General features: G+C 71.5%; 52 protein-coding genes (1 of these 52 cut by a window edge). 25 read left to right on the top strand and 27 right to left on the bottom strand.

The annotated features are described in order from the left end of the window. The first annotated feature begins 561 nt into the window (after window positions 1-561). Entirely contained in the window at window positions 562-1,311 is a 750-nt protein-coding gene (locus tag ACGFNI_RS11935) for a hypothetical protein (protein WP_393682874.1), read from the top strand. Between the two features lie 76 nt (window positions 1,312-1,387). On the opposite strand, the gene ACGFNI_RS11940 is transcribed toward ACGFNI_RS11935, so the two are convergent. After that, window positions 1,388-1,465 (bottom strand): 50S ribosomal protein bL37, encoded by a 78-nt coding sequence (locus ACGFNI_RS11940; protein WP_370443954.1) that lies wholly within the window; start codon window positions 1,463-1,465, stop codon window positions 1,388-1,390. 223 nt (window positions 1,466-1,688) lie between these two features. Between ACGFNI_RS11940 and ACGFNI_RS11945 the strand changes: the two genes are divergently transcribed. The 8 genes from ACGFNI_RS11945 (at window position 1,689) to ACGFNI_RS11980 (ending at window position 12,738) form a co-directional block, all read left to right on the top strand. Further along, entirely contained in the window at window positions 1,689-3,269 is a 1,581-nt protein-coding gene (locus ACGFNI_RS11945; RefSeq protein WP_393682875.1) for an APC family permease, read from the top strand. Beyond that, a complete protein-coding gene (locus ACGFNI_RS11950) occupies window positions 3,266-4,288 on the top strand; it encodes an acetamidase/formamidase family protein (protein ID WP_393682877.1) in 1,023 nt (340 codons plus the stop codon). The genes ACGFNI_RS11945 and ACGFNI_RS11950 overlap by 4 nt, the downstream gene beginning before the upstream one ends. 59 nt (window positions 4,289-4,347) lie before the next feature. Further along, on the top strand, window positions 4,348-5,283 hold the full coding sequence (gene hemC / locus ACGFNI_RS11955; RefSeq protein WP_393682879.1) for a hydroxymethylbilane synthase: 936 nt from the start codon (window positions 4,348-4,350) through the stop codon (window positions 5,281-5,283). A gap of 188 nt (window positions 5,284-5,471) precedes the next feature. Then, window positions 5,472-6,905 carry a class II fumarate hydratase gene (locus tag ACGFNI_RS11960; protein ID WP_393682881.1) on the top strand — a complete coding sequence of 478 codons (1,434 nt, stop codon included), beginning with the start codon at window positions 5,472-5,474 and terminating at the stop codon, window positions 6,903-6,905. 56 nt (window positions 6,906-6,961) lie between these two features. Beyond that, complete coding sequence (locus tag ACGFNI_RS11965; protein ID WP_393682883.1) at window positions 6,962-7,708, top strand: DUF402 domain-containing protein; 747 nt, start codon at window positions 6,962-6,964, stop codon at window positions 7,706-7,708. A 211-nt stretch (window positions 7,709-7,919) separates the two neighbouring features. Continuing rightward, window positions 7,920-8,603 (top strand): class I SAM-dependent DNA methyltransferase, encoded by a 684-nt coding sequence (locus ACGFNI_RS11970; RefSeq protein ID WP_393682884.1) that lies wholly within the window; start codon window positions 7,920-7,922, stop codon window positions 8,601-8,603. An 86-nt stretch (window positions 8,604-8,689) separates the two neighbouring features. Next, complete coding sequence (locus ACGFNI_RS11975; RefSeq protein WP_393682886.1) at window positions 8,690-11,092, top strand: SpoIIE family protein phosphatase; 2,403 nt, start codon at window positions 8,690-8,692, stop codon at window positions 11,090-11,092. 182 nt (window positions 11,093-11,274) lie between these two features. Next, on the top strand, window positions 11,275-12,738 hold the full coding sequence (locus ACGFNI_RS11980) for a catalase (protein ID WP_393682888.1): 1,464 nt from the start codon (window positions 11,275-11,277) through the stop codon (window positions 12,736-12,738). Window positions 12,739-12,814: 76 nt separating this feature from the next. On the opposite strand, the gene ACGFNI_RS11985 is transcribed toward ACGFNI_RS11980, so the two are convergent. Next, window positions 12,815-15,106, bottom strand: coding sequence for a transglycosylase domain-containing protein (locus tag ACGFNI_RS11985; RefSeq protein ID WP_393682890.1), 2,292 nt, complete (start codon window positions 15,104-15,106; stop codon window positions 12,815-12,817). Between the two features lie 246 nt (window positions 15,107-15,352). Here ACGFNI_RS11985 and ACGFNI_RS11990 point away from each other — a divergent pair, with 246 nt between their 5' ends. From ACGFNI_RS11990 to ACGFNI_RS12020, 7 genes are all read left to right on the top strand, one after another. Further along, a complete protein-coding gene (locus tag ACGFNI_RS11990) occupies window positions 15,353-16,312 on the top strand; it encodes an SPFH domain-containing protein (protein ID WP_393682891.1) in 960 nt (319 codons plus the stop codon). Then, the gene (locus ACGFNI_RS11995; protein WP_393682893.1) at window positions 16,309-16,584 is read left to right on the top strand and encodes a hypothetical protein; all 276 of its coding nucleotides are present in this window, start codon (window positions 16,309-16,311) and stop codon (window positions 16,582-16,584) included. The genes ACGFNI_RS11990 and ACGFNI_RS11995 overlap by 4 nt, the downstream gene beginning before the upstream one ends. 137 nt (window positions 16,585-16,721) lie before the next feature. Next, complete coding sequence (locus tag ACGFNI_RS12000) at window positions 16,722-17,411, top strand: ABC transporter ATP-binding protein (RefSeq protein ID WP_393682895.1); 690 nt, start codon at window positions 16,722-16,724, stop codon at window positions 17,409-17,411. Next, window positions 17,408-19,816: an FtsX-like permease family protein gene (locus tag ACGFNI_RS12005; RefSeq protein ID WP_393682897.1), complete on the top strand. Its 2,409-nt coding sequence runs from the start codon at window positions 17,408-17,410 to the stop codon at window positions 19,814-19,816. Before ACGFNI_RS12000 ends, ACGFNI_RS12005 begins: the two co-directional genes overlap by 4 nt. Before the next feature lie 123 nt (window positions 19,817-19,939). After that, window positions 19,940-20,464 carry a PadR family transcriptional regulator gene (locus ACGFNI_RS12010; protein ID WP_393682898.1) on the top strand — a complete coding sequence of 175 codons (525 nt, stop codon included), beginning with the start codon at window positions 19,940-19,942 and terminating at the stop codon, window positions 20,462-20,464. Beyond that, window positions 20,461-21,150 (top strand): ABC transporter ATP-binding protein, encoded by a 690-nt coding sequence (locus ACGFNI_RS12015; protein ID WP_393682900.1) that lies wholly within the window; start codon window positions 20,461-20,463, stop codon window positions 21,148-21,150. Before ACGFNI_RS12010 ends, ACGFNI_RS12015 begins: the two co-directional genes overlap by 4 nt. Before the next feature lie 68 nt (window positions 21,151-21,218). Then, window positions 21,219-23,576: an FtsX-like permease family protein gene (locus tag ACGFNI_RS12020; protein ID WP_393682902.1), complete on the top strand. Its 2,358-nt coding sequence runs from the start codon at window positions 21,219-21,221 to the stop codon at window positions 23,574-23,576. Window positions 23,577-23,592: 16 nt separating this feature from the next. Here ACGFNI_RS12020 and ACGFNI_RS12025 read toward each other — a convergent pair whose 3' ends face one another. Next, window positions 23,593-24,543 carry a LysR substrate-binding domain-containing protein gene (locus ACGFNI_RS12025; protein WP_393683053.1) on the bottom strand — a complete coding sequence of 317 codons (951 nt, stop codon included), beginning with the start codon at window positions 24,541-24,543 and terminating at the stop codon, window positions 23,593-23,595. 133 nt (window positions 24,544-24,676) lie between these two features. On the opposite strand from ACGFNI_RS12025, the gene ACGFNI_RS12030 reads away from it, so the two are divergent. Both ACGFNI_RS12030 and ACGFNI_RS12035 read left to right on the top strand, forming a co-directional pair. Next, window positions 24,677-25,231 (top strand): peroxiredoxin, encoded by a 555-nt coding sequence (locus tag ACGFNI_RS12030; protein ID WP_393682904.1) that lies wholly within the window; start codon window positions 24,677-24,679, stop codon window positions 25,229-25,231. Between the two features lie 6 nt (window positions 25,232-25,237). Further along, window positions 25,238-25,771, top strand: coding sequence for an alkyl hydroperoxide reductase (locus tag ACGFNI_RS12035; RefSeq protein WP_393682905.1), 534 nt, complete (start codon window positions 25,238-25,240; stop codon window positions 25,769-25,771). Window positions 25,772-25,892: 121 nt separating this feature from the next. On the opposite strand, the gene ACGFNI_RS12040 is transcribed toward ACGFNI_RS12035, so the two are convergent. The 4 genes from ACGFNI_RS12040 to ACGFNI_RS12055 all read right to left on the bottom strand — a co-directional run bounded on the left by ACGFNI_RS12040 (window position 25,893) and on the right by ACGFNI_RS12055 (window position 31,253). Next, the gene (locus tag ACGFNI_RS12040) at window positions 25,893-27,422 is read right to left on the bottom strand and encodes an AI-2E family transporter (protein WP_393682906.1); all 1,530 of its coding nucleotides are present in this window, start codon (window positions 27,420-27,422) and stop codon (window positions 25,893-25,895) included. A gap of 135 nt (window positions 27,423-27,557) precedes the next feature. Then, window positions 27,558-28,259: a transglycosylase SLT domain-containing protein gene (locus ACGFNI_RS12045; RefSeq protein WP_393682908.1), complete on the bottom strand. Its 702-nt coding sequence runs from the start codon at window positions 28,257-28,259 to the stop codon at window positions 27,558-27,560. Between the two features lie 407 nt (window positions 28,260-28,666). Beyond that, a complete protein-coding gene (locus tag ACGFNI_RS12050) occupies window positions 28,667-30,004 on the bottom strand; it encodes a PhoH family protein (RefSeq protein ID WP_393682909.1) in 1,338 nt (445 codons plus the stop codon). 451 nt (window positions 30,005-30,455) lie between these two features. Beyond that, window positions 30,456-31,253, bottom strand: coding sequence for an isoprenyl transferase (locus ACGFNI_RS12055; RefSeq protein WP_393682910.1), 798 nt, complete (start codon window positions 31,251-31,253; stop codon window positions 30,456-30,458). 121 nt (window positions 31,254-31,374) lie between these two features. Between ACGFNI_RS12055 and mgrA the strand changes: the two genes are divergently transcribed. Continuing rightward, entirely contained in the window at window positions 31,375-32,412 is a 1,038-nt protein-coding gene (mgrA, locus tag ACGFNI_RS12060) for an L-glyceraldehyde 3-phosphate reductase (protein WP_393682911.1), read from the top strand. 58 nt (window positions 32,413-32,470) lie between these two features. Here mgrA and ACGFNI_RS12065 read toward each other — a convergent pair whose 3' ends face one another. Next, window positions 32,471-33,163, bottom strand: coding sequence for an HD domain-containing protein (locus ACGFNI_RS12065; protein WP_393682912.1), 693 nt, complete (start codon window positions 33,161-33,163; stop codon window positions 32,471-32,473). A gap of 70 nt (window positions 33,164-33,233) precedes the next feature. Here ACGFNI_RS12065 and ACGFNI_RS12070 point away from each other — a divergent pair, with 70 nt between their 5' ends. Beyond that, entirely contained in the window at window positions 33,234-34,217 is a 984-nt protein-coding gene (locus ACGFNI_RS12070; RefSeq protein WP_393682913.1) for a GlxA family transcriptional regulator, read from the top strand. A gap of 173 nt (window positions 34,218-34,390) precedes the next feature. On the opposite strand, the gene ACGFNI_RS12075 is transcribed toward ACGFNI_RS12070, so the two are convergent. Next, window positions 34,391-35,128 carry a prepilin peptidase gene (locus ACGFNI_RS12075; protein ID WP_393682914.1) on the bottom strand — a complete coding sequence of 246 codons (738 nt, stop codon included), beginning with the start codon at window positions 35,126-35,128 and terminating at the stop codon, window positions 34,391-34,393. A 70-nt stretch (window positions 35,129-35,198) separates the two neighbouring features. On the opposite strand from ACGFNI_RS12075, the gene ACGFNI_RS12080 reads away from it, so the two are divergent. Together ACGFNI_RS12080 and aac(6') are read left to right on the top strand one after the other, a co-directional pair. Further along, window positions 35,199-35,579, top strand: coding sequence for a DUF192 domain-containing protein (locus ACGFNI_RS12080; RefSeq protein WP_393682915.1), 381 nt, complete (start codon window positions 35,199-35,201; stop codon window positions 35,577-35,579). A gap of 107 nt (window positions 35,580-35,686) precedes the next feature. Further along, a complete protein-coding gene (gene aac(6'), locus ACGFNI_RS12085) occupies window positions 35,687-36,160 on the top strand; it encodes an aminoglycoside 6'-N-acetyltransferase (RefSeq protein ID WP_393683055.1) in 474 nt (157 codons plus the stop codon). A gap of 181 nt (window positions 36,161-36,341) precedes the next feature. Here aac(6') and ACGFNI_RS12090 read toward each other — a convergent pair whose 3' ends face one another. The 12 genes from ACGFNI_RS12090 to ACGFNI_RS12145 form a co-directional block, all read right to left on the bottom strand. Beyond that, window positions 36,342-36,968 carry an OmpA family protein gene (locus tag ACGFNI_RS12090; RefSeq protein WP_393682916.1) on the bottom strand — a complete coding sequence of 209 codons (627 nt, stop codon included), beginning with the start codon at window positions 36,966-36,968 and terminating at the stop codon, window positions 36,342-36,344. A 7-nt stretch (window positions 36,969-36,975) separates the two neighbouring features. Then, window positions 36,976-37,557 carry a hypothetical protein gene (locus ACGFNI_RS12095; RefSeq protein WP_393682917.1) on the bottom strand — a complete coding sequence of 194 codons (582 nt, stop codon included), beginning with the start codon at window positions 37,555-37,557 and terminating at the stop codon, window positions 36,976-36,978. Between the two features lie 100 nt (window positions 37,558-37,657). Next, window positions 37,658-38,365, bottom strand: coding sequence for a pilus assembly protein TadG-related protein (locus tag ACGFNI_RS12100; protein WP_393682918.1), 708 nt, complete (start codon window positions 38,363-38,365; stop codon window positions 37,658-37,660). Window positions 38,366-38,379: 14 nt separating this feature from the next. Continuing rightward, window positions 38,380-38,544 (bottom strand): membrane protein, encoded by a 165-nt coding sequence (locus ACGFNI_RS12105; RefSeq protein WP_018089307.1) that lies wholly within the window; start codon window positions 38,542-38,544, stop codon window positions 38,380-38,382. A 499-nt stretch (window positions 38,545-39,043) separates the two neighbouring features. Next, complete coding sequence (locus tag ACGFNI_RS12110) at window positions 39,044-39,943, bottom strand: DUF5936 domain-containing protein (protein WP_393682920.1); 900 nt, start codon at window positions 39,941-39,943, stop codon at window positions 39,044-39,046. A gap of 15 nt (window positions 39,944-39,958) precedes the next feature. Further along, window positions 39,959-40,903: a type II secretion system F family protein gene (locus tag ACGFNI_RS12115; RefSeq protein WP_393682922.1), complete on the bottom strand. Its 945-nt coding sequence runs from the start codon at window positions 40,901-40,903 to the stop codon at window positions 39,959-39,961. Between the two features lie 61 nt (window positions 40,904-40,964). Beyond that, window positions 40,965-42,302, bottom strand: coding sequence for a CpaF family protein (locus ACGFNI_RS12120; protein WP_393682923.1), 1,338 nt, complete (start codon window positions 42,300-42,302; stop codon window positions 40,965-40,967). After that, complete coding sequence (locus ACGFNI_RS12125; RefSeq protein WP_393682925.1) at window positions 42,299-42,769, bottom strand: TadE/TadG family type IV pilus assembly protein; 471 nt, start codon at window positions 42,767-42,769, stop codon at window positions 42,299-42,301. Before ACGFNI_RS12125 ends, ACGFNI_RS12120 begins: the two co-directional genes overlap by 4 nt. 4 nt (window positions 42,770-42,773) lie before the next feature. Next, window positions 42,774-43,151 carry a TadE/TadG family type IV pilus assembly protein gene (locus ACGFNI_RS12130; protein WP_393682927.1) on the bottom strand — a complete coding sequence of 126 codons (378 nt, stop codon included), beginning with the start codon at window positions 43,149-43,151 and terminating at the stop codon, window positions 42,774-42,776. Between the two features lie 3 nt (window positions 43,152-43,154). Next, a complete protein-coding gene (locus ACGFNI_RS12135; protein ID WP_393682929.1) occupies window positions 43,155-44,495 on the bottom strand; it encodes a CpaE family protein in 1,341 nt (446 codons plus the stop codon). A 13-nt stretch (window positions 44,496-44,508) separates the two neighbouring features. Then, entirely contained in the window at window positions 44,509-45,225 is a 717-nt protein-coding gene (gene cpaB, locus ACGFNI_RS12140) for a Flp pilus assembly protein CpaB (protein WP_393682931.1), read from the bottom strand. Further along, complete coding sequence (locus tag ACGFNI_RS12145) at window positions 45,222-46,424, bottom strand: hypothetical protein (RefSeq protein WP_393682933.1); 1,203 nt, start codon at window positions 46,422-46,424, stop codon at window positions 45,222-45,224. Before ACGFNI_RS12145 ends, cpaB begins: the two co-directional genes overlap by 4 nt. A 332-nt stretch (window positions 46,425-46,756) precedes the next feature. Here ACGFNI_RS12145 and ACGFNI_RS12150 point away from each other — a divergent pair, with 332 nt between their 5' ends. Beyond that, entirely contained in the window at window positions 46,757-47,797 is a 1,041-nt protein-coding gene (locus ACGFNI_RS12150) for a chitinase (protein WP_393682935.1), read from the top strand. A 101-nt stretch (window positions 47,798-47,898) separates the two neighbouring features. On the opposite strand, the gene ACGFNI_RS12155 is transcribed toward ACGFNI_RS12150, so the two are convergent. Beyond that, a complete protein-coding gene (locus ACGFNI_RS12155) occupies window positions 47,899-48,831 on the bottom strand; it encodes a serine protease (RefSeq protein WP_393682937.1) in 933 nt (310 codons plus the stop codon). Between the two features lie 172 nt (window positions 48,832-49,003). Next, on the bottom strand, window positions 49,004-50,485 hold the full coding sequence (locus tag ACGFNI_RS12160) for a DUF4157 domain-containing protein (RefSeq protein WP_393682938.1): 1,482 nt from the start codon (window positions 50,483-50,485) through the stop codon (window positions 49,004-49,006). A gap of 340 nt (window positions 50,486-50,825) precedes the next feature. Here ACGFNI_RS12160 and ACGFNI_RS12165 point away from each other — a divergent pair, with 340 nt between their 5' ends. Continuing rightward, window positions 50,826-51,773 (top strand): TIGR03621 family F420-dependent LLM class oxidoreductase, encoded by a 948-nt coding sequence (locus tag ACGFNI_RS12165; RefSeq protein ID WP_393682939.1) that lies wholly within the window; start codon window positions 50,826-50,828, stop codon window positions 51,771-51,773. A 91-nt stretch (window positions 51,774-51,864) separates the two neighbouring features. Here ACGFNI_RS12165 and ACGFNI_RS12170 read toward each other — a convergent pair whose 3' ends face one another. From ACGFNI_RS12170 to ACGFNI_RS12185, 4 genes are all read right to left on the bottom strand, one after another. Then, window positions 51,865-53,343: a GntP family permease gene (locus ACGFNI_RS12170; protein WP_393682941.1), complete on the bottom strand. Its 1,479-nt coding sequence runs from the start codon at window positions 53,341-53,343 to the stop codon at window positions 51,865-51,867. Between the two features lie 304 nt (window positions 53,344-53,647). Continuing rightward, window positions 53,648-54,058 (bottom strand): RidA family protein, encoded by a 411-nt coding sequence (locus tag ACGFNI_RS12175; RefSeq protein WP_227050070.1) that lies wholly within the window; start codon window positions 54,056-54,058, stop codon window positions 53,648-53,650. Window positions 54,059-54,063: 5 nt separating this feature from the next. Next, window positions 54,064-54,843 (bottom strand): IclR family transcriptional regulator, encoded by a 780-nt coding sequence (locus tag ACGFNI_RS12180; protein WP_393682944.1) that lies wholly within the window; start codon window positions 54,841-54,843, stop codon window positions 54,064-54,066. Continuing rightward, window positions 54,840-55,949, bottom strand: a complete 1,110-nt coding sequence (locus ACGFNI_RS12185; protein WP_393683057.1) for a sugar kinase — start codon at window positions 55,947-55,949, stop codon at window positions 54,840-54,842. The genes ACGFNI_RS12180 and ACGFNI_RS12185 overlap by 4 nt, the downstream gene beginning before the upstream one ends. 343 nt (window positions 55,950-56,292) lie before the next feature. Between ACGFNI_RS12185 and ACGFNI_RS12190 the strand changes: the two genes are divergently transcribed. Further along, window positions 56,293-56,705: the 5' end (the start) of an amino acid deaminase gene (locus tag ACGFNI_RS12190; protein WP_393682945.1), read on the top strand. The gene runs 898 nt beyond the window's last position; only the first 413 of its 1,311 coding nucleotides appear in the window; the start codon lies at window positions 56,293-56,295; its stop codon lies beyond the right edge, outside the window.

A 56,705-nucleotide genomic window follows, 5' to 3' on the forward strand; every position in this document is an offset into this window, starting at 1 on the left:
GCCCGGAAGTCAAGGTCCGGGTCACCGGAACCGGAATGTCCCCCCACGAAACAGCTCTGCTCGGCAGCCGGTACGGCTACGCTGCCTCCCGCTGGGAGACCCGTCGCGGACAGCCCAGGTACCTCATCATGCACAAAGTCACCGCGAGCCAACCGCCCGCCGGTTACGGCCCGACGCCCTGGTATCCGCCGCCCGCAGGATCCGGATACGCACCGCCGGCGAACCGGCCCCTTTCGCAGGCCCCCGACCCCCGTGGGAGGTCACGACAGATCGGTGCCCTCGTGGCGCTGGGCATCGGTCTCGGTGCTGCGGCCATCAGCAATTACCGTTCCGGCGGCGCGTACGTTCTGGGAGCCGTGGCGGCGGTCGTGTTCCTCGGCGCCGCGGCGGCAGTCGCCTGGTTCACGTCGCCCGGCCGCCAGCGGGGGACTCCACCACTGCCGGGCGGGAGTCCCGCATCCGGCCCTCAGCAAGCGCCCCCGCCCCCCGTAGACGGTCCCCACGGTCCGCCGCCGGACGGACGGACAGGGCAGTAACCCCCCAGCGAGCATGGTGAATTCAATGAGTGCGGTGCACGTCGCCTTCGACATCCCGTCGGTCTTTCGGGAGACCACCCCCGGCCTGGACACCCAGCGGGCGCATGCCGAGGTCATGGCGCATGCGGATGCTCAAGGGGGCAGCGACCTTCCCGCGGAGCGCATCGATCAGATGGTCGCCGAGTACGAGAAGAACTCCGCGATGCTGGCTGCGGCCGGAGTCCGCTACTCCGCCACCTGCTTCGGCCAGTTCGACGATGAATGGTCCATGGGGACCTTGACCATCGGGATGACGCCGCTCGCCTACCGCGACACCGAGATCGCCGTAGCCGGCATGACCAAGATCTTCGCCGCCAAGCACGGGCCGAACGCCGAGGTCAGCTCCCTCCCGCTGCCCTGTGGCCTGGCGACCCTGGTCATCCAGCAGCCGACGGCCCTGCGCATGCCCGCCGAGTTCACCGCTTCCGGTGAGGACGTCCCCATCGACGTCGCCCAGTTGCAGGCGTTCATCCCCGTGCCGCAGAGCGCCGTTCCCGGTGCGCAGACGCTGGTCACGGTGACGTTCAGCACGCCGAGCACCGACCACTGGGCGGACTACTGCGAGCTGCTGGTTCCGTTTCTGCAGAGCCTGCGCTTCCTGCCGGACGGGGACGCCGGCCAGGAGCCAGGTGACCGGGACGGCGCCACGACGCGGGACGGTGGTGCGTACGCGCCCGTCGAGGTCCCGGCGCCGCTTTCGGCCACGGGCGGCCCGGCGCTCACGTCCTTCGGCTGATCCGTCCCGTACACAGAACGGTGCCCCTCCCGCGCGACGCAGGTGGGGCACCGTTCGTGATCCCGCGGGAACCGGCTCAGGACTGCGGCCGGCTGCCGTGGTTGGCACCGTTCTTGCGGCGTGCCTTCTTCTTACGGCGTCGCTTCGACGACATGCCATCTCCCTTCACCGAGGTGCTTTTGGACGAGTTTCCACCCTTACATACCGGTGGCAGGATCGACGACCCCGGGTCGGTGCGCTGAAGGCATCTGCCTCGCTCGGGCCGCCTGCCCCGCGTGCCCGGTCCGTATGCACCGGACGCATGCCGTCTTCCGCCCGCCCGGCCGCCTGCCTACGCTCGGGTGGTCGGGGAGGCCCGCGGGGTGCAGGGAGAAACCGTGCCACAGGAGCGACGCGAGGGACCTGAGCGGCGGGAGGGCGGACAGCCACGGGGTGGCGGGCCGGAGCCGGCCCCGGGGTTGCGGCGCGATGCCATCGGGCTGCGGGACGTGCTGTTCCAGAGCGTGACGTCGATGGCGCCCGCAGCGGCCGTCGCCGTGTCCATTCCGGCCGGTGCCGCCTTCGCGGGCGGCGCGCTGCCGCTGTCCGTGCTGATCGCCCTGGTGGCGTGCCTGTTCACGGCCTCGTCCGTAGCCGAGCTGGCCCGGCACCTGCCGTCCGCGGGGTCGGTGGCCACCTACAGCGCCCAGGGCCTGCACCCCGTCGTCGGCTTCCTGGTGGCCTGGGCGTATCTGCTCGTCGAGGCGCTGGTGCCGGCGCTGCTCCTGCTCCAGCTGGGCTTCACGGTCGCCGACACCCTGCATCAGGAGTGGCCCGGGTATCCGGCGGGCCTGTGGTGGCCGTGGGCGGTCGGCGGCGCGGTGCTGATCGCCGTGACGGGCTTCTACGGAATACGGGCCTCCGCCCGCCTCGGCACCGTGCTCGGCGTCTTCGAGGTGCTGGTCTTCGTGGTCCTCGCCGTCCTGCTGATCGTGAGCGCGGGCGGTCACAACACCCTCTCGGTGTTCGGCACTTCGCACACCCCGGCGGCCCACGAGGGCATCGGCGGCGTCATCGCGGGTTCGGTCTACACGGTGCTGGCCTTCGCCGGGTTCGAGGCGGCGGCGCCGCTCGCCGAGGAGGCCCGCGATCCGCGCCGTACGCTGCGCCGCGCGGTGCTCGGTGCGGCGCTCTCGATCGGGCTGCTGTTCGTCCTGACGACGTACGCCATCACCGTCCACTACGGGCCGGACGCGTTCGCCGGGTTCGGCGCGTCCGGTGCCGCCTCCTGGGACGGCGTGGCGCGTGCCTCGTTCGGCATCTTCTGGGTCCTGATCTTCCTTGCGGTGGTCAACTCCACCGTCGCCAACGCCAACGCGGCCACCAACGCCTCCACCCGCACCGCCTTCGCGCTGGGCCGGGCCGGTGTCTTCCCGCGCGCCTTCACGCGCGTGCACCCCGTGCACAGGTCGCCGGTGGTGGGACTGCTCGTCCAGTTCGCCGTGGCGCTGGGCGCGGCCATCGGACTCGGCCTCGCGTTCGGCCCGAACACCGCGTTCCTGCTGCTCGCCACCCTCGTGGTGACCGCGATCATCTCCGTCTACCTGCTCACCAACCTCGCCTGCGCCGGCTACTTCCTGCGCCGCCGCCGTGCCGAGTTCCGCCCCGTCCGGCACCTCCTCTTCCCGGCCCTCGGCATCGCGGCCTTCACCCCCGCGCTGCTCACCGCCGCCGGCATCCCGGCCTTCTCCTTCGTCACGGAACTCACCGCGCCCGTCTCGTACGCGGGCCCGGCCGCCGCGGTGTGGATGCTGGCCGGGCTCGCCGTCGTCGCCTTCCTCCGGCGCCGGCACCCTGACCGGCTCGCGGCGACCGGCCTCATCCACCTCGACGCGCCGTCCGGCACCGGCCCCGGCACGGCCCCCACCACCGCTCCGCCGCCCCGTCCCGCCACCTCACTCGACCAGGAGTCACCATGACCGACCCGGCATCCGATCCCCGCATCCTCACCGTCAGGCCCGGTGACCACGACTACGCCTGGACGTTCGGCGGCGCCGCCCCGGTGGCGCGCATCGCCCCCGGCACGGTCATCGACGTCTTCACCGAGGACTGTTTCGGCGGCCGGGTGCGGTCGGAGCGGGACCTGGTCTCGCAGGTCTGCGAGTTCCCGTTCGTCAATCCGCAGACGGGCCCCTTCCACGTCGAGGGCGCGGAGCCCGGCGACACCCTGGCGGTGCACTTCGTCTCCATCGAGCCCCGCAGGGACTGGGCGGCGTCGACGACCGTGCCGCTCTTCGGGGCGCTGACCGCCACCCACGCCACCGCGGCGCTGCACCCTCCGCTCCCGGAGGCGGTGTGGATCTGGCAGCTGGACCGCGCCCGGCGGCTGTGCCACTTCAGCGCCAGGGACAGCGACGTGGCGCTGACGCTGCCGATGGATCCGATGCACGGCACGGTCGGGGTGGCGCCTGCCAACCTGGAGGTGCGCTCGGCGCTCGTCCCGGATGCGCACGGCGGCAACATGGACACACCGGAGATGCGCGCGGGTGTCACCTGCTACCTGGGCGTGAACGTCGAAGGGGCGCTGTTCAGCCTGGGTGACGGGCATGCCCGCCAGGGTGAGGGCGAGACCTGCGGTGTCGCCGTGGAGACCGCCATGCACAGCGTCGTGATCGTGGAGCTGCTGAAGGGCGTCGCCACACCGTGGCCGCGTCTTGAGTCGGACACCCACCTCATCTCGACGGGCTCCGCGCGCCCCCTGGAGGACGCGTTCCGCATCTCCCAGCTGGACCTGGTGCAGTGGCTGGCCCGCGACTTCGGCCTGAGCGAACTGGACGCCTACCAAGTCGTCACACAGGCGGTCGAATCGCCGCTCGCCAACGTCTGCGACAGCAACTACACCTGTATCGCCAAGATCCGCAAGGAGTGGCTGCCGCCCGCCGACGTGCACGGCGGCCTGCACGGCGAACTCCGGAGGCGGGCGGCGGCGCTCGGCTGACCCGCCGACGGCTGCCGCGCCGCAGGAACACGGGGGACGCACGGCCTATCGTATGAGCCATGTCCGCCCCTGAGTTGATCCGCATCGTCTCCCGTGACTCGCCGATGGCGCTCGCCCAGGTGGAGCGCGTACGCGCCGAACTGGCCGCGCTCCACCCGCACCTGAGCACCGAAGTGGTCCCGGTCAAAACCACCGGTGACAAGTGGATGGGCGACCTCTCCCTGGTGGAGGGCAAGGGGGCGTTCACCAAGGAGGTGGATGCCGCGCTGCTGGCCGGTGACGCGGACCTCGCGGTGCACTGCGTCAAGGACGTCCCGGCCGACCGGCCGCTGCCCGCGGGGACGACGTTCGCCGCGTTCCTCCGCCGCGACGACGTCCGCGACGCGCTCATCCACCCCGGTGGCCGCACCCTCGACCAGCTCCCCGCCGGCACCCGTATCGGCACCTCATCGGTGCGCCGCAGGGCCCAACTCGCCGCCTCGCACCCGCATCTGGAGTGCGTGCCGATGCGCGGCAACGCCAACCGCCGGATGGAGAAGCTGGCCGCGGGCGACGCCGACGCGCTGCTCCTCGCCGTCTCCGGTCTGGAGCGCATCGGCCGCGAGGACGTCATCACGGAGGTGCTGTCCACCGAGGTGATGTGCCCGCCGATCGGCGCCGGGATCCTGGCCCTCCAGTGCCGCGAGGGCGACACCGACCTCATCGGCACCATCAGCACCCTCGGTGACCCCGCCGCCCACCGCGAGGCCACCGCCGAGCGGATGTTCCTGCACGTCCTCCAGGGGCACTGCAACTCCCCCATCGCCGGGTACGCCCGCTCCGAGCGCAGCGGCGAACTCTCCCTGCGTGCCTGTGTCTTCACCCCCGACGGCAAGACCGTGCTCAACGCCCACGAATGGGCGGGCCGCCTCGATCCGGCGACCCTGGGCACGTCGGTGGCGGTCGCCCTGCTCCGCCAGGGTGCCCGCGAACTGATCGACGGCATCGGGCACTGACCGGCCGCGGGCACCGGAGCTTCCGGCCGGCCGGGGCACGGGCCGGCCGCGGCGACGGCCCGTGCGCCCCCTATGCGCCCCGGCCCGTTCCCCGGATCGGGTTATTACCGGCGGTATTTACCCGTTGGCAGTTCGTATCGGGAACACGCTTCGGCTGCGAGACGCTGAGCAAGCAGGAGGTGGCCGACATGGGCGAGCGTCAGGACGGCACGAGGAACGGCGAACAGGTGAGCGACGGCGCGGAGTACCGCACCGAACACGACTCCATGGGTGAGGTGCGGGTGCCCGCGCACGCGAAGTGGCGGGCGCAGACCCAGCGGGCGGTGGAGAACTTCCCGATCTCCGGGCAGCGGATCGAGCGGGCGCACATCGAGGCGCTGGCGCGGATCAAAGCGGCGGCGGCCAAGGTCAACGCCGAGCTGGGAGTGCTCGACAAGGAAGTGGCCGAGGGTATCCAGGAGGCGGCAGGAGAGGTCGCCGACGGCCGGTGGGACGCGCACTTCCCCATCGACGTCTTCCAGACCGGATCCGGCACCTCGTCGAACATGAACACCAACGAGGTCATCGCGACGCTGGCGAGCGAGCGGCTGGGGCGGGACGTCCACCCGAACGATCACGTCAACGCCAGCCAGTCGTCGAACGATGTGTTCCCCTCGTCGATCCACATCGCGGCGACGGCGGCGGTCACCCGGGATCTGATCCCGGCGCTGGAACACCTCGCGGCCTCTCTGGAGCGCAAGTCCGCCGAGTTCGCCGAGGTGGTGAAGTCGGGGCGTACCCACCTGATGGACGCCACGCCCGTGACCCTCGGGCAGGAGTTCGGCGGGTACGCCGCGCAGGTGAGGTATGGCGTCGAGCGGCTGCGCGCCTCGCTGCCGCGGCTGGCCGAACTGCCGTTGGGCGGCACGGCGGTGGGGACGGGCATCAACACCCCGCCCGGGTTCTCAGCCGCGGTGATCGCCGAGGTGGCGCGGGCGACGCGGCTGCCGCTCACGGAGGCGCGCAATCACTTCGAGGCCCAGGGCGCCCGTGACGGCATCGTGGAGACCAGCGGGCAGCTGCGGACGATCGGCATCGGGCTGACGAAGATCGCCAACGACCTGCGGTGGATGGCGTCGGGGCCGCGCACCGGCCTCGCGGAGATCGCGCTGCCGGATCTCCAGCCGGGCTCCTCGATCATGCCGGGCAAGGTCAACCCGGTGATCCCGGAAGCCGTGTTGATGGTCGCCGCGCAGGTCACCGGCAATGACGCGACGGTCGCCGCGGCCGGCGCGGCCGGCAACTTCGAGCTGAACGTCATGCTGCCGGTGATCGCCAGGAACGTCCTGGAGTCGGTCCGGCTGCTGGCCAACGTGGCGCGGCTGCTGGCCGACCGCACGATCGACGGCATCACCGCCAACGCCGAACGGGCCCGGGAATACGCCGAGTCGTCGCCTTCGGTGGTCACCCCGCTCAACAAGTACCTCGGCTACGAGGAGGCGGCGAAGGTGGCTAAGCGGGCGCTGGCGGAGCGGAAGACCATCCGCCAGGTGGTCATCGAGGGTGGTTTTGTCGAGCGCGGACTGCTGACCGAAGAGCAGCTTGACCAGGCATTGGATGTGCTGCGGATGACGCGTCCCTGACGGCAGGTGCGGCCCGCGTCACGGCGGCCGTAACCCGGCGCCCCTAAGATCTGCGCATGACAGCGGACATGGTGAGGACTACGGAAGGCGAGACGGCCGGTACGGGCACCGCGATCGGCACGGCGGAGAACGGGCGGCCGGACCGGGCCGGTCCGGTGCGGTGGTCGCCGGGCGAGCACATCCTGTGGCGTTACCGCGACAACGCCGACAGCCGGCGCATCCACATCTGCCGCCCGATGACCGTGGTCCAGGACACCGACGAGATGCTGGCGGTGTGGATGGCGCCCGGCACTCCCTGCATCAAGCCGGTGATGGCCGACGGCACCCCGGTCCACCGCGAACCGCTGTCCACGCGTTACACCAAACCCCGGCGTACCGCCCGTGACCGGTGGTTCGGCAGCGGAGTGCTCAAGCTGGCGCGGCCGGACGACCCGTGGTCGGTGTGGCTGTTCTGGGAACGCGGCTGGCATTTCAAGAACTGGTACGTCAACTTGGAGGAGCCACGGACCCGTTGGGCGGGCGGCGTGGATTCGGAGGACCATTTCCTGGACCTCTGCGTCTATCCGGACCGGCACTGGGAGTGGCGGGACGAGGACGAGTTCGCACAGGCGCAGCGGGACGGGCTGATGTCCCCGGAGCAGGCGGCCGGGGCGCGGGCCGCCGGGCGGGCCGCGGTGGACCACATCGCGGCATGGGGACGCCCGTTCGGCGACGGCTGGGAGGACTGGCGGCCGGATCCGGGCTGGACGGTGCCGGACCTGCCGGACAACTGGGACCGTACGCCGGGGCATTTGCGGTCGTGAGCAAACGACGCACATCGGGGCGAGTGAAGGAGGCGAACCGTGGAAAGACGCGCCTATGGGCAACGCCTCTCCTCGCATGGCGAGCAGCGGGAACGAGCCCCCTTGATGCGCCCTGGGTCACAAACCGTAGGATCGTCCTCCGCGAGACTGCACAGGCGCAACTCCGGAACTGGAAACCGAACTTGACCGCGGTCGCGGGAGGGGCGAGGTCGTGAGCGCTGAGAGCTACGACAAATATGAAGGTCTGAACCGGTTAGCACTGGACCGGGCCGGCCAGGCCGAGGCGTTCGACGCGATCGGCGACCGCTACGACGAGGCGTTCCCCCACAAGGACGGCCAGCTGTCGTCGGGCGCCTGGCTGGCGGACGAACTGCCGCCCGACTCGCGGGTGCTGGACATCGGCTGCGGCACCGGCCTGCCGACCGCCCGGCAGCTGTCGGACGCCGGCCACCGCGTCGTGGGTGTCGACCTCTCCCCCGCGATGGTCGAGCTGGCCGGGGACAACGTCCCGAAGGCCGAGTTCCACCGGCTGGACATCGCGGACCTGCGAGGCGGCCGGCTCGGCGGCGCCGGCTCGTTCGACGGCATCGCCGCTTTCTTCACCCTGCTGATGCTGCCGCGCGCAGAGATTCCCTATGCGCTGCGGATGTTGCATGATCTGCTACGACCTGGCGGGCTGCTCGCCCTGTCCATGGTCGAGGCGGACGTGGACGACTTCACGATTCCGTTCCTGGGCAACTCGATCCGGGTATCGGGTTTTCTGCGGGAGGATCTGCGTCGAGTCGTGCACGACGCGGGTTTCGACGTCATCGGGGAGGACTCCTACGCCTATGCCCCGGCCAGTACGGACGTACCACCCGAGATCCAGCTCTTTCTGCACCTGCGACGCGCTTGAGACGTAGCGGGTCAGGCGCGTCCCCCAGGATGTGCTTGAAACGCGGCGCGTCGGGCGCGCAGCCCCGGACGGATGGAATCCCACGCGTGACGGAGCACCCCACCTCCCCCCAACTGCGGCAGTCGGCCACGCCTGCCGCGTCCTCGGCGTCCCCTGCGCGGGGGCCGGCCGGGACGGCGCCGCTGGGCGCGGTCCCCGACCCGCGCAGCGCCCTCCAGCAGCCCGGCGCGCCCGGTTTCGCCCCGCTCCCCGGTGCCGGTTTCGCCATCCGCGGCGGTGACGACACGGGCTTCGGCGACGGCGCGGGACCGGGCGGCGCCGTGCCGCACGATCCTCCTGGCGCCCCGTTCGACGGAGCGACGGGCCCGGCGGTTCCCCTGAGCGGTCCGCCGGGTGTGCCCGGTGCGGGCGGGGACGCCGCCGCCCGCGCGGGGCGCGCCGACGACGCGTCGGGCGAAGGCCGCGGGGGCGGTCCTTACGACGACCACCGGGCGGCGCACGGTGCGGTCGGCAGCGCGCAGCCGCCCGAGCCCGGCGAAGGCCACCGCGCCGCCGAAGGGATCGGCAGACCGCGCGAGGGCGGCAGGTCCAGGCCGCCGGGCGACGGCGCGTCCGTGCCGCCGCCCGCGGGCCCCGGGGATCCGGCGGTGCCGCCGGGCTCGCGCGCCGAGCCGACGCGGGCGGGTGAGGGGGCCATGGCCGTTCCGGTGCCGCCGCCCGCCCGTTCGGCGCATCCCGGCGAGAGCGGGGAGATCGCGGCGGCCCGGCAGGCGGGAGGTGACCGGCTGCGGTTCATCGGGGCGGCCACCCGGCGGATCGCCCGCGGCATAGACCTCGACGAGATCGTGCTCGGCCTGTGCCGGGCGACGGTGCCGACGTTCGCCGACGCGATCCTCGTCTACCTGCGGGATCCGCTGCCGGTGGGCGACGAGCGGCCGACGGGTCCTGTGGTGCTGCGGCTGCGCCGTACCGACCGGATCCCGGAGGAGCCCGACACCAACGGCACCCGGCTGCCGGTGCTGCCCGCGCAGCCCGATCTGGGCCCTGCGATGGGCGGCAGCGCGGCGGAGCTTGCCGAGGTGCGTCCCGGCGGTCCGCTGGCGGAGGTGTTGCGCGGGGTGCGCCCGCTGTTCGGCGAGGTGCAGGCGGCGCGGACCGCGCTGCCCGAGCTGCTGGGCCCCGCCACCCGGCTGCCCGCGGGGAACCGGGTGATCCTGGCGCCGCTGCGCGGGCGCCGGCGGGTGATCGGTGCGGCGGTGTTCCTGCGGCGCCCGGACCGCCCGGCGTTCGAGCCGGACGATCTGCTGGTGGCGGCGCAGCTGGCGACGCACACCGCGCTGGGTGTGGACAAGGCGGTGCTCTACGGCCGCGAGGCGTACATCGCGGACGCGCTCCAGCGCACGATGCTGCCCGACTCGCTGCCGCAGCCGACCGGTGTGCGGCTGGCCAGCCGCTATCTGCCCGCCGCCGAGACGGCGCGGGTGGGCGGCGACTGGTACGACGCGATTCCGCTGCCCGGCAGCCGGGTGGCGCTGGTCGTCGGCGACGTCATGGGCCACTCGATGACCTCGGCCGCGATCATGGGCCAGCTGCGGACGACGGCGCAGACCCTGGCGGGCCTCGACCTGCCGCCGCAGGAGGTGCTGCACCACCTCGACGAGCAGGCGCAGCGGCTGGGCTCGGACCGGATGGCGACGTGCCTGTACGCGGTCTACGACCCGGTGGCGCACCGGATCATCATCGCGAACGCGGGGCATCCGCCGCCCGTGATGCTGCACCGCGGCGGGCGCGCGGAGGTCCTGCGGGTGCCGCCGGGCGCGCCGATCGGCGTCGGTGGGGTGGATTTCGAGGCGGTGGAGCTGGACGCACCGGCGGGCGCCACCCTCGTGCTCTACACCGACGGTCTGGTCGAGTCGCGGATCCGGGACGTCTGGACCGGCATCGAGCAGCTGCGGGAGCGGCTGGCGGAGACGGCCAGGCTGACCGGCCCCAATCCGCCGCCGCTTGAGCCGCTGTGCGACGAGGTGCTGGACATGCTGGGCCCCGGCGACCGCGACGACGACATCGCGCTGCTGGCCGCCAGGTTCGACGGCATAGCGCCGAGCGACGTCGCGTACTGGTATCTGGACCCGAAGGCGCAGACGGCGGGGCAGGCGCGCCGGCTGGCCCGCAGGGCGCTGGCGCGCTGGGGCCTCGAGGAGCTGACCGATCAGCTGGAGCTGCTGGTCAGCGAGGTCGTGACGAACGCGGTCCGGTATGCGGAGCGGCCGGTGACGCTGCGGTTGCTGCGGACGGACGTGCTGCGGTGCGAGGTCGGTGACGATGTGCCGCAGCTGCCACGGCTGCGGCAGGCACGGCCGTCGGACGAGGGCGGGCGTGGCCTGTATCTGGTCAACCGGATGGCGCGGCGCTGGGGTGCGACGCGGCTGAGCATGGGCAAGGTCGTCTGGTTCGAGCTGTCGATGCCGCCGGGGGCCGCGCGCCGCTGACGCCGGGGTGCTCCCCTTGCCGTTCAGGCCCTCGTCCGGGATCGGGCGGGGGCCTTTTCGGTGGTGTGCGGGGACCGGACAGGGTTGCCGACATGCCGTCGGCGGAGTTGACTGCTTGGGTGGGCAAAAGGGACTGACTGCCCCTTTCACCCCCACACCAGTCGACCGGGAGGCGTTCCTCCATGACCAGTTCAGCGCAGAACGTTCCGCGCACGACGAACAACGCCGGCATCCCCATCGGCAGCGACGAGCACTCGCTGTCCGTCGGGGCGGACGGCCCGATCCTGCTGCACGACCACTACCTCATCGAGAAGATGGCCCTGTTCAACCGCGAACGGGTTCCCGAGCGGGTGGTGCACGCCAAGGGCAGCGGTGCGTACGGCGTCTTCGAGGTCACCAACGACGTCAGCCAGTTCACCAAGGCGGACCTCTTCCAGCCGGGCAAGAGCACCGACATGCTGGCCCGCTTCTCGACCGTCGCGGGTGAGCAGGGCTCTCCCGACACCTGGCGCGACCCGCGCGGCTTCGCCCTCAAGTTCTATACCGAGGACGGCAATTACGACCTGGTGGGCAACAACACCCCGGTCTTCTTCGTCCGTGACACGATCAAGTTCCAGGACTTCATCCGCTCGCAGAAGCGCCGTCCGGACAGCGGGCTGCGCGACAACGACATGCAGTGGGATTTCTGGACGCTGTCGCCGGAGTCCGCCCACATGGTCACCTGGCTGATGGGCGACCGGGGCATCCCCAAGACGTACCGGCACATGAACGGCTACGGCTCGCACACGTACATGTGGGTCAACCGCGGCGGCGAGAAGTTCTGGATCAAGTACCACTTCAAGACCGACCAGGGCATCGACTTCCTCACCCAGGAGGAGGCGGACCGGCTGGCCGGTGAGGACGCCGACATCCACCGCCGGGATCTGTACCACGCCATCGAGAGCGGCAACGCGCCGTCCTGGACGCTGTACGTGCAGGTCATGCCGTTCGACGACGCCCCGGACTACCGGTTCAACCCGTTCGACCTGACCAAGGTGTGGCCGCACGGCGACTACCCGCTGATCGAGGTCGGCCGGATGACGCTCAACCGGAACCCGGAGGACTTCTTCATCCACATCGAGCAGGCGGCGTTCGAACCGTCGAATCTGGTGCCCGGCATCGGCCCGTCGCCGGACAAGATGCTGCTGGGGCGGCTGTTCTCGTACCCGGACACGCACCGGTACCGGATCGGCCCGAACTACGCCCAGCTGCCGCCCAATCGGGCGCACGTCCCGGTCCACTCGTACGCGAAGGACGGCCCGATGCGGTTCGATCCGTCGCGGGCGGCCCGTCCGTACGCGCCGAACTCGTACGGCGGACCGGCGGCGTCCCCGGAGCAGTCCAGGGATCCGGTGGGCTGGCGGACCGCGGGCGAGCTGGTCCGCGAGGCGTACACGCTGCGCCGCGAGGACGACGACTGGGGGCAGCCGGGCACGATGGTCCGCTCGGTCCTGGACGACGCGGCCCGCGAGCGGCTGGTGAACAACGTCTCAGGGCATCTGCTGGGCGGTGTGAGCAAGCCGGTGCTTGAGCGCGCGTTCCAGTACTGGCGGAACGTCGACAAGGACGTCGGCGACCGGATCGCCAAGCGGGTCAACGGCGGCTGACCCGCACACGGCCGCGGCCCCCGCCTCGTTCCGTACGAGGTGGGGGCCGCGGCCGTGTGCGGTGGGTGCGCGCCGGTCACTCGAAGCCGTTCAGGCCGCCGGGTCCGTTGCCGCCGCCGGTGCCGTTGTTGCCTCCGGCGCCGTTCTGACCGCCGGCGCCGTTCTCACCGCCGGTGCCGTTCTCGCCGCCGGTCGGTGATCCGGTGTCGCCGCCCGTGGTGGTCGGCGTCGGGTCGGTCGGGGTCTGCGTCGGGTCCGTCGGGGTATGGGTCGGCGTCGGGTCGGTCGAGGGCGAACCGGTCGGGGTGCCCGTGGGGGTCGGCGGCCCGGACGGGGTATGGGTCGGGGTCGACGGTGCGGTCTGGGTGGGGGGCGGTGCCACGCCGGCGCCGAGGTCCGTGTCGAGGTCGAAGGTGGCGTGGGCGTCCGCGCCGAGCGCCGTCGCGTTGTAGGCGGCCCACACCTGTGCGGGGTAGCCACCACCGTTGACGCGACCGCCGCCGCCGGTGCCGTGCAGCGTGACCTGCCGGCCGCCCTCCGCCTCGCCGAACATGCCGACGGCGGTGACCAGCTTGGGCGTATAGCCCACGAACCAGGCCGACTTGTTGTCGTCGGACGTACCGGTCTTGCCCGCGGCCTCGTAGTTGGTGCCCCGCACGGCGGTGGCCGTACCGTCGTCGACCACGCCGCGCAGCACGGAGGTGACGGTGTCGGCGGTCTGCCTGCTGAGGATCTGGTCGCCGACGGGGTCGGGCAGGTCAGGGGCGGGCTCGCTGGCGTGCTCGGCCTTGGTCACCAGCGTCGGGGTGACCTTCTTGCCGTGGTTGTCGAAGGTGGCGTAGACCCCGGCCATCTGGACGGGGCTGGCGCCCATGCTGCCCAGCGTCATGGCGGGCTGGACGTCCATCTTGCTGCTCATGCCCAGGCTCGTCGCCGTCTTCTTGAGGCTGTCGAGCCCCACGTCGGCGCCCATCTGCGCGAACACCGAGTTGACGGAGTTGTTCATCGCCTGCTGGACGGTGATGTTGCCGTAGCTGCGCTGGTCCTCGTTGGGCGGTGCGAAGGCGCCGCCGGTGCCGCCGACGACCGGGCGGCGGTTGTTGCCGTCGTAGATCGTGTTGGGCGTGATCGGAAGCCCGTCCTGGGTCTGGGACCGGTTCTCCATCGCCGAGGCGAGGATCAGCGGCTTGAAGGTGGAGGCCGGCTGGTAGTCCTCACGCGTCGCGTTGTTGATGTAGTGCTGGGTGAAGCCCGCGCCGCCGTACATCGCCACGATGTGGCCGGTCTTGGGGTCGACGGACGCGGCGCCGAGCTGGGCGTCCTTGTCGACCTTGCGCGTCTTGGGGTCGAGGTCGGCGGTGAGCTTGTCCTTGACGGACTTCTCCAGCGCCAGCTGCTTGTCCTTCTCGATGCCGAGGGTGATCGTCCAGCCGCCCAGCTCGAACTTCTTCTCGTCGACGCCGTGGGCGAACAGCTCGTCCTTGGCTGCCTTGACGAGATAGCCGGTGCGTCCGGTCAGGCCCTCTTCCGGCTTCGGGTCCTTCGGTATGTCGAACTTCTGCTTGTCGCGCTCCGCCTGGGTCAGCCACTTCATCTCGACCATGTTGTCGAGGGTGTAGGCCCAGCGCTGCTTGACCAGCTTCTTGCCGGCCGGGGTCGCCTGCGCCCAGTCGTACTGGTTCGGCGCCTGGAGCAGCGAGGCGAGGTAGGCGCCCTGCGAGACGGTCAGCTTGTCGGCGTCCACGTGGTAGTACGCCTGGGCCGCGGCCTGGATGCCGTACGCGCGGCGGCCGTAGAAGCTGGTGTTGATGTAGCCGGCGAGGATCTTCTCCTTGGAGAACTTGGCGTCCACCTTGAGCGAGATGACCATCTCCTGGAGCTTGCGGGAGACCGTCTGCTCCTGGCTCAGGTAGTAGTTCTTGACGTACTGCTGGGTGATGGTCGAGCCGCCCTGCTTGCCCTCGCCGCTGAGGGTCTTGAGTACGCCGCGCAGGGTGCCCTTGAGGTCGATGCCGGAGTCGTCGAAGAATGTCTTGTTCTCGGCGGCCACGAAGGACATCTGCACGTCCTTGGGTATCCGGCTCAGCGGCACGCTCTCGCGGTTGACCTTGCCGGTGCGGGCCAGAACCTTGCCGTCGGCGTACTTGTAGACGTTGCTCTGCGCGACGGCGAGTTCGTTGCCTGCCGCGGGGACGTCCACGTAGAGGTACAGCCCGACGACGGACAGGATGCCCAGCAGGCACACGCCGAAGAACGTGCCGAGGATCTTCTTCCAGGTGAAGAGGCGGCGTATGCGGCCCTTCTCCTGCTTCTTACCGTCCCGGCGGGCACGCTCCTGATCCGCCCGCCTCACGTCCGCTCGGCCCATCGCTCCCGCAACTCCAGTCGTTCCGCCCCCAGCTAACTCAGCTGTTGAAGCTAACACCGCATCTGTCAGCAAATCCTCATCGATCAAGGCTTTTGCCGACGTGACAATCAGCACCTGTCAAGAGGGGAACCGCCGCGCAGTGGTTGCGCATCCAGAGCGGCAGTGGAATAAAGTGCTATCACTTTGCTAGATTGGTGACATCGTGATCGTCACGATGACCGGCACCACGAGAAACGGGGGATTCCCATGTCCGACCAGACACCGGGCGGCAGCACCACAGGACCGGCCGCCGACGCACCCGAGATGCCCGAACCGCAGGTCCGCGAGAAGCCGGCGCACAGCATCCCGGGCGGCGTCGCCCTGCTGCTGACCGTGCTCGGCGTCTTCCTCGGGATCGCGCTCATCATCGGCGGCGGCGTGCTCGGCTCCGGCGGCCACAACGCGGTGGGGGTGCCGATGCTGATCGTCGGCATCCTGATGCTGCTCACCTCGTTCTTCTGCATGACCGGCGTGAAGATGGTCGCGCCAGGCGAGGCCCGCGTCATCCAGCTCTTCGGCCGGTACGTCGGAACCATCCGCACCGACGGGCTGCGCTGGGTCAACCCGCTGACCAGCGCACGGAAGATCTCCACCCGGGTCCGCAACCACGAGACCGCGGTACTGAAGGTCAACGACGCCTACGGCAACCCGATCGAGCTGGCCTCGATCGTCGTCTGGAAGGTCGAGGACACCGCCCAGGCCCTCTTCGAGGTCGACGACTTCCTGGAGTTCGTCGCCACCCAGACCGAGGCGGCCGTCCGGCACATCGCGATCGAGTACCCCTACGACGCGCACGACGAGGACGCCCTGTCGCTGCGCGGCAACGCCGAGGAGATCACCGAGAAGCTCGCCGTCGAGCTGACCGCCCGGGTGCAGGCCGCCGGCGTCCGGATCATCGAGTCCCGCTTCAGCCACCTCGCCTACGCCCCCGAGATCGCCTCGGCGATGCTCCAGCGCCAGCAGGCGGGCGCGGTCGTGGCGGCCCGCCAGCAGATCGTCGAGGGCGCGGTCGGCATGGTCGAGCAGGCGCTGGTCCGGATCAGCGAGCAGGGCATCGTCGAACTGGACGAGGAGCGCAAGGCGTCCATGGTCGGCAACCTGATGGTGGTGCTGTGCGGCGACCGTGCCGCGCAGCCGGTCCTCAACACGGGCTCGCTCTACCAGTGAGTGCCGACACCCCCGAGGAGTCCGGAGCCGACGGCGACCGGAAGCCCGCGCGACGGCCGCAGCAGCGCAAGCAGGTGCTGCTGCGGCTCGACCCGCTGATCCACGACGCGCTCGCCCGCTGGGCCGGTGACGAGCTGCGCAGCACCAACGCGCAGGTCGAGTTCCTGCTCCGCAAGGCGCTTTCGGACGCGGGCCGGCTGCCGCGCGGCGCGGGCGGCCCGGCCCGTCGCGGACGCCCGCCCAAGGAGCCCCGCCCGCCGGCGGACGGCTGAAGTACCGCCGGGCCGCCCCGAGTTCACCCCTCCATCCTCGCTATCCACTCCATCTATACATCACATGTATACACCTCATGTAGAGTGCGCGGCACGTCCATCGGATGTCCCCTGCCCGCACTCTCGGAGGCCCGCGTATGACACCGGCCGGATCCCTGCTCGAAGCCGGCGCGCTGCACAAGGCGTACGGCACCACTCCCGCGCTCGACGGCACCGGCTTCTCGATCCACGCGGGCGAGGTGGTGGCCGTCATGGGCCCGTCAGGTTCCGGCAAGTCCACGCTGCTGCACTGCCTCTCCGGCCTCCTGCGCCCGGACCGCGGCAGCGTCCGCTACGGCGACCGCGAGCTGACCGGCATGAACGACGCACAGCTCAGTGCGCTGCGCCGCACCGACTTCGGCTTCGTCTTCCAGTTCGGCCAGCTGGTACCCGAACTGACCTGCGTGGAGAACGTCGCGCTTCCGCTGCGGCTGAACGGCCTCGCGCGCAAGGAGGCCGAGCGCCACGCACGTGCGTGGCTGGAGCGCCTGGAGGTGGACGACGTCGCGGCCAAGCGGCCCGGCGAGGTCTCCGGCGGCCAGGGCCAGCGCGTCGCCGTCGCCCGCGCGCTCGCCACCCGCCCGCGCGTGATCTTCGCCGACGAACCCACCGGCGCCCTCGACTCCCTCAACGGCGAACGCGTCATGACCCTGCTGACCGAGGCGGCCCGCGACACCAGCGCAGCCGTCGTCCTCGTCACCCACGAATCCCGCGTCGCCGCCTACTCCGACCGCGAGATCGTCGTCCGCGACGGCATCGCACGCGAAGCGGCGGTGGGCGCCGTATGACCCTTCTCGACGAACGGCGCGGCGGCCCGCCTCCCGCCGCGCCCGGCAACCCGGCCCCGCCCACCGGCCCGGCGGCCTGGGCCCGCGACCTCGTCATGGGCCTCCGCTTCGCGGCCGGCGGCGGCCGTGCGGGCTGGACCCGTACGCTGCTCACCGCCGTCGGCGCCGCCCTGGGCGTGGCGCTGCTGCTGACCGCCGCGTCCGTTCCGCAGCTGCTGCAAGGCCGGTACACGCGCGGCGAGGCCCGCCAGACCGCGTCCGACAGGCCCGTCGAGCCGTCGCCCTCGTCCCTGGTGACCGCCTCGGCCGACACCGAGTTCCGCGGCGCCCGGATCACCGGCGTCCTGCTGCGCCCCGACGGCCCGCACGCCCCCGCCCCGCCGGGCGTGACCGCGCTGCCCCGCCCCGGCGAGATGGTGGCGTCGCCCGCGCTGAAGGAGCTGCTGGCCTCGCCTGACGGCGCGCTGCTGCGCGAGCGGCTGCCCTACCGGCTCACCGGCACGATCGCGGAAGCCGGCCTCATCGGGCCGTCCGAGCTGGCGTACTACACGGGCAGCGCCACCCTCACCACGGAGCACGGGGGCCACCGCACCGGCTCGTTCGGGGGCGGGAGCAGTGAGTCGGCACCGAGCGCGATCCTGGTGATGCTGATCATCCTGGCGTGCGTGGTGCTCCTGATGCCGGTCGCCCTCTTCATCGCCACCGCGGTCCGCTTCGGCGGCGAGGGCCGCGACCGGCGGCTCGCGGCCCTGCGGCTGATCGGCGCCGACGTCCACATGGCCCGCAGAATGGCCGCGGGCGAGGCGCTGTTCGGCTCGCTGTGCGGTCTGCTGCTGGGCGGACTGCTGTTCCTGATCGGCCGGCAGTTCACCGGCGTGGTCACCCTGTGGGACGTCAACGCCTTCCCCTCCGACCTGACCCCGAGCCCGGCGCTGACCGTGCTGATCGCCCTCGCGGTCCCGGTGTCGGCCGTCGCGGTCACCCTGGCCGCGATGCGCGGCGTCACGATCGAGCCGCTGGGCGTCGTCCGGCACGCCACGGCACGCCGCCGCCGGCTGTGGTGGCGCATCCCGGTGCCGCTGATCGGCCTGGCGATGCTGCTGCTCAGCGACCCGGTGGACGCGGCCAACGCCCGCGTCGACCCGTTCGCCGTCGCGGGCGGTGCGGTGCTGGTGCTGCTCGGCGTCACGCTGCTGCTGCCGTGGGCCGTCGAAGCGGTGGTGGCCAGGTTCAAGGGCGGCCCCGTGCCCTGGCAGCTGGCCACCCGCAGGCTCCAGCTCGGCAGCGGCGCCGCGGCCCGCGCGGTCAGCGGCATCACCGTCGCGGTCGCCGGCGCCATCGCACTCCAGCTGTTCGTCTCCGCCGTCCAGAGCGACTTCCTGAAGCACACGGGAGCGGACGACCGCCGGGCGCAGCTGAGCGTGATCCTGCCGGCGCACGACATGCGCACCATCCGCACCATGATCAAGCAATTCCAGGGCACCCAGGGCGTCCGCGGCTCCATCGCGGTGGTCGAGTCGTCCGTCACCCGGCCGGGACCGCTGCGCAAGGGCGAGGAGTTCGCGCCGAGCGCCGCGGTCACCGTCGGCGACTGCACCGCGCTGCGGGAGCTGGCGCGGACCGGCCCCTGCAAGGACGGCGACGCCTTCATCGTCACCGGCGGCACCGGCAGCGACGACGACTTCGTCCTGAAGACCGCACGGCCCGGCGCGCCGGTGCTGTTCAACGCCGACCCGGAGACCGGCAAGCCCGTCGGCAAGCCGCGGCTGTGGACCGTCCCCAAGGAGACCCGGAAGGCCCACGCCCGCAGGGATCCGTCCGGCCGACTCGCCCTCGGCATCTTCGCCACCCCCGGCGCGGTGGATCCCGGGCGGCTCGACGAGCCCACGGCACGTGCCCTGCTCAAGATCGACCCGGCGGCGTCCGACACGGTGGAGCACGTACGCAACACCGCCGCCCGCGTCGACCCGACGATGCAGGTCATCACGTTGCGCACCGCCACGCGTGACCAGAAGTTCACGACCGTCCGCACAGGTCTGCAGGTCAGCTCCACGCTCACCATGGCGCTGATCGCGGCCGGCCTGCTCGTCTCCACCCTGGAGCAGTTGCGCGAGCGCCGCCGGCTGCTTTCGGTCCTGGTCGCCTTCGGCACCCGCAGGTCCACCCTCGCCTGGTCCGTCCTGTGGCAGACCGCGGTCCCCGTCTTCCTGGGGCTCGCGCTCGCCCTGGCCGGCGGCGTCGGGCTCGGCAGCGTGCTGCTGCGGATGGCGGGCAAGGGCACCTTCGACTGGTCGGCGATCTGGCCGCTGCCGCTGGCGGGCGCCGGACTCGTCCTGCTGATCACGCTGCTCAGCCTGCCGCCGCTGTGGCGGATGATGCGGCCCGGCGGGCTGCGCTCCGAGTAGCGCTCCCCCGGTGTGGGGCCCGGTCACACCCGGGCCCCACACCGGACATTTCCGGCTGTGCGCCGGGCAGGTATACAACGGGCGTATACACCACGGATACACCCACGACGTAAGGTGGTCGGCATGTCAATCGGTCATACGCTGCTGGGCCTCCTGGAGTCCGGTCCCCGCCACGGCTACGACCTCAAGCGGGCTTTCGACGAGCACTTCGGACACGATCGTCCGCTGCATTACGGGCAGGTCTACTCGACCATGTCCCGGCTGCTGAAGAACGGCTTGGTCGAGGTGGACAGCGTGGAGGCCGGGGCGGGGCCCGAGCGCAAGCGGTACGCCATCACCGACGCCGGCGTCACCGACGTCGCCCAGTGGCTCGGCCGGCCCGAAAAGCCCGAGCCTTACCTCCAGTCCACGCTCTACACCAAGGTCGTACTGGCCCTGATGACCGAGCGCAACGCCGCCGAACTCCTCGACACCCAGCGGGCCGAGCACCTGCGGCTGATGCGCGGCCTGACCGAGCGCAAGCGCAAGGGCGACCTCGCCGACCAGCTGATCTGCGACCACGCGCTGTTCCACCTGGAAGCCGACCTGCGCTGGCTCGAACTGACCGCGGCGCGGCTCGACCGCCTCGCGGAATCGGTGCGCGAATGACCCCGGAAGGATCCCTGCTCGCGGCCGAGGGGCTGCACAAGGCGTACGGCGCGACCCCGGCACTGGACGGCGCCGAGTTCTCCATCCACCCGGGCGAGGTCGTCGCCGTGCTCGGCCCGTCCGGCTCCGGCAAGTCGACGCTGCTGCACTGCCTCGCCGGCATCGTGCGCCCGGACCGCGGCACGGTCCGCTACGGCGACCGCGAGCTGACCACCCTGAACGACACCGAGCGCAGTGCGCTGCGCCGCACCGACTTCGGCTTCGTCTTCCAGTTCGGCCAGCTGGTACCCGAGCTGACCTGCGTGGAGAACGTCGCGCTTCCGCTGCGGCTGAACGGCGTCAAGCGCAAGGAGGCCGAGCGCCAGGCACGTGCGTGGCTGGAGCGCCTGGAGGTCGATGACATCAGCGCCAAGCGGCCCGGTGAGGTCTCCGGCGGCCAGGGCCAGCGCGTCGCCGTCGCCCGCGCGCTCGCCACCCGCCCGCGCGTGATCTTCGCCGACGAACCCACCGGCGCCCTCGACTCCCTCAACGGCGAACGCGTGATGTCGCTGCTCACCGACGCCGCGCGGGACACCAGCGCAGCCGTCGTCCTCGTCACCCACGAATCCCGCGTCGCCGCCTACTCCGACCGCGAGATCGTCGTCCGCGACGGCAAGGTGAAGGACATGCTGGCGGGCTTGCAGTGAACCCGCTCCGCTCCCGGGCAGACCGGCGCACGCCCGGCACGCCCCCCGAAGCCGACCCGCGCCGGCCCGTGCCCGTCCGCCCGCGCAGCCGCCCCCGCGCCTGGGCCGACGACCTCGCCATGGGCATGCGCTTCGCGGCGGGCGGCGGGCGCGATGGCTGGATCCGTACCGCCCTGACCGCGACCGCCGTGGCGCTCGGCGTCGCCGTCCTGCTCATCGGCGCCTCGGTACCGACCCTGATGGACGCCTGGCACGGCCGGGAGAAGGCCAGGGAGAACCTCGGCCAGCGGCACGAACCGCCGCGCGGCGACACCACCGTCCTCTACAGCTCAGCCGACACCGTCTTCCACGGGCAGGCGATCCGCGGCCGGCTGGTCCGCCCCGACGGCGCGCACCCGCCCGCGCCGCCCGGCATGCGGCAACTCCCCGGGCCCGGCCGGATGCTGGTGTCGCCCGCGCTGAAGAAGCTGCTGGACTCCCCCGACGGCGCGCTGCTGCGCGAGCGCCTCGACTACCGGATCAGCGGCGTCATCGGCGACGAGGGCCTCAGCGGCCCGGCCGAACTCACCTACGTCGCAGGCAGCGCGACCCTGCACAAGCCCAGCGGCTACCGCATCGACCACTTCGGCAAGGTCTGGGATCCGCCGCCGATGCAGCCGCAGGCCGTCCTCTTGGTGATCATGACCTGCGTGGCGCTGCTGACGCCCGTGATGGTCTTCATCGGCACCTCCGTACGCGTCGGCAACGAGCAGCGGGAGCGACGCCTCGCGGCCCTGCGGCTGGTCGGCTCCGATGTGGCCACCACCCGCCGGATCGCGTCCGGCGAGTCGCTGTTCGGCTCGCTGCTGGGACTGGCCGCCGGGGCCCTGCTGTTCCTCGGCGTCCGGCAGCTCGCCTCGGTGATCACACTGTGGAACATCAACGTCTTCCCCTCCGACATCCGCCCGGGACCGCTGCCCGCCACGCTGATCGCCGTCCTGGTGCCGGCCGCTTCGGTGCTGGTGACGCTGTTCGCACAGCGCCGCGTGACGGTCGAGCCGCTGGGCGTGGTCCGTAACCGCCCGGCGGTGCGCCGCAGGCTGTGGTGGCGGGTGCTGCTGCCGGTCCTGGGCGCGCTGCTGCTGCTCCCGCTGGCCCGGGAGCAGCGATGGACCGACAGCCCGCTCAACACCGGGCGTCTCGCCGTCGGTTCGATGCTGCTGCTGCTCGGCGTCACCGCACTGCTGCCCTGGCTCGTCGACGCCGTGGTGAACCGGCTGCGCGGCGGCCCGGTGCCCTGGCAACTCGCCGTGCGCAGGCTCCAGTTGAGCAGCGGCTCGGCCACCCGCGCGGTCAGCGGCATCACCGTCGCGGTGGCCGGCGCCATCGCCATCCACATGCTGTTCACCGGCATGCAGGCCGGGTACGCCCAGGCGTACGCGCAGTCCGGCAAGGAGCGCCCGGAACTCGGCTACTGGGGGCCCGCGGACAGCTGGCGGCAGACCGAGCAGGCACTCGCCGCGCTGCGGGCGACGCCGGGCGTGAAGTCGGCACGCGGCGTCGTCACCGCACACGTCGGCGAGGTCCCGGCCCCTGGGCACCCGGCGGACGACACCCGCTTCCTGCTGATCGGCGTCGGCGACTGCGCCGAGCTGCGCAGACTGGCCGCCCTGCCGTCCTGCGGATCCGGCGACGTCTTCCTCACCGACCAGCGCGACAAGGACGTCATCAAGCCGGGCGCGGCCATCGACCTCAACCCCCCGGTGATGGGGAGCGATGCGCCCAAGCCCCGCCCCTGGCAGATCCCCCGCCACACCCTGCCCACCCGCCTCGCCTCCCCCGGCGCCGGCACCGGCCCCGACCACTACTCCTACGACCTGCTGGCCACGCCGTCCGCCCTCGACATCAGCGGGCTGGACAGCAGCGACATGGAACTGACCGTCGACTACGACCGGAACCTGCCCGACGTCGTCGAGCACATCCGCAACACCGCGGCCCGCGTCAACCCGACGTTCTACGAGTCCTCCACCGTCGACAACCCGCACGACCAGCAGCTTGCCGGCGTCCGCAACGGCCTGTTCGCGGGCTCCGTGATCACTCTGCTGCTGATCGGCGCCGGCCTGATCATCACGACCGTCGAGCAGCTCAACGAGCGCCGCAGGATGCTGTCGTCACTGCACGCCTTCGGCACCCGCAGGGCGAGCCTGGGCTGGTCGATCCTGTGGCAGACCGCGGTCCCCGTCACCCTCGGCCTGGCGCTCGCGCTCGGCTGCGGCCTGACCCTGGGCGCACTGCTGCTGTCGATCATCAGCAACGGCGTGACGGTGGACTGGGCGGCGGTGGCCGGGATGGCCGGAATCGGCGCCGGCGTGATCCTCTTCGTGACGGCCCTGAGCCTGCCGCCGCTGTGGCGCATGATGCGCCCCGACGGCCTCCGCACGGAGTGATCAGGACACCGGCCCGCTACGTCGCCATCCGTACCGGCAGCCCCCGCAGCGCCACCCGCAGCGCGTCCGCGAACTCCTCGAACTCGCGCTGCCTGGCCGCCCCGCTGCGCATCGCCAGCGCGACCCGGCGGCTGGGCGCCGGATCCGCGAAGTACCCGGTCGTCAGCTCGTCGTTGCGCCCGGTCTCCACCCGCAGCGCGGTCCGCGGCAGCAGCGTCACCCCGAGCCCGCCGGCCACCAGCTGCACCAGCGTCGACAGGCCGGCCGCGCTGGTGGTCACCGGCGCGCCCTCCTCCCGGCCCGCCTCCCGGCAGATGTCCAGCGCCTGGTCGCGCAGGCAGTGCCCCTCGTCGAGCAGCAGCAGGTCCAGTTCCCGCAGCGCCTGGCGCGGTATGTCGCCGCGGCCACCCAGCCAGTGGTCCTTGGGCGCCACCAGGACGAAGTCCTCGTCGAACAGCGGGATTTCGGTGACCTGCGGGACGCCGAGCGGCACCGCGAGCAGCAGCAGGTCGAGACGCCCGTGCGCGAGCCCGTCCAGCAGCGAGGCGGTCTGTTCCTCGTGCACCTGGAGGTCGAGGTCCGGATACTTGCCGTGCACCAGCCGCAGCACGGTCGGCAGCAGGTAGGGCGCGACGGTCGGAATGACGCCGAGCCGCAGGACGCCGGTGAACGGCGCGCGCGCCGCCTCCGCCTCCTCCATCAGGTCGCCGACCGCCTCCAGTACCACCCTGGCCCGCGCCGCCACCCGCTCCCCCGCCGGTGAGAGCAGTACCTTGCGCGTCGTACGCTCCAGGAGTTGCACTCCGAGCGTCTCCTCCAGCGCGGAGACCGCTCCGGACAGTGCGGGCTGGCTCATCCCGATCTCGGCCGCCGCCTCCCGGAAGTGCAGGGATTCGGCCACCGCGGCAAAGGCCCGCAGCTGCGCCAGGCTGGGCTGCCGCGCCCGTCCGCCGTTCGCCGGTGTCACCACTGATAACCACCTCCGATCAACATCAACCACTCTAGCTATTTCCCTGATCAATGGCATCTGTGGCACCGTGTGATGCGTCCAACCCCCTAGGAAAGTCCCCAAAAAGGACTTCTGGTTGCAAGGAGAGCGCGTGCTCACTGTCGGTGACAAGTTCCCCGAGTTCGACCTGACCGCTTGCGTTTCGCTCGAGTCCGGCAAGGAATTCGAGCAGATCGACCACAAGACCTACGAGGGCAAGTGGAAGATCGTGTTCGCGTGGCCGAAGGACTTCACCTTCGTGTGCCCCACCGAGATCGCCGCCTTCGGCAAGCTGAACGACGAGTTCGCCGACCGTGACGCCCAGATCCTCGGCTTCTCCGGTGACTCCGAGTTCGTGCACCACGCCTGGCGCAAGGACCACCCGGACCTGACCGACCTGCCCTTCCCGATGCTCGCCGACTCGAAGCACGAGCTCATGCGCGCCCTGGGCATCGAGGGCGAGGACGGCTTCGCGCAGCGCGCCGTCTTCATCGTCGACCAGAACAACGAGATCCAGTTCACCATGGTGACCGCCGGCTCCGTCGGCCGTAACCCCAAGGAGGTCCTGCGGGTGCTCGACGCCCTGCAGACCGACGAGCTGTGCCCCTGCAACTGGTCCAAGGGCGACGAGACCCTCGACCCGGTCGCGCTCCTGTCGGGCGAGTGATCTGAGATGGCACTCGACGAACTGAAGTCCGCGGTACCGGACTTCGCCAAGGACCTCAAGCTGAACCTCGGCTCGGTCATCGGCAACAGCGACCTCCCGCAGCAGCAGCTGTGGGGCACCGTCCTGGCCTGCGCGATCGCCTCGCGCTCGCCGAAGGTGCTGCGCGAGCTGGAGCCCGAGGCGAAGGCGAACCTCTCGGCTGAGGCGTACACCGCCGCCAAGTCGGCCGCCGCCATCATGGCGATGAACAACGTCTTCTACCGCACGCGTCACCTCCTCTCCGACCCGGAGTACGGGACGATGCGTGCCGGTCTGCGGATGAACGTCATCGGCAACCCCGGCGTGGACAAGGTCGACTTCGAGCTGTGGTCGCTGGCCGTCTCCGCCATCAACGGCTGCGGCATGTGCCTGGACTCGCACGAGCAGGTGCTCCGCAAGGCCGGCGTGGACCGCGAGACCATCCAGGAAGCCGTCAAGATCGCGGCCGTCCTGCAGGCCGTGGGCGCCACCCTGGACGCCGAGGCGGCGCTGGCGGAGTAATCCCCCGCACCCTCGCAAAGACCCGGGCCCCGTGGACAGTTGTCCATGGGGCCTGGGTCTTTCGTGCGCGTACCGGAGCGGCGCGGGGAACGGTCCGCCGGCCCTGGCCGCGCCGGGTCCTTCAGTCCTCCACGGCCTTCGGAGGGGCCGTGGGCGCCACCCCGATCGCCGTGGCGCCCCGCGGCTGCGGAGCCATCCGCACCGCCTGTTCCTGGGAGTACGCGCGGAGATACCCGACCACGGTGTTGGTCACGGCGACCAGCGGCACGGCCACCACCGCCCCGCCGATCCCGGCGATCAGCCCGCCGGCCGCGACCGACAGGATCACCGCCAGGGGATGCACCCGCACCGCGCGCCCGAGAATGAACGGCTGGAGGATGTGTCCCTCGATCTGTTGCACGGCCAGCACCACGGCAAGCACCATCAGGGCCGTGAACACGCCCTGGGTGACCAGCGCGACGACGCACGCGAGCGCACCTGACACCACCGCACCGATCAGCGGGATGAAGGCGAACAGGAAGATGAACACGGCCAGCGGCACGGCGAGCGGCACGTTCAGGAAGTACAGCCCGATGCCGATGAAGATCGCGTCGATCAGGGCGACCAGGACCGTGCCCCGCACATAGGCGGTCAGCGTGCGCCAGGCGCGCGGCCCGGCGCCCGCGACACCCTCACGGGCCGCGCCGGGAACCAGCTTGAGCACCCACGACCAGATCCGGCGGCCGTCGTACAGCAGGAAGAGCGTGGTGAACATCGCCAGCAGAATGCCGGTCAGGACCTCCAGCACGACGGTGACCCCTTCGAGCCCCGCCGAGGTGATCGCCTCGGTGTTGGCGCCGACCGCGTCCTGAAGGTTCTTGGCGATGTTGTTGATCTGCGCCTCGGTCACGTGGAACGGGCTCTTGAGCAGCCAGCCCTTCAGCTCGGTGATGCCTTCCAGGATGCGGCTGGAGACCGAGTCGATATTGTCCTGCACCTGCCACACCACGAACCAGCCGACCAGGCCCATGATGACGAAGCCGCCGATGAAGGTCAGCGCCGTGGCGAACCCGCGCGGCAGCCCGCGGCGGCGCAGCCAGGCCACCGTCGGCTGGAGCAGCGCGGTGATCAGCAGGGCCGCGACGAAGGCCAGCACGACCAGTTCGATGGTGGTGATGACCCGGGCCAGCACCCAGAGCGTCCCGGCCAGCACCAGCAGCCGCCAGCCGGCCTCGGCGGCGACCCGTACGCCCCACGGCACGGCGGCGACCGGATCGGGCCTGGCGGACACCGCGGGCGCGTACGCGGGCGGCGCGGGCACGGATTCCGGCGGACGCACCGAGACGGCTCCCTCGCCCCCCGGGGACGCGTCGGAAGGCCGCGCCTCCTGGGGGGAATCGGCGCCCTTCTGAGGAGCGGTCAGCGGCACGGGCGGGGCTTCGCCGCCGGACGCGGCCCCTCCCCCGGCGGACGGCGGGCCGGTCTCCGCGGCCCCCGGGGCTCCCGACTCGGCCGCGCCGTCCGGGACATCGGGGCGTACGGCATGCCGCAACTCCTCGGGGTCGTCGGCCGCCGCCGCGGACTCCGCACGGCGGCGCTGGTCCTCCAGCCGCCGCGAGAGCCGCGTCAGACCGGCGCCGAGGCCACCGACCCACTCAGGCAATCTGGACATGTCGCTTCCTCTTCCCCTCCCGTCCCCCACATCTGACGGGACGACGTTACCCGCGAAGGACGCACGAGACCCCCGACGCTGACGCGGTCGGGGGTCTCGGTTGCGCTGTGGTGCTGCCGGAAGCCGGCGGCGGGCCTAGTACCAGCTGTTGGCCTGCCAGAACTGCCAGGCGCCACAGGGGCTGCCGTAGCGGCTGTTCATGTAGTTCAGGCCCCACTTGATCTGGGTGGCCGGGTTGGTCTGCCAGTCGGAACCGGCGGAGGACATCTTGGAGCCGGGGAGTGCCTGGACCAGACCGTAGGCGCCCGACGAGGCGTTGGTGGCCTTGTAGTTCCAGCCGGACTCGTGGCTCACGATGTTGCTGAAGCACTGGAACTGCTCGCCCGGGATCATCTGGCGCGCAATGGCCTGCGTCTCGGCGATCGTGTAGGAACCCTTGGCGACGAAGTCGCCGGCGTCACGCGCTGCGGAACGGTTGGCGGCGAGCTTCTTCTTCTCGCGCGCTTCCGCGTCCGCCTTCGCCTTGGCGTCGTCGGCGGCGTCCTTCTTCTCCTGCGCGGTTTGTGCGGCTGCCTTGCGTGCCGACTCCTGCGCGGTCTTGAGGGCTGCCGCATCCGCCTGGGTGGACTGGTCGTCCGCCTGCTGCGTCAGGGAGGCCGTCTGCACCTGGGCCTGCTGGCCCGCGGGAATGTCTGCGATCGTCGCATCGGCAGCGGTGGCTTCGGTGTTGGCGACCGAGCCCGGCTCGTTGCCTGCGGCGACGCCGACCACGGCGCCGACGGTGGTGACCGCGGTGGCGGAGGCCACGGCGAATCCCCGGACCGAGATCCGGCTCACACGATTTCCTTCCAGCATCGTCCGCATAGGTGACCTCGCGGACGCAATCGTGCCCCTGGCGCTGGTCTCCCCTTGTTCCGCCCCCTGTTGAGCGGTAGGGGACGGCTGGTCACGGGAGGCACGGGCCCGGTACGTACCCCTCGGGGTCCGCGTGGTGCTCGGGCGGCATACGGCGATTCGCTATGAAGTTCGGGTGTTCCGCACCTCTGGGGATGCTGGTTGTGCCGTATGCGGGGCCTGACAGGACCCAGACTCTGCCCGAACGAGATGCCGGGAATCAATTCTCCACTGGGTGTGAAAGCTCACACCTCGTTTACCCCCAAGTAATTTCGGTTATTCCCGCGCACAGGAACGCCGTCCGGCTAAGCTCCTTGGCTTCGCCGGACGGCGCCGCGGTTCACAACCGGTCAGATCCTGCCGTCCTCCAGCATTTCGGTCACCAGCGCGGCGATCGGCGACCGCTCCGAGCGGGTCAGGGTGACGTGCGCGAAGAGCGGATGCCCCTTCAGCTTCTCGACCACGGCCACCACGCCGTCGTGCCGCCCGACCCGCAGGTTGTCGCGCTGTGCGACGTCATGCGTGAGCACCACGCGCGAGTTGGCCCCGATGCGGGACAGCACGGTCAGCAGGACGTTCCGTTCGAGGGACTGGGCCTCGTCCACGATGACGAACGCATCGTGCAGCGACCGGCCGCGGATGTGGGTGAGCGGCAGCACCTCCAACATGCCGCGTCCCACCACCTCTTCGATGACCTCCTTGCTCGTCACCGCGGACAGCGTGTCGAAGACCGCCTGAGCCCAGGGGCTCATCTTCTCCGCCTCGCTGCCCGGCAGATAGCCGAGTTCCTGGCCGCCGACGGCGTAGAGCGGGCGGAACACCATCACCTTGCGGTGCTGCTGACGCTCCAGCACCGCCTCCAGGCCCGCGCACAGCGCCAGCGCCGACTTGCCGGTGCCGGCTCTGCCGCCCATCGAGATGATGCCGACCTCCTGGTCGAGCAGCAGATCCAGGGCGATCCGCTGCTCGGCGCTGCGTCCGTGGATCCCGAACGCCTCCCGGTCGCCGCGCACCAGCCGGACCGCACCCTCCGGGGTGACCCGGCCGAGCGCCTTGCCCCGTTCGGACTGGAGCACGAGCCCGGTGTGCACCGGAAGTTCGGCGGCTTCCGGTACGGGGGCGACCTCGTCGGCGAACAGGTCGTCGATCTGCTCGGCGGCGACGGTCAGTTCGGCCATCCCCGTCCAGCCGGAGTCGGTGACCGCCAGTTCGGCGCGGTACTCCTCGGCCAGCAGGCCGACCGATGACGCCTTGATGCGCATCGGCAGGTCTTTGGAGACGACGGTGACGTCGTAGCCCTCGGCCTGGAGGTTGCGTGCCACCGCCAGGATCCGCGAGTCGTTGTCGCCGAGCCTGCTGTGCTCGTTGAGGAAGGCGGCGGGCAGGATCGCGGGATCGGAGTGGTTCAGCTCGACCCGGAGCGTGCCGCCCAGATCCCCGATGGGAAGGGGCGCATCCAGCCTCCCGAACTGCACCCGGTACTCGTCCAGCAGTCGGAGCGCCTGCCGCGCGAAGTAACCCAACTCTGGATGGTGCCTCTTGGCCTCCAACTCCGTGACCACGACGACCGGCAGCACGACTTCGTGCTCGTCGAAGCGGGACATGGCGCCTGGATCCGCCAGCAGGACGCTGGTGTCGAGGACATAAGTGCGCCGGCCGTTCTCACGGCGCTTCTTGCTGTTCACCACGGGTGGACGAACCCCCTCGGATGAGGTCGGGGTGCGACGGCGTCGCGGGGGACAGGACCGGCATCCGGCCACGTTGCACGGGCCGAAGACCGGCCCTCCGCGTCGGCCGTGCACGGGGCACGATCGTCCGTGATGTGCAAAGGGCCTCCCGGGCGGACGACCCCATGCCGTCCGCTGAGATACGGCGCCCGTGTCTGATTCCGGACGCCGACCTGGAAGGGATATTCCCGCGAACCCGCACGCCCATGCCACGGCATATGACACACAGGTGATGAACCTTGGGTTACGCGGCGCCACGGCGGGGCGCGCCCCGCAGGAACGCGCCCGCTCACTGCGCCCCGGCGGGCCGGGAACGGCCTTCCTGCCGGCGCACTGACGGCCGGGCACATCCCGGTGGGGATGCGTGCCCGGCCGTCAGGTGTGGCGGTGCCGTTCCGGTGGCGGTGCCGCTCTAGAAGCCGTAACGCCGGTGCCGGGCCGCGTAGTCGCGCAGCGCACGCAGGAAGTCGACCTTCCGGAACGCCGGCCAGAAGACCTCGCAGAAGTAGTACTCGGAGTGGGCGCTCTGCCAGAGCATGAAGCCGGAGAGGCGCTGTTCGCCGCTGGTGCGGATCACCAGGTCCGGGTCGGGCTGGCCGCGGGTGTAGAGGTGCTCGGAGATGAGGTCGATGTCGACGATCTCGGCAAGCTCGTCGAACGACGTGCCGCGCTCGGCGTGTTCGTGCAGCAGGGAGCGGACCGCGTCGGCGATCTCCTGCCGGCCGCCGTATCCGACGGCGACGTTCACCAGGACGCCGGTGTTGTCGGCGGTGTCCTGCTCGGCCTTCTTGAGCACCTGCTGGGTGTCGGCGGGCAGCAGGTCGCGGTTGCCGACGTGGTGCACCCGCCAGCGACCGCCGACCGCCAGATCGCGCACGGTGTTCTCGATGATGCCCAGCAGGGGCGTCAGTTCCTTTTCGGGCCGGTCGAGGTTGTCCGTCGACAGCAGCCAGAGGGTGACGACCTCGACGTCGGTCTCCTCGCACCACCCGAGCAGTTCGCTGATCTTGGCGGCGCCGGCCTGGTGTCCCTGTTCCGTCGTCCGGCCGTCGGCCCGCGCCCAGCGGCGGTTGCCGTCGAGGATCACGCCGATGTGCTTGGGCACCTGGGTGTGGTCCAGGCGGCCCTCCACCCGGCGCGCGTACAGCCGGTACACCAGATTCCGCAGTGCAGGCGGATACGGGATGCGCACCCCGGAAGATCGCAGCATGTGTGGTCCAGCCCCTCCGTGCCCATGGCGGTCGCCCCGTCGCCTAAGTCGGCAACTTTACTTCTCGGGCGTCTCAACAGCCCAATCAGGTATGTCACAAGTCCGTGATAAGGAGATGACCATGACTGGTTCCTCTCCTTACTGCGCCGCGGAATCACGCTATGACTCCATGGAGTACCGGCGTACCGGCCGCAGTGGCCTCAAACTTCCGGCCATCTCCCTTGGACTCTGGCACAACTTCGGCGACGACCGCACCCTGGCGTCCCAGCGCGCGATCCTGCGGCGCGCCTTCGACCTGGGCGTCACGCACTTCGACCTGGCCAACAACTACGGCCCGCCGCCCGGCTCGGCCGAGCTGAACTTCGGAAAGATCTTCGCGCAGGACTTCAGGCCCTACCGCGACGAGATGATTCTCTCGACCAAAGCCGGATATCAGATGCACCCCGGTCCTTACGGGGAATGGGGATCGCGGAAATATCTCCTCTCGTCGTTGGATGCGTCGCTGAAGCGGATGGGTGTCGATTACGTCGATATCTTCTACTCGCACCGCTTCGACCCGGAAACCCCGCTGGAGGAGACGATGGGCGCCCTCGCGTCCGCCGTCCGGCAGGGCAAGGCCCTGTACGCGGGCGTCTCCTCGTACAACGCCGAGCAGACCCGCGAGGCGGCCAGGATCCTGCGCGGGATGGGCGTCCCCGCGCTGATCCACCAGCCGTCCTACTCGATGATCAACCGCTGGACCGAGGACGACGGCCTGCTGGACACCCTCGAATCCGAGGGCATGGGCTGCATTTCCTTCGCACCGCTGGCGCAGGGTCTGCTGACCGACAAGTACCTGCACGGCATTCCGGAGGGCTCGCGCGCCGCACAGGGCAAGTCGCTCGACCCGGATCTCCTGTCCGACGAGGTCATCCGGCGGCTGCGCGGTCTGCACGACATCGCCGCCCGCCGCGGCCAGTCGCTGGCCCAGCTGGCGCTCGGCTGGGTGCTCCGCGACGCGCGGATGACGTCCGCCCTGATCGGCGCGAGCAGCGTCGGGCAGCTGGAGGCGAACGTCGCGGCGCTGGCCGCCCCGGTGCTGACGGAGACCGAGCTGGCCGAGATCGACGAGTTCGCCGAGACGACGGACGGCGTGAACATCTGGGCACGCCGGGGCTGACGTACCTCCGGTGTCCTTTACGGGCGGCGCGTGCAGGCCCGGCGTGCCGCCCGTGCGGTCAGTTGCCCCACCGTGCCGCCGCCGTCCGCTCCTCGATGGAGGCGCGGTACGGCGGGGTGGTGCGCTCGTGCAGCACCCCGCCGGGGAACGAGTGGGGCGGGGCCTTCTCCGGGCGGGCCACGGCCTGCGCGACGACCTCGTCGACGAGCGTGGTGGTCATCGAAAGCCGCGGGTAGGCCGCGTGGATCGCGGCGCCCGTGGCGTCGCTGATGAAGTCGGTATCGCGGCCGAAATCCATCCCCACCCCGGCCCTGACGAAGGCGCACAGCGTGCCCCGGCGTTCGGCGATGCCGGGCGATGTGTGCAGGGCGATGGCTTCCCACACGGCGTCGACCTGCCCGGCGGGCAGGTTCTGCTCGGTGAGGAAGGCCGCGGCGGCGTCCGCCCCGTCGACCTCGAAGCGCTGCCGTCCGTTGCCCCGCTCGCTGAGGCCGATGTCGTGCAGCACACAGGCGAGGAAGAGCAGCTGCGGGTCGTAGTCGCAGCCGGGCTCGGCGCCGCGGTGGTCGGCGAGCAGCCGCGCGAACAGGGCGCTGCGGATGCTGTGGTGGGCGATGGGGGCGGATTCCTCCCGGATGACGAGGTGGAGCGCGCGGCGGGTGAGCGGGTCTTCCGGCAGCGCGGGGATCAGCTCCCGCGGCGCGGGAACAGCCTTCAGACCAGCTGTGACCTGGGATTCTCCTGGAGTCATGGCTCCATGCTCGGCCCGGTGGCTGCGCATCTACAGTGGCAGGAACGCCAGGTTGCGAGAGGATCCTGCCATGTCCGACCGCTCCCCCGCTCCCGCCGTCCTGCCTCCGCACGACGTGGCGGTCCTGGTGCTCCCTTCGGTGCTGCCGCTGGACCTCGGCATCCCGGCGCAGATCTTCGCGCCGCGCGAGGAGCCGACGCCCTACCGCCTCACCCTCTGCGGCGCGGCGCCAGGACCGGTGCCCACCACCGCCGGGTTCGGCGTCACCGTGGAGTCAGGTCTTGAGGCGGTGCGCCGGGCAGACACGGTGGTGGTCCCGGGGTTCGCTCCGCATCTGCGCACGCCGGAGCCCGCGGTGCTCGACGCGCTGGCCGCCGCGTACGCCAGGGGCGCGCGGCTGGTCTCGATCTGTACCGGCGCGTTCGCCCTGGCCGCGGCCGGTGTGCTGGACGGCCGCACGGCGACCACCCACTGGCAGAACGCCGGCGAGCTGGCTGCCCGCCATCCGCGGGTACGGGTGGATCCCGGCGTGCTGTACGTCGACGAGGGACAGGTCCTCACCTCGGCGGGGGTGGCCGCCGGCATCGACCTGTGTCTGCACCTCGTGCGGCGGGACGTGGGGGCGAAGACGGCCAACCGGGTGGCGCGCAGCCTGGTGGCCGCGCCGCACCGCGAGGGCGGCCAGGCCCAGTACGTGCAGCACCCGCTGCCGCCCGAGTCCGACGGCGCCTCGCTGGCCGCGACCCGCAGCTGGGCGCTCGACCGGCTGCACCAGCCCCTGTCGGTGGCGCTGCTGGCCGGGCACGCCAGCGTCTCGCCGCGGACCTTCGCCCGCAGGTTCGTCGTGGAGACCGGGGTCACGCCCCTCCAGTGGCTGCTGGCCGCCCGCCTCAACCGGGCCCGTGAGCTGCTGGAACACAGCGATCTAAGCATCGACAGGGTCGCCGACGAGTGCGGCCTCGGCAGTCCGTCCAACCTCAGGCGGCACTTCCGCCGGCTGCTCGGCACCTCGCCCCGCGCGTACCGGACGGCCTTCACGGCGCCGGAGAGCTGACGGGCGTCGTACGGCGGATGCGCGTCCGGGAAACAAAAAGCGGGCCGGTCCGTGGGGGGGATACGGACCGGCCCGAGGGGGGGTCTCCACCATAACCCCGACCGAGGGGTGGTGCGTGCAGGACGCGCAACCCGGTGTGCCCCGGTCGCGCGCCGGGGCTCACGGGCCGCCGCTCAGCCGGCCGCGGCGGCTGCGGGCAGCAGTCCGCAGAGGGCTCCGACGATCATGAACGGGCCGAGCGGCATGGGCTCCTGGCGCCGGCCACGGCGGGCGAGCAGCAGTCCCGCGCCCCACAGCGCGCCGATGAACACCCCCGCGGCGCCGCCGGTGAGCAGGGCGCGCCAGCCGTACCACCCCAGGGCGATGCCCAGGCCGAGTGCCAGCTTGGCGTCGCCCAGGCCGATCCCGCTGGGGTTGACGGCGAAGAGCAGCAGGTAGCACGCGCCGAGCAACAGGCCGCCCAGCAGTGCCCGCAGCCAGGATCCCGACGTGCCGGTGAGCCAGCCGACGAGTCCGAGCGCCGCGGCGGCCAGGGCGGCGAGCGGCAGCGTCAGCGCGTCCGGGAGACGCCGCACCCGCCAGTCGACGGCCGCCAGGAGGACGGCCACGGGGGCCATCAGCAGCCAGGCGGCCAGCTCGGGGCGGGCGCCGGTGGCCGCCGCGAGCGCCGCGCAGACCAGTGCGGTCGCGGCGGCCGTCGGCAGCGCCGCGGGCCCGCAGGCCGTCCGGCACCGTGGGCAGCGCGGCGGTCCCAGCCAGCCGCCGGCGTATCCGGTGAGGGGATGGCCGGCGGGGCAGTGCGCGCGCCAGTCCTCCTCCGGTTCGACGGCCATCCGGTGGGCGGGGCGGGGCAGCAGCAGTCCGGCGGCGGCACCGTAGGCGGCGGCGAGGGTCATCAGCGTCGGCGACACGCGACGACTGTAGAGGGCGGCGGTCCCGGCGCGTTCGGACTCCGCGCGCGGGGCTGGTAGAACGGCGCCCATGGGCTCGAGGAAGCGGTGGCGGGACGGCGCGGGGACCTTGCACGGCGCGGATGTGGTGGTGCCCGTCGAGGTCGCGGCGTCCTACCGGGCGCGCACCCGGGGGCTGTTGGGACGCGACGGCATCGAGGGCGCGCTGCTGCTGACCCCGGCGAGCGGGGTGCACACCTTCCGGATGCGGTTCGCGCTCGATGTCGCCTATCTGGGGCGGGACTTCAGGGTGCTGGCGGTGCGGACCATGCGCCCGGGGCGACTGGGGCTGCCACGGCCGCGGTCCCGGCACGTACTGGAGGCCGAGGCGGGCGCGATGGCCGGATGGGGCCTGCGCCCCGGTCTGACACTGGAGGTACGCCCCACGCCCGAGCCACCCACCTCACCCTGAGAAGCGCCAAGTTGACCGCCGCGCCGCCCTTGGGTGAGCCGGTCAGCTCGTGCGTGACGGGGCCGCACGGGCTGAAGGTGCCTTCATCGCTCAGCGAGAATGAGGGCATGGAACTGCATGGGGACAAGGTCGTGCTGCGTTCGGTGGCCGATGGCGATACCGAGATCCTCGAAAGGGTCGTACGAGAACCGGAAGTCGCGGCGTGGTGGTCGCCTCCGGACGGCTATGAGGGCATGCTGGCCGTCGTTTTCGATGGTGAGGTCATCGGCGCCGTCCAGTTCGACGAAGAGACCGATCCCGAGTTCCGCCATGCCGGCATCGACATCTTCCTGACGGCGGGGAGTCACGGGAAGGGGCTCGGTGCCGACACGGTGCGCACGCTGGCCCGGTGGCTGGTGCGGGAACGCGGCCATCACCGGCTGACCATCGACCCCGCCGTGGCCAACACCGCGGCGATCCGCTGTTACCGCAAGGTCGGGTTCAAACCCGTGGGGATCATGCGGTCGTACGGTCGCGACCACCGAACGGGCGCCTGGCAGGACGGGCTTCTGATGGATCTGCTCGCAGACGAGCTGTCCTGACGCGGTCGGCCTTCGGACACTTCGGGGCGTGACGCGACAAGGGCCGCATGGGCTCTGTTCGGTGGGCCGCTCCACCGTCACCGACGGCCATCGGCGAGATCCGCGCGACAACGGTTTCCCGGACAGCGCGAGAACTGCGCCGCCACCCACCGAGCCGTCGCCGGCTCGGTCGGCACCGTCGTCAGGAAGCGCGGGGAAAGCTGACCTCCACCCGGCGGTTCTTCTTGCGGCCGGCTTCGGTGCCGTTGTCGGCGATGGGGTACTGCTCGCCGTAGCCGCGGACCTGGAACGTCACCGATGAGTCCAGGTTCTCGGCCAGTTCGCGCTGGACGGCGTGGGCGCGTTCCTTGGACAGCTTGACGCCGTGGGCGGACGAGCCGAGGCTGTCGGTGAAGCCGAAGACCCGCAGGTCGGTGGCGTGTTGGCGTTCGGTTTCGGTGGCGATGGCGCCGATGCGGGAGCGGGCGTCCGATGACAGTTCGGCGCTGTCCTTGCCGAACAGCACCTCGGCCTGGAGCGAGAACGTCACATTGTCGTTGGTGTCCTGCCGCTGCTCGGCGCCGTCGTCGGTCTCGACCACCGACTTGATGTTGAGGACCTTCGACGGGGCCAGCTTCGCGCCCTGGACCATGCGCAGGTCGGGGTCGCGGGCGTCGATGCGGACCGGTGGTGTGCTGTCCTCCGTGATGCCGGGCGGGGTGGTGGCCCGCGCGGCGGGGACGGTGAGCGCGGCGGTCAGCAGCAGCACGGCTGCGGTGGCCGCGGTGCGCGGCAGAGAGGGGGTGCGGGGCGGGTGCGGCGCGGTCATCGGCCTCTCATTCCGTGATCTGCACGCTGGCCGGCGGCATGGTCGGCAGCTGGAAGTCGACCTCGGTCACCTTGGCGGGCGGCGCGGGGAACTGGGCGAAGATCGGGCGGCTCGCGCCGGGTTGCAGTCCGCTCAGGCCGGTGGTGCACAGGCACTCGCCGTCGGTGTCGCGGAGCACCAAGTACCGCTTCTTGCCCTCCTTGTCGACGAGCGTGGCGCCGGAGAGGGAGGACCTGGAACGCATCTCCGATTCGTTGGAGCGCCAGTCGATGGCGTTGAAGACGCGGCTGCCGTGGTTGGCGACCGTGCCATTGACGGTGACGAAGCCGCCGGAGTCGCGGATCACGGAGTGCAGGGTGACCACGACGCCGTCCGGGCCCTTGATCTCCCCGATGGCGTCGTCCGCTTCGGCTGCGGGGGCGGTGGAGCCGGTCTCCTGGGGGGCGGTGCTCCGTTTCGGGTGGCTGCCGTCCGCTTTCTGGGAGGCGGCACCGCCGCCTCCGCAGCCGGCCACGACCAGTGCCAGGCCGGCCGCGCTCGCCATGGCGACCGCTCCTCGGGCGGCTTTCGTGGTGCGCCGCATGCTCATGGGTGCGAATCCTTTGGTCGTCAGCGGGTCATCGGTCCGGCCGGGCGGCGAGAGCTCCTCGCGGTGCGCGCGGCGGCCGGTGTGCCGCGTGGGCGGGTGGTCATCGGGCGAGCCGCACGGAGAACAGGTCGGCGGCTTCCGGGAGACCGTGGAGCGCGGCGGGGTCGAGCTGCCAGGCCCGTCCGTCACAGACGAGGCGGACGGGGGACGGCGCGTCCCCCGACCCGTCCCCGCCGGGCTTGCCTTCCCCCTTGCCGTCCTTGCCGGCCTCGCCGTTGGCGTCCTTATTACCGTCCCCGCCCCTGCCGTCGCCCGATCCTTCGCCCGGCGTGTCGGTGACCGTGCAGCGCGGGGCGACGACCGCGGTGGCGTCGGCGGTGGCGTGGGTGTGCTCGGTGCCGGGGATCACCGAACTCCCCACGGCGGTACGGGAGGTGACGCGCACCGCGAAGGAAGTGGGCCAGGAGTCGGGGGTGCAGGAGGAGACCGTGGCGTCGTTGCGGCCGGCGAACCAGGCGGCGTGGTCGCAGGCGGCGCCGGAGTCGACGCCGCGGCCCTCGATCAGGTCCTGCCAGGCCGCGCCGTGCCGCAGCGCGTCGATGAACCCCTCGCCGAGCTGGTCGCGGTACTGCTGCCCGGCAGCCAGCGCAGCGGCATCGGCCGCGGTCTGCGCGCCGTTGCGCGTAGCGGCGGCCTGGCCGACGGCGAAGAAGGCGAAGGCGAGGAAGAGCAGCCCTGCGACCGCCACGATGTAGATCGGGAAAGCCTGGCCGGCATCGCGCCGGCGGCGCGCGGTGAGGGCCGTCATGGCGGTGGCGGCAACTAGATGCCGACGACGTCGGAGATCTTGTTGGCGATGGCGTTGGCGATCTGGCTGCCGAAGTCCGTGGTCGACAGCACCAGGACGATCGCCACGACCACCGCGATGATGCCGAGGTACTCGATCGAGGTCTGTCCCCGGTCGTTCCCCAAAATCCGCTTCGCCATCGTCTTTCCCTCCATGGGCGGCCGTCCCGCTCTGGTCCGGCTGGGCTGTCCCCCCGGTGTCGGCGCGTAGCTCCGCGGTCACGACACGAGAAAAGTACGCCGGATAGGCGTTCCCGGAACAGGGAATCCGTACCCAATACTCCTGCGGGGACACGGAGAAGAGACACAGCGCAGCTTTTCGGCCACTCAGGGCACTCGGGCCCGGCAGCGCATTTCGCACCCCGTTCACCCCCGATCCCCCTCCGGGACCATCCGATAGCGATACCGACGCCGTGGCGGGCCGGCCGGCCCGACCGCACCGGGGTGCGGGGGAGCCGCCGAGGCCCCACTGTGGCACAACTCGTTGCTCCAGCGAAGGTGTTGACCCAAAGCTGCGGTGTCCCGCGGGGGGATCCGGCCGGTTGCGCGGGCGCGCTGCGCAACGGGGGCACGGCCGCCCCGGCGCGCGGCGCCCTGCGCCCTCTTCCGCCCCTGGTGGCCCCGCTTGACGCCCCGTCCTTCACTCCCCCAGCAGGGAGCCGAAGTGGGTGCCCGAACCGAGGAAAAACCCTGCGATCAGCAGGATCATGGTGGCAGGGACCATGAAGGTGGTGACGACCATGGTGGCCTTGGGCACGGCGCGGGCGGCACGCCTGCGGGCGTTCTGCGCGTCCGTGCGCCGCATGTCGTCGGCGATCTGGATCAGCGTGTCGACGATCGGCGCGCCCAGCTCCTCGCCCTGCTGAAGTGCGGTGACGAACTGCGCCACCTGCTCCGAGTCGTTGCGTTTGCGCAGTTCCTCGAAGGCTTCGCGGCGGCTGACACCCATGTCCATCTGGCGCAGGGTGATGCGGAGTTCGTCGGCCCAGGGGCCTTCGTAGCGGTCGGCGACGCGGTCCAGAGCCTGGCGGAAACCGAGCCCCGCGCTGACGACCACCGCGAGGACGTCCAGGAAGTCCGGCAGGGTCCGCTCGATGGTGTCCTTGCGCTGGCGGATGGCGGCCCAGATGCCGACCTCGGTCCAGAACAGCGCGAAGAGGACCATCAAGACGCCCAGGAGCGGCTGGCCGCGCAGGAACATCACCAGCGCGCCGAAGACGCCGAGCGCGCCGTAGACGGCGCGGCGGGCGGCGTAGCGGTCGACGGTGAGACCGCCGGGGTTGCCCGCGAGATCGATCCGGCGGCGGACCCGGGCGACGCGCTTGTCGCCCATCAGCCGCAGGACCGCGGGCGCGTAGCGCATGCCCGTACGGTCGACGGCCGAGCCGACGGCGGTGGTGCGGGTCGCGCCGACCTCCAGGGACACCGCGAGGTCGGGCGGCAGCCGGGCCTCGCTGCGGAAGAGCGCGAGGCCGTAGCAGATGCCGGCGACCGCGAGCGCGAGGGCGAGCGCCAGCAGGATTCCGATTCCGATGCCCATTGCGGTACCCGTCCCCTACACGTCGATCTTGGAGAGCCTGCGGATGAAGAAGAAGCCGAGCCCGTAGAGGACGAAGGCGGCGACGACCGCGAGCTGGCCGAGGAAGGAGGAGGTCATCCGGTCGATGGCGCCGGGCGCGATGCGGTTCATGAGCAGCAGGGTGCCGATACCGAGCAACGGGACGACGTAGGCGGTGACGACGACCTGGGAGAGCTGGGTGCGGACCTCACGGCGGGTCTCCTTGCGCTCCTCCAGGGTCTTGGTGAGGTTGCGCAGCGAGCCGACGACGGTGCCGCCCGCGCGGTTGGCGAGCACCAGCGTGGTGACCAGAACGACCAGTTCGCGTGAGGGCAGGCGTTCGGCGAGTTCGCCGAGCGCCTCGTCGACGGAGTGGCCGACGGCGAGCTTGTCGGAGACCTTGGCCAGCTCCTCGCCCGCCGGGGCCTCCAGTTCCTCGGCCGCCATGCCCAGGGCGGTGCGCAGCGCGAGCCCCGCCTGGGTGGCGTTGGCCAGGATGCGGGAGAGTTCGGGGAGCTGGTTGATGAACTTCTCGATGCGCTTCTGGCGCTGCCAGTTGAGGAAGGCGAAGGCGGCCCAGATCACGGTGAGCGCGGCGATCGGGCCGAAGAACGCGGCGAGGGTGGCGTGCGCGATCACCCAGAGGACGACGACCGCGGCGAGCAGGTGGACGGTGAACTCGCCGGGGGTGACGTCGAGGCCCGTGGCGGCCAGCCGGCGTTCGATGCGGCGGCCGTAGCGGGTGCGGCGCAGCGCGCGGTCGACGGAGCGGAAGCGGCGGCCCCGCCCGGCCACCGGCAGGCCGCGCTCGTCGGCGAGCCGCTCCACGACGGCCTGCCGCTGGGCCCGCCCGGCCGCGTACGTCCGTATCCCGGCCACCGCGAGCGCCCCGCAGAGCAGGGTGGCGCCGATGGCGGGCAGCGCGGGGTCGATGCCGCTCATCGGGTGTGCTCCCTGGGGGACGTGGGGATGGGGCGGCGCGGGGCGGCCGGCGGGGCGGGGGTCATCGGGCTTCCCGGGTGGCGAGTTGGTCGTCGGTGGCGGCGACGCCGAAGGCGGGCGGGGTGGCCTCGCCCGCCATGAAGAGGCGTTCGGCGATCCGGCGGGGCAGCGGGAAGTAGCGGAACCTGCCGTGCACGACGCGGTCGGCGGCCATCGGTTCGGCGTCGAAGCGGCAGACGGTGGCGATGCGGTAGTCCTCGTGGCCGCGCGAGTCGAGGAGGGCGATCTCGCTGATCCGGCGGGTGCCGTCGGCGTGTCTGCCGAGCTGGACGAGGCAGTCGACGGCGCTGTTGATCTGGTCGCGCAGCGCCTCGAAGGGGATCTTGACGTCGGACATGGAGGCGAGGGTCTGGAGCCGCATCAGGGCGTCCTCGGCGCTGTTGGCGTGCACCGTGGCCAGCGATCCGTCGTGTCCGGTGGACATCGCCTGGAGCATGTCGAGGGTCTCGCCGCCGCGCACCTCGCCGACGATGATGCGGTCGGGGCGCATGCGCAGGGAGTTGCGTACGAGGTCGCGGATGGTGATGCGGCCCTTCCCCTCGACGTTGGGCGGGCGGGATTCGAGGCGGATGACGTGGCTCTGCTGGAGCTGGAGTTCGGCGGCGTCCTCGACGGTGATGATCCGCTCGCCGTCGGGGATCAGCCCGGACAGCGCGTTGAGCAGGGTGGTCTTGCCGGCGCCTGTGGCTCCGGAGACGACGATGTTGACCTTGGCGCGGACCAGCGCGGCCAGCAGCATCAGCATCTGGTCGTCCAGGGTGCCCATGCCGATGAGTTCGGCGAGGGTGTAGGCGCGCGGGAAGCGGCGGATGGTGAGGGTGGCGCCGTTGAGGGCGAGCGGCGGGATGATGACGTTGACGCGTTCGCCGGACGGCAGCCGGGCGTCGACCATCGGATTCGACTCGTCGACGCGGCGGTTGACGGTGGAGACGATCCGCTCGATGGTCTGCATCAGCTGCTCGTGCGAGGCGAAACGGACGGGGACCAGCTCGACCCGGCCGGAGCGTTCGACGTAGACCTGGTCCGGGCCGTTGACCATGATCTCGGTGATCGAGGCGTCCTCCAGGAGGGGTTCCAGGACGCCGAGGCCCAGCGCCTCGTCGACCACCCGGCGGATGAGGCGGCCCCGTTCGGCGGTGGAGAGCACCGGGCCCTCGCGGCTGATGATGTGGCCGAGCACCCGCTCAAGGCGCGAGCGGCGTTCGGCGGCGGCCAGCGACGACATCTCCGCGAGGTCGATCTCCGCGAGGAGTTTGGCGCGGTAGACGGGCACCAAATGGCCGTCCTGGCGGGGCTCTCCTGCGGGCTCCGGCGTACTGATCCGGCCTTTGAGACTCATCGCGCGACGGCTCCTTCCCAGGCGGCGACGCCCGGCGCGGGCAGGTCCGCGGGGCGGGGCATCGTCGCGCTGCGGCTGGCGGTGCCGAAGCCGACGCCGGGGATGACGGAGGGGATGGTGACGGTCGCCGTGGCACGCACCGCGCCGCTGCCGCCGCCGACGCTGATCCGCGCCCCCTCGGCGACCCAGCCGCTCATCGCCGCCCGCCCGGCGGCCTGCGGCCCGCTCTCCCGGTCCGCCGCGTCGAGGGACGCGGTCCTGGCGGCGGCGCGGGCTCCGGTGCCGGCCTGCTGGACGGCGTAGGCGGCGAGGCCGAGTTGGACGACGGCCAGCGCGACGAGCAGCAGCAGCGGCAGGAAGCCGAGGAACTCGATGGACGCCTGCCCGCGGTCCCGGCCACGCCCGCGCAGCCGGGCGGGCACCAGGCGCAAGGCCGCACCCGTCCGCGTTTCCGTGATCCTTCCCATCCCCTCAGCCTTCCTTCGCCGCGCCCGCGGTGCCGGTGACCGTCCACGGGAAGTCGCCCGCCCCGGGGAAGAGCACCGGGACCTTGATGCGTACGGTCGCCTTCCACAGTCCGGCTTCGGTGCCGCAGGACGTGCTGGCGCCCTCGCGCCAGGAGGCGGGCAGGTCGCGCTCGGCGGCGGTGCGGCAGGCGCCGGGGCCGCCGTCGAGGGTCGCGGTGGCCGCGCGGGCGCCCTTGTCCGCGGAGTTGGCGGCGAGCGTGAAGGTGTAGCCGACCAGCACGAACTGCCAGAGCAGGACGAGGACGAGCAGGATCAGCGGGAGCATGCCGAGGAACTCCACGGAGACCTGGCCCCGGTCGCTGCCGCCCAGCGGGCGCCGCACCGCTCAGCCCTCCGGGGCGGCCGGGTCGCGCGGTCCTGGCGCCGCTCCCGGCGCCCGGTGGGCCGCCGTGCCGGGGCCCGCCGTCAGGGCCTTGCGCTTGCGGCCGGTCAGCGAGGGTCTGGCGCGGTGTCCGGTGCGGCCGTGGACGGCCTCGGGGGCGTCGATCAGGCCGAGTTCACCGGCCAGCGCCCCCAGGGCGGCGCGGACCGTGGACCGGCTGTCGAGGTCCTGCATCCGGCCGGAGTCGACACACGGCTGGAGTTCCTTGAAGGCGGCCGGGACCGTGGTCCTGGCGACGTGGGTGCCGGTGGCCTTGGCGACCAGCGGCGGCTGGATCTCGGTGTGCCGGGTGAGGCGGTTGACGACGGTGGTGGTGTCCTCGGCCTTGCGGATCTGGAGTCTGTCCCAGAGCCGCACCTGCCGCTTGGCGGCGCGTACGGACACCACGTCGGGGGTGGTCACCAGCAGGGCGGTGCCGGCGAGTTCGACGGCTGCGGCGTTCGCGGACTGCATCTGGGAGCCGCAGTCGACGATCACCACTTCGTAGCGGGAGCGCAGCGCGGTGAGGATCTGGCGGGCCGCCCGGTCGTCGACCTCCTCGCCGCGCTCCCCCTCGTCCGGGGCGAGCAGCAGGCCGAGCCCTGTCGGGTGGTCGTGCACCGCGTCCTGGAGGACCCGTACGGAGATGTCGGCGATGCCGGCGAGGTCGACGACGGAGCGGCGGAACTGGACGTCCAGGTAGGAGGCGACGTCACCGGACTGGAGGTCCAGGTCGACCAGCGCGACGCTGCGTCCCGCGCCGCGGGCGGCGAGCGCGAGCTGCACGGCGGCGACGGTGGTGCCGACGCCGCCCTTGGCGCCGGTGACGGTCACCAGGGTGCCGGCCGGTCCCGGCGCCGCGTCCTGGCCGGCCCCGAGGTGGGCGCGTACCCCGGCCGACCACTGGGCGGCGGCCTGGACCCGGGCCGCCAGTTCGTCGTGGCCCAGGGGCAGTTTGACGATGCCGCGGGCGCCGGCGTCCATGGCGGCGGAGAACAGCGCGGGCCCGGCGTCGGTGGTGATCAGGACGACGCCGACGGCGGGGAAGCGGAGCGCGACCTCGCGGATCAGGTCGAGCGCGGGCAGCGGCCCGATCCGTTCGTGGACGAGGACGACTTCGGGCAGCGCCTCGACGGCCGCCGGGCCGCTCGCTCCGGGCGGTACGGCGCCGGCCAGCGTGTCGAGCAGCGCGGTGGAGTCGGCGGCCGGGGGCGCGGGTTCGGCGTGCGGGAGCTGGCCGAGCAGCGCGGCGACGGCGCGTGCGGTGTCGGGGTCGCCGATGGCCGGCAGGATGCGGATGGTCACCGGTGCCTCCGGGTCACTTGTCGCCGTCCAGGGTGTAGGTGCGCTCGCCGGGCGGGATGGTGTTCTGGCTGCCGGGGGCGAGCAGGGCCAGGCGTACGTGGGAGGCGAAGGACTCGGCGTAGGCGACGCGTTGGGCGTCGCGGGTGCCGAGCGCGAAGGTGATCGGGACGGCCTCGCCGTCGCGGCGGGCGGCGGTGGTGTCGCCGGGGTCCTTGGCCTCCAGCGGCGTGAGCTTGCCGACGTCGATGACCTGGGCGCCGGCCACGATGACCTTGGAGACCGGCTTGTCCTCGGGGCGCCTGCCGTCGAAGGTGGCGTAGATGTTCACCCGGGCACCGGGGTTGATCTTGCCGGCCACGCCGGTGGCTGCGTCGATCATGATGGCGATCTCCTGCTCGCCCGGCTTGAGCGCGGGCCGGTCGACGATCATGTCGTCCTGGAGGAGCGATCCCTTGTGCAGCGGGGTGACCGCTATCTTGCCGCTGAGGTCGTCCAGCCGGGTCACGGCGGTGGCCGGCAGCCACCGCTGGGGCACCGTCACCTTCTCGAACTGCCCGGGATCCAGCGCCTTGTAGGCCGCGACGTCGGTCTTCAGCCGGTAGGCGGTCTTCTCCGGGCCGACCTTGGACTCGACGTTCCTGATGACCGACAGCACGCCGATGAATGCGGCGGCTGCGCACAGGGCCGACAGGAGCAGCAGAATCAGTCCGCGGCGCTGGCGTGCGTTCATGGGTGGGGGACCTCGATCGGGGCGGGGCGGGACGGGAAGGGGCGGTCGGCGGGTCCGTACGGGCCGCCCGTACGGCTCAGGGCGTCCGGGCCCCGTACGTCCGCCGGGCCGCCGGGCGCCGGGCGGCCACGGGTGCCCGGGACACCCGGCAGGGCCACCGGGGACAGGCCGAGGCCGGTCGGCGGCGAGTGCGGCGGGGCGGGTGCGGCGGGGCCGGGCGGGGGTGGCGCGGGCGGTCCCGGCAGCGGTGAGCCCGCGGGCGGCGGGCCCGCTATGGCGGCGACCGCGCCGCCGGATCCCGGTCCGGCGGCCACCGCGCCGCCGGGTGCACGGGCCGCGGTCACCGCGCGTCCACCTGCGGTTCTACTGTCCCGTGCGGGCAGCGGAGTGGCGCAGAAAGCGCAGCGGTCGCCGATGAGTTCGAGCCCGCACCAGCGGCACGCCTCGCGGCGTACGGAGGACACCAGCCGGTGCAGCAGGGCCGGATCCGGTATGGCCGCGGCGAATTCGACGAGCTTGCGGGTGCCCCACCACTGGGCCGACTCGGCGGGCAGCGGCACTTCGTAGCCGCCCTGGACCTGCCAGGAGGGTGCCAGCACGCCTGACACCCAGTCGCCGGCGAAGTGACCGCGGGCCGTCGCGAGTTGGGTGCCGTACGTGGGCCCTTTCAGTCCGGCGGTGGTGGAGTTCCGCTCCAGGCGGACCAGTTGCGGTTCGGGGTGGGCGAGTACCGCGAACTGCGCGCCGGGCAGCCAGGACGTCACGTGGGAGCGCAGGTCGACCGGCACCCGGTCCAGGCCGCTGACGGTGCCGAGCAGCGCACCGGCGTGGATGTAGTGCGCCAGCAGCCGCGCGGCGCAGGCCAGTACGCCGGGGGTGAGCGCGGACAGGGACAACTGGCGGAGCTGGCGGGCGAGTACGGCGACGCCGAGCGGCGGCAGTTCCAGCGGCACGATCGCGATCCGGTCGCTCTCCAGGAGTGCGCGGAGCGTGTGGAGTCTGCGGACGTGCTCGGGCGGGCAGGCCGCGGAGTACAGCACGATGAGGTGGCCGTGGTGTTCCAGCACGGCACCGGTCTCCGTCAACGCCTCGTCCAGCGGCTGGAGTCCGGGTGCGCGCAGCACGACGGCGGCGGGGGTCTGCCGGTCGGTGGCGGGCAGGGCGAGGTCGGGGCTGGTGACTGCAATCGCCGTCGGCACGTCGCTCCCCCACTCCCTTCGGCCTCCGGGGGCCCCGGGACCGCGGATCGGCACAGCTCTGCGCCATCGGCGCCATACGCCCAGCACTTTATCCGCGAGATACGTCCGGGAGAACACGTTCCGGGTCACTCGTCACTCCCACGGGACGCTGCGGAACATGCCGTTCCACTGCCTCCCCCTTCGCCTTCCCGCTTGCGCGCCGCTCACGCGCGGCAACCGGTTGTGTCCTGAACCTTGACAGGTTCAATGGTCTGGACCACGTTGTACGGCAGCACAGGGGCCCCTGAGCGCGCATCCGCATACCAGCCAACTCCCCCCCCACGGAGGCAGTCGTGGTTCGCGCACGATCAGGAAAATTGCAGAGAGGGCTGCTGGCCACAGCAGCCGCCGCCGCGCTGGTGTCGGCCGGCGTCGCCACGTCGGGCACCGCGCAGGCCGCGCAGGACACCCGGCCGCAGCAGTCCGCGCCCGCCCCGTCGGCGGGTGCAGCCGCCGTCCCCAAACACGCGGTGACCGGTTACTGGCAGAACTTCGACAACGGCGCCACCGTGCAGAAGTTGAAGGACGTCGACGACGCGTACGACATCATCGCGGTCTCCTTCGCCGACGCGACGGGTAAGCCGGGCGAGGTCACCTTCAAGCTCGATCCGGCGGTCGGCTACGGCTCGGACGACGACTTCAAGGCGGACATCAAGGCCAAGCAGGCGGCCGGCAAGTCGGTGATCCTTTCGGTCGGCGGCGAGAAGGGCGCGGTGTCGGTCAGCGACTCCGCGTCGGCCGAGAACTTCGCCGCCTCCCTCAACAAGCTGATGGACGACTACGGCTTCAACGGCGTCGACATCGACCTGGAAAATGGCCTGAATTCCACCTATATGACGCAGGCGTTGAAGGCCGTGCACGCCAAGCACAGCGACGTCGTGGTGACCATGGCGCCGCAGACCATCGACATGCAGTCACCGCAGAACGAGTACTTCAAGACGGCGCTCGGCATCAAGGACTTCCTGACCGCCGTCAACATGCAGTACTACAACAGCGGTTCGATGATCGGCTGTGACGGCAACGTCTACTCGCAGGGCACCGTGGACTTCCTGACCGGCCTCGCCTGCATCCAGCTGGAGAACGGCCTCGACGCCTCGCAGGTCGGCATCGGCGTCCCGGCGTCCTCCAGCGCGGCCGGCGGCGGCTACGTCGCCCCGTCCGTCGTCAACGACGCGCTGGACTGCCTGACCAAGGGCAGCGGCTGCGGCTCCTTCAAGCCGTCCAAGACCTACCCGGGCCTGCGCGGCGCGATGACCTGGTCGACGAACTGGGACGCGTCGAACGGCAACGCCTTCGCGAGCCAGGTCGGCGGGCACGTGCACGGCCTGCCGTAACGGTGTGACGGGCCCGGGTGCGGCGGGCCCCTCGTGCGCCACCCCCCACGGCGGGGCCCCGTGCAGTGACTGCGCGGGGCCCCGCCTGCTGCGTGGGTGGATCAGCGGCGGGCGCCGGACGGCTTCGGCAGCGTGCAGCCGTCCTGGCTCAGGTCGAGCTTGTTACCGGCCGCGAAGCACTTCGGGATCCCGTAGGTCTCCTCGGCGTAGTTGGTGCCCTTGTGGACGGTGACGTTGCCGCTCTCGTCCACCTCGCACGGGTTGTTGACGGTGCACTTCTCGCCGTCCTCGTTGCCCGTGTTGTTGATGGCCGCGACCTTGCCGGTGGCGTCGTCGAGCACCGGGGAGCCGGAGGTGCCGCCGATGGTCTGGCACTCCGGGGTGTAGCGGACCGAGTCCTTCCAGGTCCAGTCGCCTTCCTTGAGTTCGTGTACGAACCCGTCGACCTTGCAGGAGTAGGTCTTCTTCCAGTACCCGGACACCACGGTGATCGCCGCACCCTTGGCGGGGTGCTCGGTGGCCAGCTCCAGCGGCTTGATGCCGTACTTCTGCTGGATGTCGGCGTAGGTGGAGCCGGTCTCGTAGAGCGAGACGTCGGTGTCGGTCATCGTGGCGTACGCGACCTTGGTGGCCTTGATCGTGCCCAGGTTGCCCGCCTTGGCGTCCAGCACGGTGAAGCTGCGGCTGGACGGCTGGTCGACGAGAACCTCACCCGCGCCGGGCATCCCGGACTCCAGGCAGTGTCCGTTGGACATGACCAGGGCCTTGTCGGTCTCCTTCGACGTGGGCATCTTGACGATCGATCCCGAGCAATTGCTCAGTGCGACCGTGCCGGCGAAGTCCACCGCCTTGGTGTGCTGCCCTGCCTTCGCGGGGGCCGCGGATATGTGTGCCGCGCCCTTCGCCGCCGCCGCGTCGGACGCGGTGGCTGCCTTGCCCGGGAGGGGGGCGGCGCCGGCCGTACCGGCGGTGCCCACCAGGGCTGCGGCTCCCAGAACGGCCGTGGCCAGGGTGCCGACGAGAGGTCGATTCATTGTGGGGGTCCTCTCAAGCTTCCGTCACCGAAGGTCCGTACGTACCTTCGGTTTTGTCGTGCGCATTGTTAGCGCCGACGGGCCCTGAGGCAATGAATCCGGGGATATTGATGGCAAGTTGATGTGGCGACAGGAAACGGCCTCGTGGACCGAGCCCTGTCGCCACTGCGCGCTACCTGTCCCGATCGCGCTTGTCCAGCCGGTACTTCTTGCGCCGCTCGGCCGCGCCGGTCGATTGGTTCTGGGTGGTCTGGCGGTGCGTGTAGCCGTACTCCTCCAGGGAGCCTTCGGAATCCGACCGCGCGGAGGAAACGTCCATGTTGGTGTCCCTCAGAGCGTTGCGGTTCTCCAGCCCGTAAATCCTGTCGTGGGTGCGCGGGTCGTTGTAGTAGTCCGGACGCGGCGTCGTGACGCTGACCGTCATGTCGTCACGGCCCAGCCGCTCGGGCAGCCTGGCGGTGTCACGGATGAGCTGCTGGGTGGAGTAGCCGGCGGTGCCCTGCGGCACGCGGGGCATCTGGTTGTGGATGTTGGCGTTGGGCGCGGCCCCGCTGAGCTGGCTCATGGCGTCCCGGTCCCGGACGTCCATGTTCGGGAAGTGCGGCACACCCAGCCGTCGCAGGTCGTCGGCGTGGGCCGGAAGGTTCTGGTAGCGGGGGTCGGGGCCCGCGTCGAAGGTCGTGTACGCCATCCGGTCCGCCATGCCGGGATCCCTGCGGACCCGCGCACGTGCCGCGGAGGCATCGCCCTCGGACAGGTAGATCTGATCACGGCCGCCGAGGTTCTGGGCGGGCGGCCTGGTCCGGCCCGGCGGGTGCATGCCGCCCGTCGTGGCGCGGATGCCGAGGATGTCCCGCTCCGGCACCCTCACCTGGCCGAACCTGGCGGTGTCAAAAATCTCGCCGCCCCGCGAAGACCTGCGCACATACCTGCCGATGACCTCGCGGCCTTCGTAGAGGATCTCGAACTGCTGCCCCACGTCGGCGGGATACATCTGCCTGCCGGGACGGCTGGAACGCACCCGGGCGACCGTGATCCCGTCGCTGTGCGCCGTCCGGGCCGCACCGCCCGGCCCCTCCTGGGCCGTCGCCTGCGGGGTGGGGACGTTCCCCCGTGCCATCTCCCGGCCGAATGCCGTGGCGTCTTTCTCGAAGGGGTCGCCCTCGCTGGAGACGTTCACACCGGCCCCGTTGTCGGTGCCGTCCACCGTTCCCTTGGACTGCTGGTCGACGTGGCGCAGTTCGTGGTACATCGTCTCGTCGTCGGCGCCTTCCGGGCCGATGACGATGTCCGTGCCCGTCGTGTACGCGCGGGCCCCCAGGTCCTGCGCCGACCGCTGTGCGGCGGGGCCGGTGTGCACCCGTACGGCGCTGAGGTCCATGCCCAGGCCCGCTTCCGCCCGTTCGCGGATGTGCGGGGCCAGCGGGCTGCCGCTGGACCGCACCGCGTCGAGCACCGACTGCTGACCGCCCGGCTGCTCGTGGCCGCAGCCCGCGCCGTGCTGGTGGCGTTCCTCTTCGAGCATCCGCGACACCGCGGCGTTCCCCGCCGCCCGTTGCAGGGCCAGGAGGGGCGGCAGCGCGGCGGGGGTGCGTGCGGGAACGCGCTCCGGTTTCCGGCCGCGGGGCAGTCGGCTCTCGTCATGTGCGTGCATGGGGGTGCTCCACGATGCTCGTCGGAGCAGTCGACGGTATCCGGCGGCACACGGCACCGGGAGGGCCCCGAGGGCAGCCTTCGGGGCAGGGCGGGCGGGCCGGGGCTGCCCCTGGGGGCCCGAACTCACCGCCGCCGGGCGGCTGCCGGGGCGTCATACGCCGCGGCGGCGGCGTGATCACTGTCCGTCCGCCGACCGGACGTTCACCGTCCGCCCAGGGCCCGTTCGCCGTCCGTCCGCCCAGCGCGTTCGCTGTCCGTCCGCCCAAGGCCCGTTCGCTGTCCGTCCGCCCACGGCGAAGCCTGCCCGTCCCCCGGCGGCTTACGGACAGGCTGCCACCATGACCGCCTTCCGCTTCTCCACCAACGTCTTCGCCACGGGATCCCCCGCCGCGTTCGCCGCGACCTGCCGCCGCATCGAGGCACAGGGCTACGACACCCTGTTCGCCGCCGACCATCTCGGGATCGCCGCGCCCTTCCCCACTCTGGTCGCGGCGGCTGCGGCCACCGAGCGCCTCACCGTCGGCACCCTCGTGCTCAACGCGCCCTTCTGGAACCCGGCGTTGCTCGCCCGGGAGATCGCCACCACCGACCAGCTCACCGGCGGGCGCCTCGAAGTGGGCCTGGGCGCCGGGCACATGAAGTGGGAGTTCGACGCTGCGGACATCCCCTGGCAGCCGCTTGCCGCCCGTACGGAACAGCTGGTCGCGACCCTCGACCACCTCGACCGGGCGTTCGCCGCCGACGGCTTCGCCCGCCAGGCCGACCTGCATGCGGCGGGTGTGCCGGTGCTGCGTCCCGTCCAGCGGCACGGCTTCGGCGGCTTCGGCCCGCCGCTGATCATCGGCGGTACCGGCGACCGGGTGCTGCGGCTCGCGGCCGAGCGCGCCGACATCGTCAGCATCGCGGGGATCCACCAGGTCAAGGGCGCGGAGCCGGGCATCCTGCGGATCGGCACCGCGGCCGAGGCGAAGGACCGGGTGCGGTTCGCGCGCGGCTGCGCGGGCGACCGGGCCGATGCCGTGGAGTGGCATGTGCTGGTCCAGGCGGTGGTCCCCGCCGATGACCGTCGCGCCGCCGCCGCGGACCTCGCCGGACGGTACGGCCCGGCGCTCACCGCCGACGACCTCCTCGACACCCCCTTCCTCCTGATCGGCACCGTCGAGGAGATGGCCGGTCAAGTGCTGCGCAACCGCGAGCGGTTCGGCTTCACGTACTACTCCGTCCAGGCACCGTCCACCGAGGCGTTCGTACCGGTGATGGAACGGGTGCGGGCCCTGGGCGGCTGACCGGGGCGGCCTGCCCGGGGCGGGCCGGTGCGCCTTCCCACGGGGACGGGAGGAGCGCCGGCCCGCATGCGGTGGGCCTGGCGGCCCCGCCCTAGACGAACAGGCTCACCACCGCCGCCACCACGAATCCGGCGACCGACAGCACCGATTCCAGCACCGTCCAGGACTTCAGGGTGTCCCGCTCGGTGATGCCGAAGTACTTCGACACCATCCAGAACCCGCCGTCGTTGACGTGCGAGGCGAAGATCGAACCGGCGGATATCGCCATGATGATCAGCGCCAGGTGGGCCTGGGACATGCCCTGCCCGTCCACCAGCGGCAGCACGATGCCGGCCGTGGTGACGATGGCGACGGTCGCCGAGCCCTGGGCCACCCGCAGCACGAGGGAGAGCAGGTAGGCCAGGACGATGACCGGGAGGCCGACGTTGTGGAAGGTGTCGGAGAGCGCGTCGGCGACGCCGCTGCCCTGGAGGACCGCGCCGAAGACACCGCCCGCGCCGACCACCAGCAGGATGTTGCCGATCGGCTTCAGCGAGGCGGTCGAGACGGTCTCCAGCGACTTGCGGGACCAGCCCCGGCGGATGCCCAGCAGGTAGTAGGCCACCAGCAGCGCGATGGTCAGGGCGACGAACGGGTTGCCGAAGAACTCGATGACCGAGCGGGCGGTGCTCGGGTCCATCGCGATGGACGAGAACGTCGACAGCAGGATGAGGATCAGCGGGATCAGGATGATGGTGAGCACGGCGCCGAGCGACACCGGCTTCTCCTGCGGGGTGACGCCGGAGGCCCGCTGCTCGGCGAGGACCGCCGCCTTCGCCTCGTCGGCGGCCTCCACCATGTCCTGCGGGATGTCGACGAAGATCCGCTTGCCGATCCAGGCGGCCCACGCCCAGGTGGCGAGGACGGCGGGTATGCCGCAGATGACGCCCATCAGGATGATCCAGCCGAGGTCCACGTGGAACAGGCTCGCCGCGGCCACCGGGCCGGGGTGCGGCGGCAGGAAGGCGTGGGTCATCGACAGCGAGCCGAGCAGCGGCAGGCAGTACAGGAGCATCGACTTGCCGCCGCGCTTGGCGGCTGCGTAGACGATCGGCGCGAGGACGAAGATGCCGATGTCGAAGAAGACCGGGATGCCGAAGATGAGGCCGGTCAGGCCCATGGCCAGCGGGGCCCGCTTCTCGCCGAAGAGGTTCAGCAGGCGGGTGCTGAGCACTTCGCCGCCGCCGGAGACCTCCAGGATGGAGCCGAGCATCGTGCCGAGCCCGATGATGATCGCGATGTGGCCCAGGGTGCCGCCCATGCCGCTTTCGATCATGGACTTCACGTCGGACTTCTGGACGGTGCCGAAGAGTTCGGTGACCGAAAGGCCCGCGCCCAGGCCGACCGCTATGGAGACCGTGAGCAGCGCCACGAAGGGCTGGAGGCGGAGCTTGATGATCAGCAGGAGCAGCAGGGCGATGCCCAGGACGGCGACCGTCAGGAGCCCTGCGGTGCCCGGGATCAGGGCGAGCAGCCCACCGGTGTGGGGTGGTGGCGACGGCGGGGCGGCGGTCGTGGCGGCGAGGAACATCGTGTGACTCCGTTGTCAGGCAGGGGGCCCGGTGGTCCGGGTGTGTCCCCTGGAATGCATCCAGGCAGGGGGGACCGCGGCACGGCGCCCCGTCGGTACGGGGCGCCGTGCCGTGCGGCGGGGCGAGCGGGTGAATCAGCGCTAACGGCAAGGCAGTTGCTCAGTTCGGGGTCGTGCGGTTCAGGTGGTGCGGTTCAGGGTGGTGCGGTTCAGGGTGGTGCGGTGCGCCGAGGACAGCGGAGGGGACGGTTCCGCGTGTCCGTTCGGCGGCGGGCGACTCCGTTCAGCTAACGACGGTCTCCGCTCAGCTGAGGACGGCGAGCGCGTCGATCTCGATGAGCAGGCCCTTGGGCAGCCCGACGTAGACCGTGGTGCGGGCGGCGGGCGCCTCCTTGAGGCCCTCGGCCTCGAAGTAGGCGTTGTAGATCTCGTTCATCTCGGCGAAGTGGTCGACGTCGGTGAGGTAGACGCGCATCATCATGACGTCGTCCCAGCTCGCGCCGCCCTCTTCGAGGATGGCCTTGACGTTCGCGAACGTCTGGAGGGTCTGCTCGCGCAGCGTGGGGCCGGCCGGGGTGGGGGCCTGGCCCTCGACGGCGGGGAGGAAGCCGACCTGGCCCGCGACCTGAAGGATGTTGCCCTTCTTGACGCCGTGGGAGAACTTCGCGGGCGGGGTGGTGTGGGTGGCCGGGGTGAGCGCGGTCTTCTCGGTCATGGTGTTCAGGCTTCCTGTGCGGGTCCGGCTTGTGGCCGGGGGATTGCGGTTCCGGAGTACTCCCGGCTGATGGCGTCGGCGGTGCGGCGTACCAGCGGGAGCAGGGTGAGGAGTTCCTCTGCGGTGACGACGACGTTCGGTGCGGAGACCGACATGGCGGCGACCAGGCGTCCGTCCGCGCCGCGGATCGGGGCACCGATGCAGTTGATGGACTCCTCGTGACCACCGAGGTCGGTGGCCCATCCCTGTTCGCGGACCTTCGCCAGTTCGGCCAGGAAGGCCGCGGCGTTGGGGGTCGAACGGGACGTGTAGAGGGGGTAGTCGAGCTTTTCCGCGAGGGCGCGGCGCTCGGGTTCTGCGAGGTCGGCGAGGAGCAGTTTGGCGACGGCGGCGACGGTGATCGCGACCGGCTTGCCGATCCGGGAGTACATCCGGACCGGGTAGCGGCTCTCCACCTTGTCGATGTAGAGGACTTCGTTCTCCTCGTAGACCGCGAGGTGGACGGTGTGTCCGCATTTCTCGTTGAGGTCGACGAGGTGGGGGTGGGCGATCTCCCGGACGTCGAGGTTTTCGACGGCTTCCTGGGCGAGCGCGAACAGCCGGGCGCCGAGACGGTAGCGCTGGTCGGGCTGGCGGTAGACGATGCCGTGCTCGTGGAGTGTGCGCAACAGGCGCAGGGCGGTGGATTTGTGCACGCCGAGCCGGACCGAGACCTGTTCGAGGTTGGCCGGTCCCTCCGCGAGCAGCGGCAGGATGCTCAGGGCGCGGTCGACTGTCTGGCTCATGCGCGCACCTCGCCGTGCTCGCCGTGGCGGGATCCGGGGGCGTGCCGTCCGGCGTTCCGCTCGCTTCGTTGCCCTGGTTCGTTCATGGTGCGGGGACCTCCACCCGTGATGTGCGCACCCCCGTCGGTCGTCCAGCCGGGGCCGAGTCGCAGTGTGCCCCAGTCGGCCGGGTCGAGGGCGGCCAGGCGGTCGGCGAGGGCGCGGGCCGGTGGTGTGCCGAGATCGCCGGGGACGGTGAGGGAGGCGGCGGCCATCAGGTGTCCGTGCCGGATGCGGGCGGGCACCGGCAGGTCGCGGAGGGTGCCGGAGAGGAATCCGGCGGCGAAGGCGTCCCCGGCTCCGACGGGCGCGACGACCTCGACCTTCAGGGCGGGGACGAAGGTCACGGAGTCGGTGCCGTCGGCCCTGCGGTCGTAGACGGTGGCGCCTTCGGAGCCCTGCTTGACGACGAGGGTGGCGGGCTCGGGCAGCGCCTCGCGCACCGCTTCGGGCCCGTGTAGATCCCAGGCTGCCTCGGCCTCGTCCTCACCGACGAAGACCAGGTCACAGCCCCGCGCGAGGTCGAGCAGGATCTCAGGACCGTGGGTGCCGGCCCGCCAGAGGCCGACGCGGTAGTTGACGTCGAAGGAGACCAGCGGACGGCCCGGGGTGCGGCGGGTGAGGGTGCGCAGGACGTCCAGGCAGCCGTCGGAGAGGGCGGCGGTGATGCCGGTGAGGTGGAGGATGCGGGCGCCGTCCAGCGCGGTGCGGTCGAGCTGGGCGGGGGCCATCGCGGAGGCGGCGGATCCGGCGCGATAGTAGAGCACTTCGGCGCGATCTGGCTCCTCGCCGTCAACGCCGGTGGCGCGCTCCCCCGCGGTGCGGAAGTAGATGCCGGTGGGGCGCCGCGGGTCGCGCTGGACATGGCCGACGTCGACGCCGTGGCCCGCGATGGTGTCGACGAGATGATCGCCGAATCCGTCGGCGCCGACCCGGGAGATCCAGCGGGCGGTGTGTCCGGTGCGGGCCAGCGCGCAGGCGACGTTGGACTCGGCGCCGCCGATGACGCGGTCGAATGCGGGTACGTCGGCGAGGCGGCCCGGCCGGGTGGGTAGGAAGGTGACCATGGACTCACCGAGGCAGACGACATCCACGCCGGCATCCGGGACGGTGCCGCCGTCCGGGCCGGCGGTGCCGCTGACGTTCGAGGGCCTGGTCACGATCGGGGGTACTCCTTAACTGCGCGGCTGCGCCGGGTGACTGTGCTGCTCTGCGGGGTCGCGGAGGTTTCGCGGCGGGTTCCGTGAAAGGTGTCGCGGAAGGCGTCCGGAGGGTTTCCTGGGATTTCGCGGACGGTTTCCCGGGGCGATTCTCACCATTGACCCGGTGATGGCTCGGATGCTAGACACCTACAAGCGATATACGCAATGGGTGTTGCAGAGAGTGCAACAAGATCTTTGAGGAGGGCCCATGGTCGACGATCGGGACCGGCTCGCGGCGGACCACGCGAAGGGACTCGCCCAGGGACTCGCGGACGAACGCGTCGACCACCGTTTCAAGTCCCTCCCGCCGGACGCCGACGGCCGCACCGTCGGCGAGCTGGCGGCCGAGCGCCGCAACCTCTTCGACGGCGGCTTCACCACCCCCGTCCTGGCCCTCTCCGCCGAGTCCGTCGAGCACAACCTCGCTCTGATGGAGACCTACTCGGCCCGCCACGGCCTGGCCTTCGCCCCGCACGGCAAGACCTCCATGGCCCCCCAGCTCTTCGCCCGCCAGCTGGAGCACGGCGCCTGGGGCATCACCGCCGCCGTCCCCCACCAGGCCCGCGTCTACCGCGCCTACGGCATCCAGCAGATCTTCCTTGCCAACGAACTCGTCGACCC

It is taken from the genome of Streptomyces sp. NPDC048644, assembly GCF_043199105.1.
In the GTDB taxonomy this organism is placed as follows: Bacteria; Actinomycetota; Actinomycetes; order Streptomycetales; family Streptomycetaceae; genus Streptomyces.

Coding starts and splice junctions, on each gene's coding strand:
- ACGFNI_RS12070 (WP_393682913.1), top strand. CDS start 33,234: ATGTCCGACCGCTCCCCCGCTCCCGCCGTCCTGCCTCCGCACGACGTG.
- ACGFNI_RS11940 (WP_370443954.1), bottom strand. CDS start 1,465: ATGTCGTCGAAGCGACGCCGTAAGAAGAAGGCACGCCGCAAGAACGGT.
- ACGFNI_RS12005 (WP_393682897.1), top strand. CDS start 17,408: ATGACCCTTCTCGACGAACGGCGCGGCGGCCCGCCTCCCGCCGCGCCC.
- ACGFNI_RS12105 (WP_018089307.1), bottom strand. CDS start 38,544: ATGGCGAAGCGGATTTTGGGGAACGACCGGGGACAGACCTCGATCGAG.
- ACGFNI_RS12125 (WP_393682925.1), bottom strand. CDS start 42,769: ATGGGAAGGATCACGGAAACGCGGACGGGTGCGGCCTTGCGCCTGGTG.
- ACGFNI_RS11980 (WP_393682888.1), top strand. CDS start 11,275: ATGACCAGTTCAGCGCAGAACGTTCCGCGCACGACGAACAACGCCGGC.
- ACGFNI_RS12160 (WP_393682938.1), bottom strand. CDS start 50,485: ATGCACGCACATGACGAGAGCCGACTGCCCCGCGGCCGGAAACCGGAG.
- cpaB (WP_393682931.1), bottom strand. CDS start 45,225: ATGAACGCACGCCAGCGCCGCGGACTGATTCTGCTGCTCCTGTCGGCC.
- ACGFNI_RS12165 (WP_393682939.1), top strand. CDS start 50,826: ATGACCGCCTTCCGCTTCTCCACCAACGTCTTCGCCACGGGATCCCCC.
- ACGFNI_RS11950 (WP_393682877.1), top strand. CDS start 3,266: ATGACCGACCCGGCATCCGATCCCCGCATCCTCACCGTCAGGCCCGGT.
- ACGFNI_RS11935 (WP_393682874.1), top strand. CDS start 562: ATGAGTGCGGTGCACGTCGCCTTCGACATCCCGTCGGTCTTTCGGGAG.
- ACGFNI_RS12010 (WP_393682898.1), top strand. CDS start 19,940: ATGTCAATCGGTCATACGCTGCTGGGCCTCCTGGAGTCCGGTCCCCGC.
- ACGFNI_RS12080 (WP_393682915.1), top strand. CDS start 35,199: ATGGGCTCGAGGAAGCGGTGGCGGGACGGCGCGGGGACCTTGCACGGC.
- ACGFNI_RS12170 (WP_393682941.1), bottom strand. CDS start 53,343: ATGTTCCTCGCCGCCACGACCGCCGCCCCGCCGTCGCCACCACCCCAC.
- ACGFNI_RS12185 (WP_393683057.1), bottom strand. CDS start 55,949: ATGGTCACCTTCCTACCCACCCGGCCGGGCCGCCTCGCCGACGTACCC.
- ACGFNI_RS12040 (WP_393682906.1), bottom strand. CDS start 27,422: ATGTCCAGATTGCCTGAGTGGGTCGGTGGCCTCGGCGCCGGTCTGACG.
- ACGFNI_RS12095 (WP_393682917.1), bottom strand. CDS start 37,557: ATGAGCATGCGGCGCACCACGAAAGCCGCCCGAGGAGCGGTCGCCATG.
- ACGFNI_RS12065 (WP_393682912.1), bottom strand. CDS start 33,163: ATGACTCCAGGAGAATCCCAGGTCACAGCTGGTCTGAAGGCTGTTCCC.
- ACGFNI_RS12155 (WP_393682937.1), bottom strand. CDS start 48,831: ATGAATCGACCTCTCGTCGGCACCCTGGCCACGGCCGTTCTGGGAGCC.
- ACGFNI_RS12015 (WP_393682900.1), top strand. CDS start 20,461: ATGACCCCGGAAGGATCCCTGCTCGCGGCCGAGGGGCTGCACAAGGCG.
- ACGFNI_RS12120 (WP_393682923.1), bottom strand. CDS start 42,302: ATGAGTCTCAAAGGCCGGATCAGTACGCCGGAGCCCGCAGGAGAGCCC.
- ACGFNI_RS12175 (WP_227050070.1), bottom strand. CDS start 54,058: ATGACCGAGAAGACCGCGCTCACCCCGGCCACCCACACCACCCCGCCC.
- ACGFNI_RS12000 (WP_393682895.1), top strand. CDS start 16,722: ATGACACCGGCCGGATCCCTGCTCGAAGCCGGCGCGCTGCACAAGGCG.
- ACGFNI_RS12035 (WP_393682905.1), top strand. CDS start 25,238: ATGGCACTCGACGAACTGAAGTCCGCGGTACCGGACTTCGCCAAGGAC.
- ACGFNI_RS11990 (WP_393682891.1), top strand. CDS start 15,353: ATGTCCGACCAGACACCGGGCGGCAGCACCACAGGACCGGCCGCCGAC.
- ACGFNI_RS12180 (WP_393682944.1), bottom strand. CDS start 54,843: ATGAGCCAGACAGTCGACCGCGCCCTGAGCATCCTGCCGCTGCTCGCG.
- ACGFNI_RS12090 (WP_393682916.1), bottom strand. CDS start 36,968: ATGACCGCGCCGCACCCGCCCCGCACCCCCTCTCTGCCGCGCACCGCG.
- mgrA (WP_393682911.1), top strand. CDS start 31,375: ATGACTGGTTCCTCTCCTTACTGCGCCGCGGAATCACGCTATGACTCC.
- ACGFNI_RS11965 (WP_393682883.1), top strand. CDS start 6,962: ATGACAGCGGACATGGTGAGGACTACGGAAGGCGAGACGGCCGGTACG.
- ACGFNI_RS11960 (WP_393682881.1), top strand. CDS start 5,472: ATGGGCGAGCGTCAGGACGGCACGAGGAACGGCGAACAGGTGAGCGAC.
- ACGFNI_RS12110 (WP_393682920.1), bottom strand. CDS start 39,943: ATGGGCATCGGAATCGGAATCCTGCTGGCGCTCGCCCTCGCGCTCGCG.
- ACGFNI_RS12055 (WP_393682910.1), bottom strand. CDS start 31,253: ATGCTGCGATCTTCCGGGGTGCGCATCCCGTATCCGCCTGCACTGCGG.
- hemC (WP_393682879.1), top strand. CDS start 4,348: ATGTCCGCCCCTGAGTTGATCCGCATCGTCTCCCGTGACTCGCCGATG.
- ACGFNI_RS12115 (WP_393682922.1), bottom strand. CDS start 40,903: ATGAGCGGCATCGACCCCGCGCTGCCCGCCATCGGCGCCACCCTGCTC.
- ACGFNI_RS12100 (WP_393682918.1), bottom strand. CDS start 38,365: ATGACGGCCCTCACCGCGCGCCGCCGGCGCGATGCCGGCCAGGCTTTC.
- ACGFNI_RS11985 (WP_393682890.1), bottom strand. CDS start 15,106: ATGGGCCGAGCGGACGTGAGGCGGGCGGATCAGGAGCGTGCCCGCCGG.